Origin of the sequence: Curtobacterium sp. L3-7 (assembly GCF_048756585.1) — a bacterium.
In the GTDB taxonomy this organism is placed as follows: domain Bacteria; phylum Actinomycetota; class Actinomycetes; order Actinomycetales; family Microbacteriaceae; genus Curtobacterium.
This window is the reverse complement of the sequence record NZ_CP151474.1, coordinates 399,331-454,225: the sequence shown is the minus strand read 5'-3', so window position 1 is coordinate 454,225 and position 54,895 is coordinate 399,331. Positions and strand designations below refer to the sequence as shown.

Sequence of the window (54,895 nt, the reverse complement as noted above, 5' to 3'; positions counted from 1 at the left end):
GGCGACGACGAGCCCGCGGCCGTCGCCGAAGCCGCGATCCCCGTCGACGACACCGTGCCGCACCCGTTCTCCAGCGGCGCGGAACTGCTCGCCGCCTGTGCCGAGACCGGTCTCCCGGTCAGCGGGATCGCCCTCGCCAACGAGGTCGCGACCCGCTCCGAGGACAGCGTCCGCGAGGAGCTGCTCCGCATCCACGGCGTGATGGAGTCGTGCGTCGACCGCAGCGTCCGGCGAACCGGAACCCTGCCGGGCGGGCTCGAGGTCCGGCGGCGTGCAGCCGACTGGTTCGGACAGCTCACCCGCGACGACCCCGACCACGACCCGCTGTTCGCGATGGAGTGGGTGAACCTCTGGGCGATGGCGGTCAACGAGGAGAACGCATCGGGCGGACGCGTCGTGACGGCGCCGACGAACGGTGCGGCGGGCATCATCCCCGCGGTCCTGGCCTACGCACTGCACTACGTCGACGGGCTCGACCGCGACGAGGCCGTCGTCCGCTTCCTCCTCACCGCGGGCGCGATCGGGTCGATCTACAAGGAGCGCGCCTCGATCTCCGGTGCCGAGGTCGGCTGCCAGGGCGAGGTGGGTTCCGCCGCGTCGATGGCGGCCGCCGGGCTCGCCGAGGTCCTCGGCGGGACCCCGGAACAGGTCGAGAACGCCGCAGAGATCGCGATGGAACACAACCTCGGGCTGACCTGCGACCCGATCGGGGGGCTCGTGCAGATCCCCTGCATCGAGCGCAACGCGATCGCCGCGAACAAGGCGGTCAACGCGGCGAGGATGGCGCTCCGCGGGGACGGTGTGCACCACGTGTCGCTGGACCAGGTCGTCGAGACCATGCGGCAGACCGGTGCCGACATGTCGACCAAGTACAAGGAGACCGCGATGGGCGGTCTGGCGGTGAACGTCCCGCTCTGCTGACGTGACCGGCGTACCGGAGCCGAGCCGGGCCTCCAGTTCGACGCGTGGGGGACCGGGCGGGGTACGACGCTCCACAACTGGGGGCGCGCATTCCGGCGTCACCGCTGTCGGAGTGGCGCCTCCGCGGGTTAGCGTGCTCGCGTCCGCTCGATCACCGAGCGGACCGGTGCCCACGGATCGGGCGCCGCGCAGAGTCATGGAGTGACGCCGATGCACCACCGCACCCTCGCCTTCCTGACGGCGGCCGCCCTCGGGGCGACGCTCGCCGTCGGTGTCGCCGCACCCGCCTCGGCCGGGACGGCCCCCACGCCGACCGTCCCGTCGACCGTCGCGTCCTCGGGGTCCGTGCCGACGTCCTCGGACCCGACGGACGGCAAGACCCCCGCCGACACCCCGGTCGACCTCACCGTCGTGCTGCGCCCGACGGACCAGACCGCGCTGCGGGACCTGCCGGCCACCACGGCCGGAGCCGGTCCCGACGAACGGAGCGACGCGGTCGACGCCCTGGCGCCCGAGGAGCCGCACGGCGCAACGGTCCGGTCGGCGCTCGCCGCAGCGGGGTTCACGGTCACCGACCTGGACACCTGGGAGCTCGAGGCCACCGGAACGGCTGCGCAGGCCGAGGCGCTCTTCGCGACCACCCTGGTGGGCAGCGGCGACGGCATGCACCCCACCGGCGACGTCGTCATCCCGGCGTCCTTCGGCGACTCCGTGACCACGGTGTTCGGGCTCGACGCCCGGCCCGCCGCATCGCACGCCGCGCTCCCGGGCGGCTACGCGCCTGCTGACCTCGCCAGGGCCTACGGCTCCTCGAGTGCGGCGAGCGCCGGAGCCGGCACCACCGTCGCGACCGTGCAGCTCTCCGGCTGGGACCGCAACGACCTCGTCGCCTACGCGGCGGCCGTCGGGCGACCGGTCCCCGCGCTCGACCAGATCGCCATCGACGGCGCCGACGTCCACCAGGCGGACGGCTCCGGCGGCGAGACCGAGGTCGCGCTCGACCAGGAGGCACTCCTCGCCACGGCGCCCTCGGCGCGGCAGCGCGTCTACGTGGCACCGAACTCGTTCCAGGGGCTCTACGACGCCTACAGCCGCATCGCTGACGACGTCCAGCGTGCCGGCATCACGGCCGTCAGCGTCTCGTGGGGCTCCTGCGAGTCGCTGACGTCCGCGGCAGCCCGCGGGGCGCTCGACGACGCGCTCGACCGCATCGTGGCCGCCGGGGCGACCGTGTTCGCCGCCTCCGGTGACGACGGCGCGATGTGCCCGACCGGGCCCCGCTCGTCGGTCCGCTCGGTGACGTACCCGGCATCGTCGCCCGCCGTGGTCGCGGTCGGAGGGACCTCGCTGCGGACCACGTCGTCTGGCACCTCGGAGTCCGCATGGTCGAACACGTACGGAGCAGGCGGGGGTGGCGTCTCCGCGGCGTACGACCGCCCGGCGTGGCAGTCCGGCGCCGGTGTCACGGGCACGAAGCGCCTCGTCCCCGACATCGCCTCGGTCGCGGACCCCGCGACCGGGCCCGGGATCTACCTCGGCACCGCGCACGGCTTCGCGCTCGGCGGCGGCACGAGTCTCGCGTCCCCGGTCGTCGCCGGCCAGCTCGCCGCGGCACTCGGGACCCGCGGGTGCACCGTCGGCATCGGGGACCTGCACCAGACGCTGTACTCGAACCCGACGGCGTTCCGCGACGTGACGTCGGGGACGAACGGCACTGCGGCGGCGACCACCGGGTACGACCAGGCGACAGGACTCGGGACGCCGAACTGGGGCGTGCTCGGGGCCCTGCTGCCGACCGGCGGGTGCGCGGGCGCTGGTGCCGGTGCTCCTGCCGCCGTCGGGCCGGCCGCGGCAGGAGCCACGGCCACGGGGATCACGGGTTCGTCGACGCCGGTGCCCTCCGGCACGTCGATCCGGTCGCCGCACGGGCTGTACTGGCTCGATCTGCAGTCCGACGGCCGCCTCGTGGAGTGGGGCGGCGGACGGGCGCTGTGGTCGTCGAACGTCGCGTCCGCGCGGGCGACCCTCACGGTCGGCGCCGACGGCACGCTCGCGATCCGGTCGACCACCGGTGCGACCGTCTGGGCCGCCGGCAAGCCCTCCGCGGGAGATGCTCCTGTGCTGCAGGTCACCGACCTCGGCGTGGTCCAACTCGTCCGTGGGACGACGGTCCTGTGGCAGCAGGTCCCTGGTACGCGCGACCGCCTGGTGCCCGGCGCCAGCCTCGTCCCCGGACAGGAGATCCGGGACACCACCGGACACCGTCGTTTCATCGTCCGGGACGACGGCCAGCTCCGGATCATCCTCGGATCGAAGACGGTGTTCGCCGTCTCCGGTGGCCGGGGCAGCTCGCTGCGGGTGCAGACGGACGGCAACGTGGTGCTCTACGACGCCGTGGGCAAGGCGAAGTGGTCGACCGCGACGTGGCGGTACGGGGGGAAGAACATGCAGTTGCGGATGCAGACCAACGGTGACCTGGTGCTCGCGCAGGGGACGACGACGAGGTGGCACTCCAGGACGAAGGGCTGAGCGCCGCGGCCTCGTCGCGTCAGCGTGCCAGGAGTGTCAGGAGTCTCGCGGTCTCGGTCGTGATCGCGTCGCGGCCGGCGGCGACGTACTTCCGCGGGTCGACCAGTTCCGGCCGCTCGTCGAGCACGTCGCGGAGCGCCCGGGTGAAGAGCCCGTTGAGGTGCGTCGAGATGTTGATCTTCGTCATTCCCGCCGCCACCGCACCACGGAGCTCGTCGTCCGACAGTCCCGACGACCCGTGGAGCACGAGGGGCACCGGCACGCTGTCGTGCAGCCGCCCGATCAGGTCGCGGTCGACGGCGGCCTCGCGGGTCTGCATCGCGTGCGAGGTCCCGACGGCGACCGCGAGGGCGTCCACCCCCGTCGCGGCCACGAACGCCGCTGCGTCGGCCGGGTCGGTGCGGACACCCGGTGCGTGCACGCCGTCCTTGCCGCCGACCTCGCCGAGCTCGGCCTCGATCGCGATCCCGGCCGCGTGGCAGCGGTCCGCCAGGACACGGGTGGCAGCGACGTTCGCGGCGTAGTCGAGGTGCGAACCGTCGTACATGATCGAGTCCACCCCGAGCGCGATGCCCTCGGCGACCAGGTCGGTGTCCTCGACGTGGTCGAGGTGCACGAGGACCTCGACGTCGGCCGAGCGCGCGATCGCCTGGGTCGCGGTCGTGATGGGTGCGAGCCCGCCGTGGTAGCGGACGCAGTTCTCGCTGATCTGCAGGATCACCGGCAGGCCGGCGGCGGCGGCACCCGCGACGATCGCCTCGGCGTGCTCGAGCAGGACGACGTTGAACGCCCCGATGCCGTGCCGGGTCGATCGGGCGGTGTCGAGGAGCCCGGTGAGGGCCAGGTCGGTGATCATGCGGGACTCCTGGTGGGGTCGAGGGCGGAGAGGAACCGGTGTGCGGCGTCGTGGTCGATCTCGCCGGCGACGGGACGGAGGACCGCTGCTGCGCCGAAGGCCGCAGCCGTGCGCAGTGCGAGGGCGGTGTCGGCACCGCGGGACAGTGCGAGGACCAGGCCGGCGGTCGCGGCGTCCCCCGCGCCGGTGGGGTTCCCGGTGACGCCAGGCACGGCAGGCACCTCGACCACGTCGTCGAGCGCGTGTGCCGCGATGCCGTCGGCTCCGCGTGAGACCACGACCAGTCCGGCACCGCGCCGGAGCAGGTCGAGCGCGCCGTCCCGTTCGTCCGGCAGGCCCGTGGCCTCGGCGAGTTCCTCGCGGTTCGGTTTGCACACGGTGGCACCGGCGTCGGCCGCCGCGAGGAGGGACGGGCCGGAGAGGTCGGCGACCACGAGGACCCCCGCAGCGACGGCGTCGGTCACCCAGGGGACGACCACGGTCGGCTCGGCACCGGTGGGGAGCGAGCCCGAGAGCACGAGCGCGACGGGGCCGCCCGGAGCAGCCGTCCCGAGCGCGGCCCGGACGGCGTCGTCGACCCGGGACCACGACCCAGGTGGCACCGACGGCCCGGGCTCGCCGAACATCGTGGGGTGAGCGAGGTCGTCGACCACCGTCACGGTGGTGCGGGTCTCGCCGGGGACCGGGACCGTGGTCGCATCGAGCCCGAGGGCGGCCACCGCATCGGCCACCCAGGCCCCTGCTGCGCCGCCGAGTGGCAGGACCGAGTGGGTCCGGACACCCTCGGCGTGCAGCACACGTGCGACGTTGAGCCCCTTGCCGCCGGGTCGCCGGTCCACGTTCCGGACGCGTTGGGTCGTGCCGACACGCTGTTCGTCGACGCGGTAGGTGACGTCCACCGCGGGGTTCGGCGTGACGACGACGATCATGCGAGAACCCCTTCGGTGAGCGGACGGGCGCGGAGCCGATCGGCGTCGAGCACGAGCAGGTCGGCGCGTGACCCGGGGCTGAGCGGCTCCGGGAGACCGAGCAACGCCGCGGCGTTCCCCGAGGAGAGGGCGACGGCTTCGGCGATCGCGTCCGGACCGCTCGCGAGCACGCGGGCGACGGCGTCCGCGATGGTGCTCGTGCTGCCGGCGAGTGACGACCCGTCCGCGAGCATCGCGACACCGTCGGACACCACGACGTCCGATCCGGCGATCCGGTAGCGTCCGTCCGGGCACCCGGTCGCGGCCATCGCATCGGACACGAGCACCATCCGGCCGGCGGCGCTGCGGCGGACCAGGTCCACCGCGACGGCGTCGAGGTGGTGACCGTCCACGATCGCTTCGACGGACAGACGGTCGTCGGTCAGGGCGACGCCGACCGGGCCGGGATCGCGGTGGTGCAGCGGGGGCATGCCGTTGAAGACGTGGGTGACGAGTCGCGCACCGGCATCGACGGCGCGCAGGACCGTGTCGGCGTCCGCGTCGGTGTGCCCGATCGCCACGACGATCCCGGCGTCCGTGAGTCGGCGGACCGCGTCGAGTGCGCCGGGGAGCTCCGGTGCCAGGGTGACGATCCGGAGCGCGTCGGCCGCGGCGTCGAGGTACTCGTCCACCTCGGCCGTCGTCGGTGCGTGCAGCAGGTCCGGTGCGTGTGCTCCCCGTCGGGCGGGCGAGAGCCACGGCCCCTCGAGGTGCAGTCCGACGAGCGTGCCGTCCGCGACCAGTGGCCGGAGCCGACGGAGCGCCGACAGGGTGTCCGCAGGGGTACCGGTCGCGATCGACGCGACGAGCGACGTCGTCCCGCGGTCGGCGTGGAAGGCGGCCACGGCGCGAGCGTCGTCCGTGGTGCAGGTCGCGAAGTCGTGGCCGAGGGCACCGTGCGCGTGCAGGTCGACGAAACCGGGCAGGACCGTGCCGTCGGTCTCGACGACGCGGTCGTGGGGAGGGGCGTTCCCGGAACCCACGGCGGCCACCCGCCCGTCCTCGACGAGCAGCCAACCCCGGTCGATCGTCCGGGTCGGGGTGACGAGCCGCGCGGAGCGGACCAGCGTGCTCACCGCGAGCCCTCGGCGACGAACGGCGTGCTCTCCGCGACGAACGGCATGCCCTCCGCGACGCGCGGCGCTCCCTCTGCGATGCGGGTGCCACGCTCGAGGAGATCGCGTGCGAGCAGGCCGGCCCCGATCGCGCCCGCCGCGTCTCCGTGACGGGCCGGCACGACCGCGGGGACACGGAGCCCGGCCAGCCGGTCCGCGACCGCCGCACGGAGGGGGTCGAGCAGGAGCGGGCCGGACCGGGCCAGGCCCCCGCCGACGACGACGGTGTGGCATCCGGCCACCGCGGTGGTCCACCCGATCACGTCGGCGAGGACCTCGACGCACTCGTGCCAGACCCGGACGGCCGTCGCATCGCCCTGCTGCACGAGGAGCATGGCGGCGTGCGCGCTCTCGACACCGGTCCGACGTGCGACGGCGCCGGCCGAGGCGATCTCCTCGACCCGGGCTCCGGCGTGCGGTCCGTGTGCGAGCCGGACCTGGCCGACCTCGCCGGCCCATCCGCCGCCGTCCACCACGGTGCCGTCGACGACGAGCGCACTCGCGAGCCCGGTGCCGATCGGCAGGAACACGGCGGAGCCTTCGTCGAGGCCACCTGATCGCACCTCGGCGAGGGCACCGGCGCGGACGTCGTGACCGAAGGCGAGCGGAACGTCGACGCCGCAGGCGAGCAAGGTCGCGAGCACCCGTGCACGCACCGGGACGTCCCGCCAGCCGAGGTTGACCGAGAGCACCGAGGTGCCGGTCCGCTCGTCGACGACACCGGGGACGACGACCCCGACGGCATCGAGCGAGACGGTTCTGTCGGCATCGCGCGGGACAGCGCCGACGGCGAGGTCCGCGACGGTCTCCGCGAGCCGCTGCGCGTCGGGGTCGTCCTTCGGCGTCGGCACCCGGTACTCGGCGAGGACCTGCCCGTCGGCGTCGGTCAGTCGGGCCTTGATGCCCGTGCCGCCGACGTCGACCCCGAGCACGGCCCCGCTGCCGGCCATCAGGTGAGGATGACCGAGCGGGTCAGGGAACGCGGGTGGTCTGGGTCGAGCCCACGACGCTCGGCCAGCGCGACCGCGAAACGGTGCACGACGACGAGCCCCGCGATCGGGTCGAGGTCGTGGTGGACGAACCGGGCGCCGGTCGCGGCGACCTCGTCCGGCAGCCCGTCGGGCGTGCTGCCGAGGGACCAGACGAGTCGACCGGGCTGCGCGATCGCGATCGGGCCGTGCCGGTAGTCCATCGCCGGGTACGACTCGGCCCAGAACTGCGCGGCTTCGCGGGTCTTGAGTGCTGCCTCGAACGTCAGGCCGACGGCGGCGCCGCGACCCACGAACGTCACCTGCTCGGCGTCGAGGAGGTCCTCGATGGGCAGCGCGAGCGCCGCTTCCGCCTGGACGGCCAGTGCATCGACGTCATCGCCGATGGACGCGCGCAGCAGGGCGAGCGCCGTCGTCGCGAAGCGGGTCTGGACGACCGAACGCTCGTCGGCGAACGGCAGTGCGATCGTGTCGTCCGCGACCGCCGCCGCCGGGCTGTCCGGCACGGCGGTGATCAGCACGGTGCGCTGCGTGGGGAGGTCGGAGAGCAGCGAGACGATCTCGGTCGTCGTGCCGGACCGGCTGATCGTCACGACGCGGTCGTACTCGCGTCCGGTCGGGTACTCGGAGCCCGCGAACGCGTCGGTGACGCCGAGGCCGGCCTGCTCGCGGGCCACGGCGTAGCTCATCGCGATGAACCAGCTGGTCCCGCACCCGACGACGGCGACGCGTTCGCCTGGCTGGGGGAGGGTGTCGACGAAGGAGGGGAGCAGGGCGGCCGCAGCGCGCCAGGTCTCCGGCTGCGACGCGAGCTCTTCGCTCACGAAGGTGTCGGTCATGGGTGCCTTCCGGTCCGGTCTCGATCCGGGTGATCGATGGTCGGAAGCATAGCGAGCGATCGTGCGCGATGCGAGAGGAAAACGTCATTTCCGATCAGTGAACGAGCGCGGCACGCCCGTAGGATGGCCCCCATGACTCCGCAACAGCGGCTCAACGCCCTGCTCGAACTCGTGAGCGAACGGGGCAACGTGTCGATCTCCGAGATCGGCGAGATGCTCGGGATCTCCCCGGCCACCGCTCGCCGTGACCTCGCGACCCTTGCCGACCAGCGGTTGGTCACCCGCACGCACGGCGGGGCCGCCGCGCTCGGCGCCGGGTACGAGCTGCCGCTGCAGTACAAGATCGCCAGACAGGCAGAGGCCAAGACGGCGATCGCCCGTGCGACGGCGGCGCTCATCGCCCCGGGTGACACCGTCGGGCTGAACGGCGGGACCACCACCACCGAGGTCGCCAGGGAGCTCGGCAAGAGCGAACGCTTCATCCGGGCGGACGGCGAGTACGGCGTCACGATCGTCACCAACGCGCTGAACATCGGGTACGAGCTGTCGGTGCGCGCCAACGTCAAGATCGTCGTGACAGGCGGCGTCGCACGTCGTCAGTCCTACGAACTCGTCGGCCCGCTCGTCCGCGACACCCTCGACGAGTTCGCGCTCGACGTCGTCGTGCTCGGCGTCGACGGCCTGACGGGCCAGTACGGCGCCACCACCATGCACGAGGGAGAGGCCGAGGTCAGTCGGCACTTCGCCTCCGTCGGGCGTCGCGTGATCGTCGTGGCGGACTCCACCAAGATCGAGCGCTCGACGTTCGCGCGGATCTGCCCGCTGGACCGGATCGACGTCCTGGTCACCGACCAGCCGGTCCCGCCGACGTTCGCGGCCGACCTCGCCGCCGCCGGCGTGGAGCTCGTCGTCGCCGACTGACAAGGGCTGACGGGCCCGTCGGCACCACGACGTCGCGCCCGGACGTTACCGGCGTGTAAAACCCTCGCATCTCGCTTCCGTGAGCGATCCGTGAGCGCCTATTGTGCATTCATGATCGATTCGGCATCATGGGCGTCACAATCACGCAAGGGAGCGAGATGAGCGTCGACACGTACGAAGGACTCCGCATCGCGGTGATCGGCATGGGCCAGCGGTCCGCCATCGCCCGCCACGTCGCAGAGGCGGTCGCCTCGGGCCCCGATCTGGAGGCCCGGGTCACTGCCGTCGCGGACGTCACCGCCGACGGGCGGGAGCGCGGACGCAGCGAGTACCCCGACGCGCTGGTGGTGGAGTCCCACCGTGACCTCGTCGGCGCGGTGGACGCGGCGATCGTCACGACCCCGGACTGGACGCACGCCGAGATCGCGATCGACCTGCTCCGCGCGGGCATCGCGGTCTACCTCGAGAAGCCCCTCGCCATCACGGTGGAGGACGCGGACGCCGTGCTCAACACCGCCGCCGAGACGGGCACCCCCCTGTACGTCGGCCACAACTTCCGGCACGCCGCCGTCGTCCGGCTCATGCGCGAGATCGTCGAACGCGGCGAGATCGGCGAGGTCAAGGCCGTCTGGTGCCGCCACTTCGTCGGGAACGGCGGCGACTACTACTTCAAGGACTGGCACGCCGACCGCACCAAGGTCAACTCCCTGCTGCTGCAGAAGGCCAGCCACGACCTCGACGTCATCCACGCCCTCGGCGGCGGCTACACCAGCCGTGTCGTCGGGATGGGCTCGCTGTCCGTCTACGGCGACGTCACCGATCGTCGCGACCGCAGCGGTGAGCTCATGGGGGACTGGTTCTCGCTCGACAACTGGCCGCCGCTCGACCAGACCGGTCTGAACCCCGTCGTCGACGTCGAGGACGTCTCGATGGTGATGATGACGCTCGACAACGGCGTGCAGGCGAGCTACGAGCAGTGCCACTTCACGCCGGACTACTGGCGGAACTACACCGTGATCGGGACCGAAGGCCGTCTCGAGAACATCGGCGACACCGGCGGCGGCGTGGTCAAGGTCTGGAACCACCGCCGCGGGTGGGACGTCCAGGGCGACCGCGAGTACCCGATCGACGGCGTCGACTCCGGCCACGCGGACGCCGACCTGCTCACCATGACCGAGTTCCTGCGCAGCGTCGCACTCGGCGAACCGACCTCACTGTCCCCGGTCGCGGCGCGAGCCGCGGTCGCCGCCGGCGCCCTGGCGACCCGCTCGCTGCGGGGCGGCTCCGTGCCCATCGACGTCCCGAGCCTCCCGGCCGAGACGATCTCCCACTTCACCCTCCCCACCCAGACCGTCACGCGCTGACGGCCGTGCGAAAGGACCACCCGATGACCGCACACTTCCCCGCCCGAGGAGCCCGACGCATCCTCCTCGGCGCCGTCGCCGCCCTCGGCGCGGCCGCCCTGCTCGCCGGGTGCTCGACATCCTCGGGCGCCGCGGGTCCCGGCGGCGACTACGAGAAGGTGTCGAAGGACACCAAGGCGACCCTCGACTACGCCGTCTGGGACGAGAACCAGGTCAAGGCGATCAAGGCCAACATCAAGGGCTTCAACGAGGAGTACCCGGACATCACGGTCAACGTCGACGTCACCCCGTTCGCCAACTACTGGACGAAGCTCCAGACGCAGGGCTCGAGCAACACGCTCCCCGACCTGTTCTGGATGAACGGCCCGAACTTCCAGCTGTACGCGGCCAACGGCAAGATCGCGCCGATCACCGGCGAGGTGAAGGCCGGCGCGATCGACCCGAAGAACTACTCGTCGGCGCTCAACGACTTGTACACGTACGACGGCACCCAGTACGGCGTCCCGAAGGACTTCGACACGATCGGCGTCTGGATGAACAAATCGCTGTTCGAGCAGGCCGGCGTCGCGATGCCGTCGAAGGACTGGACCTGGGACGACTTCCAGAAGACCGGCGCCGAGCTCTCCGAGAAGCTCAAGGCACAGGGCGCGTACGGTGCCGCCGGCGGCATGGACGGGCAGACGACCTACTACGACACCATCTTCCAGGCAGGCGGATCCGTCCTGAACGACGACGCCACGAAGTCCGAGTACGCGTCGAAGGCGTCCGAGGAGGGCCTGCAGTTCTGGACCGACCTCATCAAGTCGGGTGCGTCGCCCTCGATCAAGCAGCTGACCGACACGACCGCGGACCAGTGGTTCACGTCCGGGAAGCTCGCGATGTACCAGGGCGGCAGCTGGTTCCGCTCAGCGCTGACCGGCACCGACATGGAGAAGGACGTCGTCGTCTACCCGCTGCCGAAGGGCAAGGAGCAGGCGACGGTCATCCACGGCGTCTCGAACGTGGTCGCCGAGGGCAGCAAGAACAAGGCAGCGGCCCAGGCGCTGCAGGTCTACCTCGCCGGCAAGACCGCGCAGCAGCAGCAGGGCGACATGGGCGCCGTGATCCCGGCCTACACCGGCACGCAGGACGCCTTCACGAAGACGATGCCCGACGCCGACCTGCAGGTCTTCCTCGACGCGGTCGACTACGCCAAGCCGCTGCCCGTCTCGAAGAACACCGCCGCGTGGAACACCCTCGAGACGAACCTGCTCCCGAGTGCGTTCGACGGGTCGAAGCCCGTCGACGAGGTCGCGAAGGACCTCGCCCAGAAGATGGACGCCGCCCTCGGCAAGGAGAAGTGACGCCCCGGCGTCAGGGAGTGACCCGATGACGATCCACACCGAGCAGCAACCCGACACGGCGGCGACACCCGCCGTCGGCCCCGCCCGGACGCAGCACGCGTCCGGGCGGGGCGCCCCCGGCGGTGCCCCCCGCCGCCTGATCCGGACCGACGGTGCATGGCCGTGGCTGTTCGTCCTGCCGCTGCTCATCGGCGTCGGCACGTTCTACATCTGGCCGATCCTCCAGACGTTCTGGTACTCGTTCACCACGTGGGGCGTCTTCGGCGGCGCGACGTTCTCGGGTCTCGCCAACTACGGTCGCCTGCTGTCCGACCCGCAGCTGTACCAGTCGCTGCTCAACACCGTGATCTACACGGCCATCGTGCTCGTCGGCATCCCGATCGCGGTGTGGCTCGCGAGCCTGCTGAACACCCCTGGTCTGCGGTTCGCGCAGTTCTACCGTGTGCTGTTCTTCCTGCCCTACGTCGCGATGCCCGCGGCGATCGCCCTGGTCTGGCGGATCATGTTCAACGGCGACTACGGGATCGTGAACTGGTTCCTCGGGCTGTTCGGCATCGACGGCCCGTACTGGATCTCGACCCCGGGCTTCGCGCTCGTCGCGGTGAGCCTCGTCGGCCTGTGGTCGTCGCTCGGTTTCTCGATGATCATCCTCGGCGCCGGCCTCAAGGACATCCCACCAGAGCTGTACGAGGCGGCCGAGCTCGACGGCGCCAGTCGCTGGCGCCAGTTCCGTTCCGTGACCGTGCCGCTCCTGACGCCGAGCATCTTCTTCGTGGTCATCGTCACGACGATCTCCAGCTTCCAGCTGTTCGACCTGCTCTACGCCATCCTCGGCAGCACCAACCCGGTGATCCCGAAGACGATGTCACTCGTCTTCTACTTCTACAGCGCCGGGTTCATCGACAACGACAAGGGCTTCGCGGCCGCGATCGCGATGATCATCTTCGTGCTCATCGGCATCGTGACGCTCGTGCAGTTCCGGTTCCAGAAGAAGTGGGTGCAGTCATGACCACCACCACGATCAGGACCGGGAAGCGCCCGGGCCGCCGCGGCGGCTCCCACTGGTGGATCCACGTCGTCCTCGGCATCGGCGGGTTCGCGATGGCGTTCCCGTTCCTGTGGCAGATCATCATGGCGCTGTCCACGAACGCGCAGGTCCAGTCCGTCACCCCGACGTTCTGGCCCGGCGAGCTCCAGTGGCACAACTTCGCCGAGGTCTTCGAGCGCCTGCCGTTCCTCAGCCAGCTCGGCACGTCGGTGTACGTCACGATCATCCGGACGATCGCGCAGATCATCCTGTGCACCTTGGCCGGCTACGCCTTCGCCCGGATGCGGTTCCGCGGTCGCGCGGTCCTGCTCGGGATCGTCCTGTCGATCCTCCTGGTGCCGTCGCAGGTGTACCTGATCTCGCAGTACCAGATCGTGCAGGGGCTCGGCTGGCTCGACACCCTCGCCGGGATCGTCGCGCCCGGTCTGTTCAGTGCGTTCGGCACGTTCCTGATGCGGACCGCGTTCCTCACCATGCCACCTGAGCTCGAAGAGGCGGCGCGCATGGACGGCGCGAACCCGTTCCAGGTGTTCTGGCGGATCATGCTGCCGCTCGCCCGGCCCTCGATCAGCGTGCTCGCGATCACGACGGTGCTGTGGTCCTGGAACGAGCTGCTCTGGCCGCTGGTCGTGTCGACCCGCGCCGAGGACATGCCCCTCGCCGCCGGTCTCGCGACGCTGTCGAGCGACCGGACGATCGACTACCCGGTGCTCATGGCCGCGAGCCTGATGGCGATGGCACCGGTGCTCATCATGTTCATCGTCCTGCAGCGTCGCGTGATCGACGGGCTGGCCTCGTCCGGCCTGAAGTGAGCCGGGAGGCCCGCCCCGGCTCCGTCGCGCTGCTCGCGTCCGCGATCGGTCGCCTCCAGGACCCGGGGGCGCTCGCCGCGGACCTCGCGGCGAGCGTCGCCGACGCCCCGCCGGTCGAGCGGGACGCGCTCGCGATGGCGGCCGTGGACGCGGTCCTCCCGCAGACCGCCACGTGGCTCGCCGCCCACGGAGCGACCGCCGAGCAGGCGTCCGCGAGCGTCGCCGACGTCGTACGCAAACGCGACCGGTACGGGATCCGGGGGACCGGGCTGGACTGGTTCTGCGCGGTCGCGACCGGACGCGTGGTGGCCGTGGGGCGCCTCCAGTTCGAACTCGGCGCCCACCTGCCGGACGGGACGCCGACATGGAGTGTCCATGTCCCGGAGACCGGGCCGCTCGACCCGGTCGCCTGCGACCGGGCGTTCGCCGACGCTCCTGACCTGCTCCGACGGCTCGCACCCGGCCACGGCGCGACGTCGTGGTCCTGCCGGTCGTGGCTCCTCGATCCCGGGCTCGCGACCGCGCTCGGACCGGACGCCAACGTCGTCCGGTTCGCCCGACGGTTCCGGTTGCTCCCGCCCGGCCCGCACGACGCGGTCGAGGGCGACGACAGCGCGGCGAAGTTCGTCTTCGGGACCGGGCTCGCCGCGGCGCGTGCCGCACGTCCTGCCGGGCGTGTGCAACAGGCGGTCCACGACCGGTGGGCGGGCGGCGGGCACTGGACCGAGCGCACCGGGACCGCGCCGATCGCGTGAGCCGGACCAGGCCGCCGGGCGTACCGTCGTCGGCATGACCGAGCCAGATCGCGACCACCTCGACGACGGTGTCGACATGTCCTTCGAGGAACGTCGACACGACACGCTGCGCCGGATGTCCGGTTCGGACGCCCACGACGAAGCGCCGCGCGTCGAGGTCTCCGAGGAACCCGACGGCACCGTGCGCATCGACGTCGCGGACTCCGCTGCCGTGCGACCCGGTGGAACGGAGCGCACGCAGGAGCGTTAGGACGTCGGACTCGACCGACGGCCGCCACCACCTGTCCGGCGGGGACGGTGGTGCACGGCATGATCGTTCCGTGCACCTCGTCCTCAGCCGTGTCGACGGCGGCGTCCTCGCGTCGCCCCTGACCGACTCCGGCGACCCGGATGGTGAGCCGGTCGCGGTTCCCGACCCGGAACTCCCGGCGTTCGTCGCCGCGCGGGAAACACCAGGCGTCCGATGGGTCTGGGACGACACCGCGCGCTGGTACCCGCTCGTGCTCCGCGCTGGTGGTCGGGTCGCACGCTGCGTCGACCTGCGGCTGTGCCATCGCATCCTCCGCACGGCGCTGGCCGCGCGCGGTTCTGCCCTCGCTGCTGCGCCGGTCAGCGGTTGGGACGCGCCCGCGCAGCAGGAACGCGTCGTCCGCGCGTCGCAGGCGCAGCTCTTCGACGACGCACTCCTCGACGGGACCCGCCCCGCCGACGCCGCCGACCCGGTCGCGGAACTCCGTGCGCAACTCGCGGCGGTCGCCGGTGCGTCCGATCCTGGAGCACTGCGACTGCTCCTCGCCGCGGAGTCCGCCGGGGCGCTCGTCGCCGCAGAGATGCGGTTCGCCGGGCTGCCGTGGCGTGCCGACGTGCACGAACGCCTGCTCGAGGACGCCCTCGGCCCGCGGGTGCCGTACGGCGTCCGACCACGACGGCTGGAGGAGATCGCCGTGGTCCTCCGGCAGCGGCTCGACGACCCCGCCCTGAATCCCGACTCACCGGCGGACGTGCTGCGGTCCCTCCGCCGCGCGGGGCTGGTGGTGGACAGCACCCGGAAGTGGGAGCTCCAGCGCCTGGAACACCCGGCGATCGAACCGCTCCTCGAGTACAAGCGCCTGTACAGGCTGCTCACCGCGAACGGCTGGTCGTGGCTCGACGAATGGGTGCAGGACGGCCGGTTCCACCCGGAGTACGCGGTCGGCGGTGTCGTCACCGGGCGCTGGGCGGCGAACGGTGGCGGGGCGATGCAGCTCCCCAAACTCGTCCGGCCGGCCGTGGTCGCCGACGACGGGTGGAAGCTCGTCGTCGCCGATGCCGCACAGCTCGAACCGCGGGTGCTCGCGGCGATGGCGGGCGACCAGGCGATGGCCGCGGCGGGGAACGGTCGCGATCTCTACGACGGCGTCGTCGCGTCCGGAGCGGTCGAGACCCGGCAGCAGGCGAAGGGCGCGATGCTCGGCGCGATGTACGGCGCCACCCAGGGTGAGGGCGGTCGGCTCGTCCCACGGCTCGCTCGGGCGTTCCCGCGCGCGCTGGACCTGGTGTCGCGTGCGGCGGCGGCGGGGGAGCGCGGCGAACCGGTGACGACACGGCTCGGGCGGACGTCGCCGATCCCGGAGTCGTCGTGGTTCGCAGCACGGAACCGCGCGTGGTCGATCGACGGCACTCCGGCGATGCAGCGCGCCGTGGAGTCGCGTGCCAGGAGCTGGGGACGGTTCACCCGGAACTTCGTGGTGCAGGGGACGGCGGCCGAGTGGGCCCTGTCGTGGATGGCGTCGCTGCGGACCCGGCTCGCCGCGCGGTACCCCGGGCCGGTCCGGGACGGTGCGCACCTCGTGTTCTTCGTGCACGACGAGATCGTGCTGCACGTGCCGGAAGCCGACGCGGCGTGGGTCGCCGAGCAGGTCGAGGCGGCCGCCGCGGACGCCGGGCGGATCCTGTTCGGGTCGTTCCCGATCACGTTCCCGCTGTCCGTCGCGGTGGTCGACGACTACGGCAGCGCGAAGGACTGACGACGGGCCGACGCGCCGCGCACATCGTCCTCGGGCAGGGTGGACCGATGGACGACGAAGCAGCACGTACCGAGGAACGGTCGGTCGGCGACGTCGACCTGACCACCTGGCGGACACGCGCCGGGCGGGCGTCCGCCACCGTGTGGACGCGACTGGGCGACCGGTTCGGTGCACTGCCCCTGCTGATCGTCACCCTCGTCATCGGGATCGGCATCGCCGCGGTGTGCACGTGGATCGCCTCCGAGGTCTACGACGCCGTCCGGGAAGCGGACGACGTCGCCGTGCTCGACCGCCCGGTGCTCGACTGGATGATGACGCTCCGTTCGCCTGGCCTCGACACCGCCGTGACCTGGTGGACCAACGTCGCGGGCACGATCGGGATGCCGATCGTCGCGCTCGGGTTCCTCCTCGGCTTCACGATCCAGCGCCGGGCCTGGACCCCTGTGGTGCTCCTCGTCGCTGCGAGTGCCGGATCGCTGCTCATGACGGTCGCGGGCAAGGACCTCATCGGGCGTGCGCGTCCCCCGCTCGCCGATGCCGTCCCGCCGTACGAGCACTCGCCGTCGTTCCCGTCCGGGCACACCCTGAACGCCACGGTCGTCGTCGGCACGATCGTGTACCTACTGCTGCTCCGTGAGTCCCGGCGGGTGACCCGGGTCTGGACGGTGGTCCTCGGTGCGGTGTTCGTCGTGTCGATCGGGCTGTCGCGCGTGTACCTGGGGCACCACTGGCTGACCGACGTGCTCGCGGCGTGGGCCCTCGGGTTGGCGTGGCTCGCGCTCGTGGTCACCGCCCACCGGCTGTACCTCACCGCCGTCCACCGCGGGGGGCCGGGCGACGTCCACAGGGCTTCGTGAGCGCTCGCGGATCGCGCGAGGATCAAGGGTCGGGGGGGGCTCCTGGTAGCCGGAGTCACCCCGTCCGTCAGGAACAGCCGATAGGTTGCCCGGCATGGAAGAACGGGTCTTCGGCGGCAGGTACCGGGTCACGGGCACGCTCGGTCACGGTGGGATGGCGTCCGTGTACCGCGCGGTCGACGAGCAGCTCGGCCGCGAGGTCGCGGTCAAGGTGTTCCGGATGGGCCCCGTCGACCACGGGGAGCGGGCGCGTGCCGAGGCGGAGATCCAGGTCCTTGCGGGCCTCAGGAGCCCGGCGCTCGTCACGCTGTACGACGCGGCACTCGACGACGCCGACGGCGACTCGTACCTCGTGATGGAGCTCGTCCCCGGCAGCGACCTCGCCACCCGGCTCCGCGAAGGGCCCCTCGACCGTCCCACCACCGCCCGCGTCGGCGCCCAGGTCGCTGACGGCCTCGCCGCCGTGCACGCGCAGGGCATCGTGCACCGCGACGTGAAGCCCGCGAACGTGCTCCTCGAAGCCGACGGCTCGCACGTCAAGCTCGCCGACTTCGGCATCGCGCTGCTCCGCGACGCCGCCCGGGTCACGGGGACCGGCACCGTCATGGGGACGGCCGCCTACCTGGCTCCGGAGCAGGTCACCGCCCAGGGGATCAGCGGGAAGTCCGACGTCTACTCGCTCGGCCTCGTGCTCCTGGAGTGCCTGTCGGGCCGCATGCCCTTCCCTGGCAGCGCCGTCGAGTCCGCCACCGCGCGGCTCACGCGCTCGCCGGAGATCGACTCCGCCCTGCCCACGGCCTGGCGCGTGCTCCTGCACGTCATGACGGCGACCGACCCGGCCGAGCGGCCGTCCGCCACCGAGGCGGCCGAACGCCTGCGCGCACTCTCGTACGACGACGGAGCGCCCGCCACCCAGCTCCTGCCTGGAGGCCCTGGCACCCTGACAGCGGCGGCTGCGGCCGCCGGAGTGGCCGGCGCTGCCGCTGGGGCCGAGACCGCGCGAGCGGCGCAGGCCGACGTCGCGACGCAGGCGATGCCCGCGAGCCGGCCCGCGGACGACGCGACGCGCGTGCTGCCGGCGAGTACGGCCTCCAGCCCGTCTGGTCCGGACGACGTGGCGACCACCGTGCTCGGCGCACAACGCGGATCGGGCGGTCCGACCGGCGGAGGCGGGGCACCCGTGTCGGCCCCACCCGTGCCGTCGGAGCCCCCGGCGAAGAAGCGCCGCCGCGGCCTGGTGATCACGCTCGTGATCGTCGGGGTGCTCGTCCTCGCCGGTATCGTGGCCGCGGTGCTCGCGCTCGGCGGGGGCGACGAGACGCCCGCGCCGACGGAGTCGAGCTCGACGGCGCCGACCGAGCAGCAGCCGAGCGACGAGCCGTCGCAGCCCGAGGAGCAGCCGTCGCAGGAGCCCGTGCAGCCTCAGCCGTCCGAGCCCGTCGAGCCCGAGCCCTCGCAGCCGGTCGAACCGTCGCAGCCCACCGAGCCTTCGAACGGGCCGGAGCCGTCGGTGCAGCCGACGCTCCCGGTGCAGACCCCGCTCAGCAACAGCGGCCCCGGCAACTCCGAGAACGCCCCCGGCCACAACAAGGGCTGACGGTCCGGCGTCAGGCCAGGGTGCGCTCGATGATCGTCCTGATCGACACCGGCTCGCGGCCGAGCAGCTCGGCGAGCAGTGGATCGACCTCGTCGAACTCGCCGGCACGGGCGCCGCGGAACATGCCGAGCATCATCTGCGCAGCGGCGTCGGGCATACCGGCGGCGGTCTGCCGGGCGAGCCACTCGTCGTCGGCGATCACGGTGCGGCGGACGGTCGTGCCGGTGACCTCGGACAGGGTCCGGGCGACGTCCTCGAAGGTCACGGCCTCGGCCGCCGTGAGTGCTGGTGTCGGCCCGTCGAACGTCGGGCCGTCGGTGAGCAGGACCGCGTCCGCGAGGGCCAGGTCCTCGCGAGCGGTCCACGAGATCGGGCCGTCCTCGGGCAGGAGCAGCTCGCCCGTCTCCGTGGCGCCGGCGATGAGCCAGCCGACGGTGTGCGCGTAGAAGCCGTTGCGGAGCGAGGTCCACGGCGTGCCGATCTCGGCGAGTGCGGCCTCGGTGTGGGCGTGGTCGACCGAGAACGCGACGGGGGAGTCCGCCTTCGTGTTCTGGTGGGCCGTGTAGAAGACGCGTTCGGCGCCGGCGTCCGCCGCAGCCCGAGCGGCTGCCGCGTGCATGGCGACGCCGTCGGGCCCGAGCGTCGAGCCGGAGACGACGAGCACGCGGTCGGCGCCCTCGAAGGCGCGGGCGAGCGATGCGGGGTCGGCGAAGTCACCCGGACGGACGCGCACGCCCCTCGCGGCGAGGTCGGCGGCCTTCGCGGTGTCGCGGACGCTGACGCCGATCTGGTCCGCCGGCATGCGGTCGAGCAGTGCGCGGACGGTGGCGGAGCCGAGTGCTCCGGTGGCGCCGGTGACGATGATCATGGGGACAACCCTTCGTTATCGTTGGAAACGCCGTGAGCGTAACACTGTGAACACGGCGCTAACAAGCACCCGTTATCGTTGATCCATGACCGACTCCGTCCGTGATCGCATCGTCGACGCCGCCGCCGATCTGCTCGCCGACGTCGGGCCGGCCGGGGTCACCACCCGAGCCGTCGCCGCCGCGGCCGGGGTGCAGGCGCCGACGATCTACCGACAGTTCGGCGACAAGGACGGTCTGCTCGAGGCCGTCGCCGACCGGGTCTTCGCCGCATACGTCGCCGGCAAGACGGTTCCGGACGACGTCGACCCCGTCGAGCACCTCCGCGACTCGTTCGACGCACACATCGCGTTCGGGCTCGCCAACCCCGGGCTGACGGCGCTGTTCTCGGACCCGCTGCGCTCGCACTCGACGACCGAGGACCAGGGGATCGCGGTCCTCCGTGAGCGCATCCACCGCGTGGCGCTCGCCGGACGGCTCCGGGTCCCCGAGCCCCGCGCGGTGTCGCTCGTGCACGCCATCGGGGTCGGCGTCGTCCTCGACCTGATCGGCACGCCGGACGAGGAGCGTGACCCGGCGCTCGTCGCCGCGGCGTGGGATGCGCTGGCGTTCGCGATCCTGACGGCGGCGCCGGAGGTCGACCCCGGGTCGCACGCCGCGGCCGTGCAGCTCGCCGCTGACGAGGACGCGCTCGCCGCCCTGTCGCCGTCGGAGCGGGCGCTCATGCGCGACTGGCTCGCCCGGATCGCCGACGCCTGAGCGCGAGACGCGCGCGCCGTCGGCAACGGGTTTCGTCCATCCGCTGGAGCAAATAGGGTGGGGGCGTGCGAGAACTGCAACGGAGCGGTGGCCCGACGACGGCCGTCGCCGCGAAGAACGGTGTCGGCTTCACGTCCCTCGAGGCGTTCCTGGTGGACGAGCCGGAGGCGATCGTGCCCGGGTTCGCCGGGCGGACGATCGAGTCCGGCGACGAGCTCTCGTGGGTGTGGTTCCCCGAGCGGACCCTCCCCACCGGTAAGTCCGAGCCCGAGGAGCAGGACCTCGACCACTTCTGGGACGCCACGGCGTTCACGCTCGACATCGTCTTCCGCGACGGCACCCGGCTCAGCGAGCAGGCAGCGGATCAGTACGGCGACGCGCTGACCCCGGAGGCGCAGGACACCGCCCGCAAGGCCTGGGTCGACCAGTGGAACCGTCGCGCGGTGGACCTCACGCCGTTCGCGGGCCGGGTCGTCGACCGCCTGGAGGCCCGGCTCGGCTCCGGCGCGCCGGTCACCGGGCTCCGTGGCTGGCTCGACGACGTCCGGATCGAGCAGCCTCGGCGTCCCTCGGCGTCCCGCCCCCTCGACCACGTCCGCACGACGCGCGGCACGCAGGCGTCCTCCCGGTTCTCGCGCGGCAACAACGCCCCGCTCGTCGGGCTCCCGCACGGCGGCGTGTTCGGGCTGCCGATGACGGACGCGGCGAGCAACCGGTGGCCGTACGCGTACCAGGAGCACAACCGGGCGAGCGACAACCGCCCCGCGATCCAGGCCTTCGCCACGAGCCACATCCCGTCGCCGTGGATGGGGGACCGCGGGGTCTTCCAGGTGATGCCGTCCCCGCTCGGGTCGCCGGACGTCGACCGTGTCGCACGGGCCCTGGCGTTCGCCCACGACGACGAGCTCGACGGCCCGCACCGCTACCGTGTGGCGCTCGAGCACGGCGTCACCGCGGAGATGACCCCAGGCGAGTTCGCCCTGGGCTTCCGCTTCACCGGCACGAGGAGCATCGTGCTCGACCACCACGGCCGGGTGCTCGAGTCCACCGTGCGCATCGAGGACGGCACCGCGATCGTCGAGGCGCACCTCGACGACCGACCCGGCACGCCCCCGCACTTCGTGCACGTCCGGGTGCCCGGCGCGACGGCGGACCACACGACCACCACGGACCAGCAGCTCCGCGGCTGGATCGCCGTCGAGGGGGACACCGACGTGCTCCTCGGCATCTCGACGGTCTCGTACGAGGACGCCCGCGCGAACCTCGACGCCGCCGGTCCCTTCGACGCGATGCGCGAGCGGGCCGAGCGCGAGTGGGACGAGAAGCTCGCGACGCTCGACGTCGAGGGTGCCACGGAGGACCAGCTGACCTCGATCTACTCGGGCCTTTACCGGTTGTTCCTCTACCCGAACCGCGCCGGTGAGACGGCCCTGACGGGTGCGCCGCACTACCGCTCCCCGTACGGCGACGTCCTCGCCGAACCGATCCGCGACGAGCCGGGGCCGGAGATCGTCGACGGTGCGATGACCACCACGAACGGCTTCTGGGACACCTACCGCACCGCGTGGCCGCTGCTCGGGCTCCTCACCCCGGACACCGCCGGCGAGCTCGCGCAGGGCTTCGTCCAGCACTTCCACGACGGCGGCTGGACCCCGCGGTGGAGCGCCCCCGGCGCTGAGGACTGCATGACCGGCACGACGAGCGACACCGTCTTCGGGGACCTGCTGTCGAAGGGTATCGACGGGTTCGACCTGGAGCAGGCGTACCGGAGCGCCGTGAAGAACGCGACCGTCCCGCCGCGTGACGAGCGTGTCGGGCGGAAGGGGAGCCTCCCGGGTGCATTCCGCGGCCACGTCGACACCGACACGTCCGAGGGGATGTCCTGGACCCTCGACGCCGCGATCAACGACTGGAGCGTCTCGGTGATGGCGACCGCCCTGGCGGACCGGACCACCGACGCCGTGGAACGCGAGCGGTACACGGCAGAGGCGGAGTGGTTCGCCCGACGGTCCCTGCAGTACCGGAACGTGTTCGACCGTCGCCGCGGGTTCTTCATCGGACGGACCCCCGACGGGCGGTGGCGCGAGGGCGAGGGCTACGACCCGGACCAGTGGGGCGGCGACTACACCGAGACGAACGCCTGGGGCACGATGTTCACCGCGCCGCACGACGGCTCCGGGATCGTCGACCTGCACGGGGGGCCGGAGGGCTTCGACGCCGCGATCGACCGGTTCTTCGCGACGCAGGAGACCGGCGCGACCGACCGTGCCGGGCACTACGGCGTCCCGATCCACGAGATGACCGAGGCCCGGGACATCAGGATGGGCATGCTCGGGCTGTCGAACCAGCCGGCGCACCACATCCCGTTCTTCCCGATGTTCACCGGGCGCCACGACGACGCCTACCGCATCGTCCGGTCGGCGCTGGACCGGCTCTTCGTCGGGTCCGACCTCGGCCAGGGCTACCCGGGCGACGAGGACAACGGCGAGATGAGCGCCTGGTACGTCTTCGCCACCATCGGCCTGTACCCGTTGGCACCGGCCAGTGGTTCCTACGTGATCGTGCCGCCGTCGGTCCGGCGCGCGGTGCTCCGACCCCCGGGAGGCTCGCCCACCGTCATCGAGACCACTCGCGCTGGTCGGTTCGTCGCCTCGGTCACCGTCGACGGCTCGCCCTGGACGTCCGTCAGCATCCCGCACGCGGTCGTGGTCGGCGCATCGTCGATCGTCGTCGAGCTGTCCGAGACGCCGACCGGCTGGGCGTCGGACACGCGACCCGTCTCGGCGTCCGACGTGCACAGGTACCGCGACACCCCGGAGGACGTCCTCCCCGTGCGGTCGTCTGCGCTGACGGACGACACCGGACGGACGGTGACGGCGCTCGCCGCGGGGACGACCGTGTCGTTCGACGTGTCGATCGAGTCGGCGTCGCTCTACACGGTGACCGCCGCGGCGCCGGGGACGTACTCGTGGCAGGTGTCGCTCGGGCAGTCCTCCTTCGACGTCGCTGACGCCGTCTTCGAGTGGGCGGGGCAGACCCGGGTGTTCCCGATCAGCGGCGGCGGGGCGTCGTTCGCGTTCACCGCCGGAACGGACGTGGAGCTGACCCAGCTGGAACTCATTGCTGCCGACGGGCGGCTCTGAGGCGCTGCTCATGCGGGACGGGCATGCTCGTCCCATGTCGATGAGCAGCGCGTTCGATCCCTCACAGGGCCGCGCCATCCCCGAAGACCAGGTGACCGAGAACGGCCTCGAGCTCGACGAGGACCCAGCACACGGGTTGGACATCGAGGTGGAGGTGGTCAGTGGCGCCGCCGCGGACCCCGCCGCTCCGTCCCTGTTCCTCGCCCCGATCTCCACCCCGTCCCCGTCCGACCCGGAGTAGCCCGCTTCGATCGACCGGTAGTATTTCAGGATGACACCGACGGCCTACGTCGACGAATCCGAGCCAGGCGACCGGCGTGACCCTGGCGCGTACATCCTGGCGGCCGCCATTCCTGCGGTTGATGCGCACGAGCTCGTCCGGGATGAGCTGCGAGCGTTGAAGCCCCGTTCTGCGCGCAAGCTGCACTGGACCGAAAGTGACGCCGCGTACCGCCAGCGGATCGCGGCCGCACTCGCGGGGTTGCCGTTGACGTTCGTTGCCGCGGTCGCGATCCTGCCTCCGACGTCTCGCAGCGAGCGTCGGCGTCGAGTCGCACTCGAACGCCTGTTGTACGAGTTGGTCGCCGTCGGCATCGACAGCGTGGTCTTGGAATCTCGCGGGCCCGCAGATCGGCACGACCGAGCGCACGTCGATGCGCTCCGAGCACGCCGGATGATCGGCAGCGTGCGGGTCGACCATGTCGCAGGGACCGCGGACCCGCTGCTCTGGGCGGCCGACGCGGCATGTGGCCTCATCTCGCAGGACAGACGAGAGGAGTCGGCTCGTCGAAGCCTGTTCGACGATCGGATGGTCGTGCACGAAGTCCGACGCTGAAAGCGCGAATCCCCGGGCCCCGCTATACCGCAGGATCTCCCAGGGATCACTTTCGCACCCACCGCGATGGGGCGACTCCCATCAGTCTGACATATCAGGGACGCAGTGGCAATCGATCCGCCCGGGGTCAGCCGACGCGGTACTTGAAACCGACGTGGGAGCCCGTGAAGCCGAGGCGCTCGTAGAACCGGTGGGCGTCCGTGCGTGCGGCGTCGGACGTCAGCTGCACGAGGGACACGCCGAGCGCGGGTGCGGCGACGTCGGTCACCCATCGCACCATGGCGCTCCCGATGCCGCTCGACCGGAGCGCGGACGAGACGCGCACGGCCTCGACGAGCAGCCGGGTCGACCCCCGCCGGGCCATGCCGGGGATCCGGGTGAGCTGCATCGTCCCGACGACCGAGCCCGTCACGTCGACCACGACGAGCAGCGCGTTCGCGGGGTCCTCGACGATCGCGAGGAGCGCGCCCGCGTAGGCCTCCCGGTCACCCGCAGCGGCGACGTCCCCGCGCGCGGCGCTGATCGGGTCGTCGGACAGCAGCGCCATCAGCGCGTCGAGGTCGTCGGGCACCGCGGAGCGCAGCGTGAACGAACCGGCGCGGGCGGACAGCGGAACGGGCAGGGTGAGATCGTCGAGCACGATCCCACCCTGCCCGCTCGCAGGTGGCTCAGGGAACGGTGGCTCAGGGAACGGTGTGCCCGGCTGCGGTCAGGACGCGGTACCACTCCTCGCGCGAGAGCTCGACGTCCGAGCCGGCGGCCGAGTCCCGCACGCGCTGCGGGTTCGTCGTGCCGAGGACGACCTGGAAGTGCGCGGGGTGCCGGGTGATCCACGCGACGGCGATGCCCGTCGGGGTGACCCCGTGCGCCGATGCGAGCTCCTCGAGCACGTCGTTGAGCTCCGCGTACTGCTCGCGGTCGCCGAGGAAGACGCCGTCGAAGAAGCCCTTCTGGAACGGCGACCAGGCCTGCGGCGTGATGTCGTGCAGCCGCGAGTAGTTGAGGATGTCGTTGTCGCGGTCGATCGACTGGTCCAGGCCGCCCATGTTCGCCGCGAGGCCCTGCGTGATGACGTTCGCGTGCGTGATGCTCAGCTGCACCTGGTTGAAGGCGAGCGGCCGCGTGACGAACTTCTTCAGGAGCTCGACCTGCCCGGGGGTGTGGTTCGAGACGCCGAAGTGGTGGACCTTGCCGGCGGCGTGCAACTCGTCGAAGGCCTTCGCGACCTCTTCCGGCTCCACGAGGGCGTCGGGGCGGTGCAGCAGCAGGACGTCGATGTAGTCCGTGCGGAGCGCAGCGAGCGACTCCTCCACGGACTCCATGATGTGGTCGTACGAGAAGTCGAAGTACGCGCCGTGGTCCGTCGGGCGGATGCCGACCTTCGTCTGTAGCTGGATGGCGGCACGCTCGGACGATGACAGCGTGACCGCGGCACCGAAGCGCTCCTCGCAGCCGTGCCACCCGCCGTAGACCGCTGCATGGTCGAACATCGTCACGCCCGCGTCGCGCGAGGCCGTGTAGAGCGAGCGGATGTCCTCGTCGCCCATGTCGTTGATCCGCATCAGGCCGACGATGACGTCGGATGCGGTGAGGTCCGTCTGTGGCAACTCCAGTGTCTTCACGTCCCCGATCCTGCCAGGACCCGGCGCGGACAACGAGGTCCTGGCCGTACCTCTCAGGCGCGCAAGGTCGCCACGACGGTGGGTTCCGAGCCGGCCCAGGTCGCCGTGAGCGTCTCACCGTCGGGCAGGGGCGTCCCGACGACCCGCACGATGACGAGGTCCCCGATCGAGGTCAGCGCGCCGTCGGTCGTCGGCGAGACCACGTGCACCGTCGGTGACGACGACGCGGAGCCACTGCCGACCGCCGACCCGAGCGACGGCGGCGGGGCGTCGGACGCGACGGCTGCCTCCAGTCGGGCCTCGTGCCCGCCGGTGGCGATCGCACGACGGAGGACGTCGGCGTAGACGGGGTCGCCCGCGGCGTCGTACACCCAGCGTCGACCGAGCACGGAGTGGTCCATCTCGGTGATCAGGAAGTCGGCAGCGTCGGCCAGCGGAGCGCCGCGGTACGTCAGCGGCACGTGCAGGACCGGACCGTCCCCGACGTGCACGAGGTACGTCTCCACGCCGACCTCGCCGTCCGGGTCGTCGAACCGGAAGCGCCCGTCGACGACGACCTCGGCGCCGGGTTCGACCCCGCTCCACGGTTGCGTGGGCAGCCACCCGCCGATCGCCTCGGTCTTCGACGGACGGAGTTCGGCGTTGTGGATGACGGCCATGAGCCGAAACTAGTGGACGGAGAAGCCGCCGTCGACAGCGCCGTGGTCGCGTCGAGTCGCCGCCTGATCGTCGTCATCCGCTGATGCGCACCGTGTCAGCGTTCGCGAGGACATCGAGCTCAGTCGTGATGCGCGCGCGCAGTCCGGCGTGTTCGGTGCCGAGCGCGGTGCGAGGGTCGAGCCACCGATCGGGCTCGTAGAGCCAGACCGGACGGGTCACCAACGACGGAGGCTCCCATTCGTACCGTGGCCAGATGTGGGCGTGGACGAACGCGTCCGCGTTGCCGAGCACGTCGAGGTTCACCCGTCGGAACGCCGGGTCGATCGCCCGGCATGCGCGCTCGACAGCGGTGGCGAGCAGATCGGCATCCGCCAGGAACTGCACTCGGTCACCTCGGGGCATGTCGGCGAGGGCCGTGACCGATGGATCCTTCCCGAGCAGCACGCAGTAGCCGGGTAGGAACTGCGCGTCCCCGATGACCGCGAAGCCGCCGGCGAGCTCGGCCAGTACGGTCGGATTCTCGCCACGATGTGCCGCTCCGATGCGGTCTCCACGCCAATCCACGGCACAAACCTACTCATCGCCCGCGCACTCGCGACCCACCACGAGACACGTTCTAGTGCACGGAGAACCCGCCGTCGACGGCGATCGACTGCCCCGTGACGTAGGCCGCCCCGGGGCCGGCGAGGAACACCGCCGCGGCCGCGAAGTCCGACGCCAAGCCGTTCCGTCCGACGAGCGTGCGCGCCGCCAGCCGCTCGACGGTCGCCGGGTCCGAGCTCAGCCGGCGGTTCAGAGCCGTCTGCACGAAACCCGGCACGAGGACGTTCGAGGTGACCCCCTGCCCGGACCAGGCTTCTGCCTGGGACCTGGCCAGTGCCTCCAGTCCGGCCTTGGAGACCCCGTACGCGCCGCTGGCGGCGAAGGGACGGTGGGCCTGCTGCGAGCTGATGCCGATGATCCGGCCGTAGCCGCGCGCCGCCATGCCGGGCGCGAGGCGCTGCCCGAGGACGAACGGGGCATCGAGGTTCACGGCCATCGTGGTGTCCCACGTGTCCTCGTCGAGGTCGGGCATCGGTGGCCGCAGGTTGATCCCCGCGGAGTTGACGAGGACGTCGACGTCCCCGACGACATCGGCGAGCGCGTGTGCTCCGCCGCGGGTCGACAGGTCCGCGACGACGCCGTCCGCGGCGCCTCCTGCCGCGCGGACCTCCGCGACGGCTTCGTCGATGGTCGCCGCCGTCCGGGCAGCGACGAGCACGTGGGCTCCGGCGTCGGCCAGCGCCCTGGCGATCGCCCGCCCGATGCCCGAGCTGCCGCCGGTGACGAGTGCGGTGCGTCCGTCGAGACCGAAGAGCTGCTGCAGCGACATCCGGCCAGGCTACCGACGCCCGTACGCTGGACGGCGTGCGTGACGACCTGCTCCCCGTGCTCGCCTGCCCTGTGTGCACCGAGCCGCTGTCGCGGACGGGGGCAGGCCAGGCCGGCTGCACGAACGGGCACCGCTTCGACGAGGCGAAGCAGGGCCACCTGACGCTCCTGCCGACGAAGCGCCGCGCGCTCACCGCGGACACGCCGGAGATGGTCGACGCCCGCATCCGGTTCCTGGGTCGCGGGCACTACGCACCCGTCGAGCGGGCGCTCGCCGCGGTGGTCGCGTCCGCCTCCGCACCCGGCATCGTCCTCGACGTCGGTTCCGGCCCGGGGACCTACCTGGCCCATGCGCTGCGCGCGGCGGACTGGAGGCTCGGGGTGGCGTTGGACTTGTCGCCCGTCGCGATCCGACGGGCGGCTCGCATGCACGTGGCGGCCGGAGCGGTGGTCGGTGACGTCACGGAGCGGCTGCCGATCGTCGACGGCGCTGCCGCGGTCGTCCTCGACGTGTTCGCCCCGCGGAACCAGCGCGAGTACGCCCGGGTCCTGCACGAGGACGGCGTGCTCGTCGTCGTCACGCCACGCACCGGGCACCTGGCCGAACTCGCCGAGGCGACGATCAGCGTCGACCCCGAGAAGGAACGGCGGTTGCGCGATTCGCTCACGCCGTCGTTCGTGCTGCGCTCGTCCGAGGACCTGACCTGGACGATGGACCTGTCCGCCGAGGACGTCCACGACGTCGTGCACATGGGCCCGAGCCACCACCACGTCGCTCCCGACGCGGTCTTCGCCCCGAAGACGGTCACCGCCGCCGTGACGGTGTCGACCTGGGCGCCGGAGACAGGTTCCCGTTCCGCGAGGTGACGGATCCGGTTGCCGGAGCCGGGCGTTGCCGGGGGTAGCGGCCGACCCGGGCCTCCCAGAGTCGTCGGAGCACGAAGCCGATGGCAACGCCGCCCATCCCCGCGGTGAGTGCGAACGGCATGCCGTGCACACCGGCCGCACCCCATGCGTTGAACAAGACGCCCCAGGTCGCTGCCTGCAACGGTGCTCCACCGACAGCGTGGTGACTCTGCGCCCTCGCGCTCCACCATCCAGTCGGGATCGCCCACGCGAGCGCCAACCCGGCGAGCAGCAGCCACCCGGTGAGGAACCGGGGAGTGGGGACGACGAACAGCAGCACCGGGAGGGCGAGGAACCCGACGCCCGCGATCGCCGACGACACCAGGCTGCTCCGCTCCGACTTGCCGATCGGGGCCTTCCGGCGCGGACGGGTGCGGTCGACGAGCGGCTGTGCCGGCGGCGGTCGACGGCGTCCGACGGTGCGGTACCGGATCGCGATGCCGATGAACCAGCCGGCGACCGTGCTCGTGATCCACGCGGAGAGTGCGCTCGGGTACGCAGGGCCGAACAGCGGTCCGAACACGAAGATCCCCGCCACGATGACCGGGACGGCGATGATCGGCGGCGCGACGGCCATGACCACCGCGCCCCAGAGCACTCCAGCAGCGGCACCGGCCACGACGACGCCGATCCCTGATGGATCAGCGTCGCCGCGGTCGTGCAGGACGCCGTAGGCGATCCCGCAGGCGACGGCCAGCGCGGCGATGTACCAGCCGAGCGGCGGAACGGGTCGACCGCGCCAGTCCAGTTGCTGCCGCAGGTTCTTCCGGAGCTGTCGTCGTCCGCGGAGCTTCCGTTTCCTGGCCTGCTGGGCAGCGGTGGTCGTGTCCCCCATCCGCCCAGTATGCCGACGCAGGCGTCGCTCAGTGCTCGGCGGACTCCTGGACCACGTCGAGGGCCCAGATCACGCCGAACTTGTCGCGGAGCTGCCCGGCGAGGGGCGACCACGCGGCGGGACCGAACGGCTGCCGGATCTCGGCGCCGTCGGAGAGCCCCTCCCACGCGGCGGTGATCTCGTCCGCGTCCGTGCCGCTCAGGTACACGTAGAAGGCGTTCGTGCCCTGGTCGTAGCGCTGCCCGGGCCACACGTCGAACGCCATCACGCGGATGCCGCTCGCCGTCTGGACCTGGCCCCAGACGATCCGGTCGGCCCACGCCGGGTCGTCGGTGGCGCCCATCGCGCCGTAGGTCATGGTCGCCGGCTCGGTGCCGAGGGCCTTCGCGTAGAAGTCGAGGGCCTCGCGGGCGTTGCCGTCGAAGTTGAGGTGCGGAGTGGTCGTGATCGTCATGGGAGTGAGTCTGCTCGGCAATGCGGTCAGGTCATGTCCGCTTCTCGACGGATACTGGACGCGTGTCCGGACCGTCCTCGCGCATGCTCGCGCTTCTCTCCCTGCTGCAGGTGCACCGGGACTGGCCGGGTGACGTCCTGGCCGAACGGCTCGAGGTCAGCCCGCGAACCGTCCGTCGTGACGTCGATCGGCTCCGGGAGCTCGGCTACCGGGTCGAGGCGCTCCGCGGGCCGGCCGGCGGCTACCGGCTGTCCGCCGGATCGGAACTCCCGCCGCTGCTGTTCGACGACGAGCAGGCCGTGGCGATCGCCCTCGCACTCGCCGTCGCACCGGCGTCCGGCGCAGACATCGCCGAGGCCGCAGCGCGGGCACTGGGGGCCGTCCGGCAGGTGATGCCCTCGCGCCTGCGGCACCGGATCGACGCCGTGGACGTGGTGATGACCCCCGGCACGACGACGGTCGACCCCGAGGTGCTCGTCGCGGTCTCCGACGCCGTGCGCACGCGGCAGGTGCTCCGCTTCGACTACGACTCCGCGTGGGGCGGCGACCTGCACGACCGCCCGCCGCGACGGGTCGAGCCGCACGCCGTGGTCGCCAGGAACGGCCGGTGGTACCTGCTGGCGTGGGTGCCGGAGCGGGACGACTGGCGCACCTACCGCATCGACCGGATGCACCCGCGGACCCCGACGGGCGTCCGGTTCACGCCGCGACCCGTCCCGGGCGGAGATGCGGCGGGCTTCCTCGCGGCGAGGGCGAAGGGCTCCACCGGGGCGGACGAGTGGCCGTGCACCGGCACAGCTGTCCTCGCGGTGCCGGCGGGGTCGATCGCGCCCTACCTCGACGCGGACGCGGTGCTCGAGGAGCTCGATGGCGACCGGTGCCGGCTGACGATCGGCTCGTGGTCGTGGACGGCCTTGGCCGCTCGGTTCGCCGGCTTCGACGCGGGCTTCTCCATCGAGGGCCCGCGAGCGCTCCGGGCGGCGAGCAGCGCGCTGGCGGGTCGATTGCGGGACGCTGTCCGCTAGCTGTCGTGGCGCCGATGTCGCGAGTGGTTCACGACGCTGATGCGCCGAGGCCGATGAGGAGATCACGGTGCTCGGTGAGGAGCTGGTCGAGTTCGAGGGTTCGGACCGGATCGCTGCGCACACTCTCGGCCATGTGGCTGATGATCACGAGCGACCGGTACGGCGATCTCGGGAGCGTTCTGCTCAAGGGTTCGATGAGCGACGGAGGTGAGCGGTACTTCGGTGTCGGTACCCCGAGCTGGGTGCCCCAGATCCGAGAGTGGTGTGCGCAGCAGTTGCGGACATGCGTGACGGGTTGCAGCGTTCCGCGCAGGGTCGGCGCCGGGAGACGGAACGTCTGCGCGAGCTCCCGTGCGACGTGCGCGTCGAGAAGCCCGGCAATGCGTGAGATCGCGCCGAGACTCAGTTGCTCGGCGATCATTCCGAACGCGACCTGATCGAGATCGCGCCCCGCCGAGATCCGACGAGTGGCCGGGTCGGTACTCCGGTCGAGGGCGCTGCTGAACTGTGCGCGGAGTGCATCGAGGTCGGCACCGGGTCGGAATGCTCGCGGGTCGACGTGCCAGGACGGCCCGAACTTCTCTGCGCACGTGATCGCCATACCGCCCCGGAGCGCGAGCTCAATCCGCTCGATCCGTACGAGCAGGGCGACGCGGAGCGCGCTGTCGAACTCGTGCAGACGGTCGACGTCGCGGTTGGTGAACGGGAGACCGAAGGTTCGAAGTGCTCGACGGAACTGCGCCGTCCGCCATGGGGAGAGGTGCGCGGTGAACGATGTCATGCGGGTGCCTTCGAGATCGTCGATTCGTTCGATCTCGGGCGAGCCGGCAGCAACTACAGCGCAGGAAACAGCATGAGCGGGTGACGATCCGTCCGGTGCTGGTGAGCCAGCACCGGACGGAGCAGTCCCGCCGATTTGAGGAAACGCGAGCGTTCGAGCCTTGGCGGGAACCGTCACCACCAACATATCAGTTGGTCGCGACGGGTGGCAAGCGTTAGCGGGGCGCATGCGTCGCGCCGCGGGCCGTTAGGAGCGCGTTAGGAACGGCCTGGAGGCCCGGTTCCGGATCCAGCATCGGATCCGGCACCACACACGGTGCGGTCCACGGCACCGGTCGCGGACCTCCAGATCTCCAGGAGTCCTCGTGCTCGGCATCACCATCGCCGCCGCCGTCCTCGGCATCGCCGCGGTCGTCTACCTCGTCTGGGCGCTCGTGCGTCCAGAACAGTTCTGATGGGCAGCGCGGCAACGACCTGGGCGGGCATCGCCCAGGTCGCCGTGCTCGTCCTGCTGCTCGCCGTCTGCCACCGCCCGCTCGGTGACTGGATGGCGCGGGTCTTCACGTCCACCCACCACGGCCGGGTCGAACGACTCGTGTACCGGGTGATCGGGGTCGACCCGGACGCCGAGCAGTCGTCCCGCGCGTACCTGCGCGGCGTGCTGCTGTTCAGCGCCGTCGGGATCGTCGTCATCATCGTCCTGCAGCGCATCCAGTCGGTGCTGCCGGGTTCGCTCGGGCTGCCGAACGTCGGATGGGCGCTGTCCTTCAACACCGCGGTGTCGTTCGTCACGAACACGAACTGGCAGTCGTACTCGCCGGAGGCAACGCTCGGCTACTCGGTCCAGATGGCCGGCCTCGCGGTGCAGAACTTCCTGTCGGCAGCAGTCGGTCTCGCCGTCGCGGTGGCCCTCGTCCGCGGCTTCGCCCGCCGACGCTCGGGAACGATCGGCAACGTCTGGGTGGACGTCGTCCGGGGGACCGGCCGGCTGCTCCTGCCGCTGTCCTTCGTGTTCGCGATCGTGCTCGTGGCGGGTGGCGTCATCCAGTCGTGGGGGAGCGGCACCGACGTCACGACGCTCGTCGGCGGGACGCAGCACATCCCGGACGGGTTCGTCGCGTCGCAGGAGGCGATCAAGCTCCTCGGCACGAACGGCGGCGGCTACTTCAACGCGAACTCGGCCCACCCGTTCGAGAACCCGAACGCGTGGACGAACCTCGTCGAGGTCTTCCTGATGCTCGTCATCCCGTTCAGCCTGCCCCGGACCTTCGGCACGATGGTCGGCGACCGTCGCCAGGGCCGCGCGATCCTCGTCGTGATGGGCGTCCTGTTCCTCGTCTCGCTCGCGGTGATGTCCATCGCCGAGCTCGCCGGCGGCGGATCGGCCACGCAGGCGGCAGGCGCTGCGATGGAGGGCAAGGAGGTCCGGTTCGGGATCCTCGGCACGACGCTCTTCGGCACGACGTCGACGGCCACCTCGACCGGGGCGGTGAACGGCATGTTCGACAGCTTCACCCCGGTCGGCGGGCTGATGGCGCTCGTCAACATGATGCTCGGCGAGGTCACCCCGGGCGGCGTCGGGTCCGGTCTCTACGGCATGCTCGTGCTCGCCGTGATCACGGTGTTCATCGGCGGGCTGCTCGTCGGGCGGACGCCGGAGTACCTCGGCAAGAAGATCCGCGCCCGCGAGATGACCTACGCCGCGCTGTACATCCTCGTCACGCCGACGGTCGTGCTCCTCGGGACCGGGCTCTCGCTCGTCATCCCCGGCGTCCGCGAACAGACGATCGGCACCTCGCTGTTCAACCCCGGCAACCACGGGCTGTCCGAGCTGCTCTACGCGTTCACGAGCGCCGGCAACAACAACGGCTCGGCGTTCGGCGCGTTCACCGCGAACACCACCTGGATGAACACCGCTCTCGGCGTCGCGATGCTGCTCGGCCGCTTCGTGCCGATCGCCTTCGTCCTGGCGCTCGCCGGCTCGCTCGCGTCCCAGGAGAAGGTCCCGGCGACCGCCGGCACGCTCCCCACCCACCGGCCGCTCTTCATCGGCCTGCTCGGCGGCGTCGCCGTCATCGTCACCGCACTCACCTACTTCCCGGTGCTCGCACTGGGTCCCCTCGCAGAAGGACTGTCATGACATCCGTGACCTCCGTACCGGAGTCGCACACCACCTCGGGACCGGCCACGCGCCGGTCCGCATTCGGACCCAGGCAACTGGTGTCGGGCCTCCCGGGCGCACTCCGGAAGCTCGATCCGCGGCTCATGTGGCGGAACCCCGTCATGTTCATCGTGGAGGTGGGCGCAGCCCTCACCACGGCGGCGGCCGTCGTCGAGCCGTCCGCGTTCACGATCGCCATCGCGGTCTGGCTCTGGCTGACCGTCGTGTTCGCGAACCTGGCGGAGTCCGTCGCCGAGGGGCGCGGCAAGGCACAGGCGGAGGCGCTGCGGAAGACGCGCTCGACCACCACGGCCCGCCGCGTCCTCGGGTACGACACGTCCGCCCCGTCGGCGCTCGCCGCGGACACGGAGGAGATCGCATCCGTCGACCTCGCGAAGGGGGACGTGGTCGTCGTGGTCGCGGGCGAGGTGATCCCCGGCGACGGCGACGTGGTCGACGGGATCGCGTCGGTCGACGAGTCGGCCGTCACGGGTGAGTCCGCACCGGTGATCCGGGAGTCCGGTGGTGACCGCAGCGCCGTCACCGGCGGCACCACGGTGCTGTCCGACCGGATCGTCGTGCGCATCACCTCGACGCCGGGTGAGACCTTCATCGACCGGATGATCCGGTTGGTCGAGGGAGCCGCGCGCCAGAAGACGCCGAACGAGATCGCGCTGAACATCCTGCTCGCGTCGCTGTCGATCGTCTTCGTCATCGTCTGCCTGACGATGCAGCCCATCGCGGGCCTCGTCGGCGCCGACGTCAGCGTCCCGGTGCTCATCGCCCTGCTCGTGTGCCTCATCCCGACGACGATCGGCGCGCTGCTCTCGGCGATCGGCATCGCGGGCATGGACCGGCTCGTGCAGCACAACGTCCTCGCGATGTCCGGCCGTGCGGTCGAGGCGGCCGGGGACATCACGACGCTGCTCCTCGACAAGACCGGCACGATCACGTACGGGAACCGTCGGGCGTCGCGGGTCGTCCCGGTGCCCGGCGTCACCGAGGCGGAGCTGATGGAGGCCGCCGCGCGCTCGAGTGCCGCGGACGGCACGCCAGAGGGCCGCTCGATCGTGGAGCTCGCCGCGCAGGCCGGGGTCGTCGTGGACGCGTCGGACGGGGCCGTCGAGGTGCCGTTCACCGCACAGACCCGGATGTCCGGCATGGACCTGCCGGACGGGTCGTCCGTCCGGAAGGGCGCTGCTGCGGCAGTCCTCGGCTGGGCCGGAACCCCCGACGCCGGGGTCGTTGCGGCGATCGACGCGACCGGCGCGGAGATCTCCGACCAGGGCGGGACACCGCTCGTCGTCGGGCGTCGCTCGGCCGACGGCGTCGTGTCGCTGCTCGGCGTCGTGCACCTCAAGGACGTCGTCAAGGACGGGCTCAGCGAGCGGTTCGGCGAGCTGCGGAGCATGGGCATCCGCACCGTGATGATCACGGGGGACAACCCGCGGACGGCGAAGGCCATCGCGGCCGAGGCCGGTGTGGACGACTTCCTGGCCGAGGCCACGCCGGAGGACAAGCTCGCGCTCATCAAGCGGGAGCAGGACGGCGGGAACCTCGTCGCGATGACGGGCGACGGCACGAACGACGCCCCGGCGCTGGCGCAGGCGGACGTCGGCGTCGCGATGAACACCGGGACGACCGCGGCGAAGGAGGCCGGCAACATGGTCGACCTCGACTCGGACCCGACCAAGCTCATCGACGTCGTCCGGATCGGCAAGCAGCTGCTCATCACCCGTGGGGCGCTCACCACGTTCTCGATCGCCAACGACGTCGCGAAGTACTTCGCGATCATCCCGGCGATGTTCCAGCTGGCGTTCCCCGGGCTGGCGGCGCTCAACGTCATGGGGCTGCACAGCCCGTCGTCCGCGATCCTGTCGGCCGTGATCTTCAACGCGCTCGTCATCGTGGCGCTCATCCCGCTGTCCCTGCGCGGCGTCAAGTACCGCGCGGCGTCGGCGTCGTCGATCCTCGGCCGCAACCTGCTCCTCTACGGGGTCGGCGGCGTGATCGTCCCCTTCATCGGCATCAAACTGATCGACCTCGTCGTTGGTCTCCTCCCGGGGTTCTAGTCATGGCAACCACATCTCGCTCATCCCTCCGCTCGCTCGGCGTCGCCGTCCGGCTCACCCTCCTCGCCACCGTGGTGCTCGGCGTCGCCTACCCGCTCGCCGTCTGGGGCGTCGGCCAGGCCGCCTTCCACGACCAGGCGAACGGCTCGATCGTGTCCCAGGACGGCAAGCCCGTCGGGTCGTCGCTCATCGGCCAGTCCTTCACCGGGAAGCAGGCCGACCGCTGGTTCCAGTCGCGACCGTCCGCCGCCGGGGACAAGGGGTACGACGCGAACGCCTCGTCCGGGTCGAACCTCGGGCCGTCGAACCCCGACTTGAAGAAGGCCATCGAGTCGCGTCGCGCGGCCGTGGCGGAGGCGGACGGGGTGCCCGCTTCAGACGTCCCCGCGGACGCGGTGACGGCGTCGGGCTCCGGCCTCGACCCGGACATCAGCCCGGAGTACGCGCTCCAGCAGGTGCAGCGCGTGGCATCGGCTCGTGGACTGTCGATCGCCGACGTGCGCGCGTTGGTGCACCAGCACACGGAGGCCCGCGAGCTCGGCGTCCTCGGTGCACCGGCGGTGGACGTCCTGCAGCTGAACCTCGCCCTCGCGACGCTCGGCTGATGCGAGGATGGGCGCGTGAAGCGAGGCAAGCTGCGGGTGCTGCTCGGGGCCGCACCCGGCGTCGGGAAGACCTTCACGATGCTCGAGGAGGGACGCCGGCTCCGCGACGAGGGCCGTGACGTGGTCGTCGCCGTCGTGGAGACCCACGGCCGCGCCGCCACGGCCGCCCTCGTCGAGGGGCTCGAGGTCGTCCCCCGCCGGGTCGAACGGCACCGCGACGTGGAGCTGGACGAGATGGACCTCGACGCCGTGATCGCCCGGCACCCCGACGTCGCGCTGGTCGACGAGCTCGCGCACACGAACGCACCGGGCGGCCGGCACGACAAGCGGTGGCAGGACGTCGAAGCCCTGCTGGCGGCGGGCATCGACGTGGTCTCGACGGTGAACGTGCAGCACATGCAGTCCCTCGGCGACGTCGTGCACGAGATCACCGGGACCGTCCAGCGCGAGACCGTCCCCGACGCGGTCGTCCGGGCAGCGGACCAGATCGAGGTCGTCGACCTGTCGCCGCAGGCGCTGCGCGAGCGGCTCTCCGAGGGCCTCGTGTACCCGGCCGCCAGGATCGACGCCGCACTGTCGAACTACTTCCGCCTCGGCAACCTCACCGCGCTCCGCGAGATCGCCCTGCTGTGGCTCGCGGACGAGGTCGACGACGCCCTGAAGCGCTACCGGGCCGAGCACGGCATCGAGCACCGGTGGGAGGCGCGAGAGCGCGTCCTCGTCGCCCTCACCGGCGGTCCGGAGGGCGAGACGCTCCTCCGTCGCGGGGCCCGGATCGCCGCCAGGTCCTCCGGCGGTGAACTCGCGGCCGTGCACGTCACCACGAACGACGGGCTGCGCGAACGGCACCCTGGCGCGCTCGGTGCGCAGCGCGCACTGCTCGAGCAGCTCGGTGGGACGTACCACCAGGTGGTGGGCGACGACGTGCCAACGACGCTCGTCCGTTTCGCGCGGTCGATCGACGCCACACAGATCGTCATCGGGGTCAGCCGGCGCACGCGGGCGGCCGCCGCGCTCACCGGCCCCGGCATCGGCAACACCGTCATCCGCGAGTCCGGCGACATCGACGTGCACGTGGTCACCCACGAACGTGCCGGCGGTGGCTTCGCGCTCCCGCGGCTCGGGGGCAGCCTGTCCCGTGGCCGTGTGCTCAGCGCGTTCGGCCTCGCCCTCGTCGTCGGACCGCTGCTGACCTGGCTGCTGTCGTTCGGCAAGACCCCCGACGCGATCACCGTGGACGTCCTCGCGTACCAGCTGCTCGTGCTCGTCGTGGCGCTCGTCGGCGGGATGTGGCCCGCCGTGTTCGCCGCGGTGCTGTCCGGGTTGAGCCTCGACTACTTCTTCGTCCAGCCGCTGTACCGCGTCACCGTGCAGCAGCCCTGGCACCTCGTCGCCCTCGTGATGTACGTGATCAGCGCCGTGCTCGTCAGCTTCGTCGTCGACCGTTCGGCCCGACGCTCGCGGACGGCCCGCCGTGCCGCGGCCGAGTCCGGGCTGCTCATCGGCATCGCCGGCAGCGTGCTCCGCGGTGACGACGCGCTCCAGGCCCTCGTCGAGCGGACCCGCGAGGCGTTCGGCTACACCGGTCTGCGTGTCCGCCAGGGGGACATGGTGCCGGCCACGTCGGGGACGTTCGGCGACGTGCCTGATGCCACCACCAGCCTCCCCTCCGGTGCGGTCCTGGAGTTCGCCGGCGCACCGGACGACCCGACCCAGCGCCGGTTGCTGCGGGTGGTGGAGCAGCAGATCGACGCGGCGCTGGAGCACCGCGAGCTGACCAGGACCGCGGTCGACGCGGAACGCATCGCCGCGGCTGACCGGGTCAGGAGCGCGATCCTCGCGGCCGTCGGCCACGACGTCCGGCGGCCGATCGCGGCCGCCAGCGCGAGTGTGCAGACGCTCCGTGCCAGCGACATCCGGCTCTCCGACGCCGACCGGGAGGCACTGCTCGCCACCGCCGACGAGAGCCTCGGCCAGCTCGCGGTGCTGTTGGGCGACCTGCTCGACGTCTCGCGGGTGCAGGCGGGGGTGCTCGCGGTCACCCCCGTCGCCCTCCCGTTGGAGACCGTGGTCGCGCCGGCACTCGACGAGCTGGAGCTCGGGCCGGACGACGTCGACCTCGACCTGCCCGGCGACCTGCCACCGGTGCTCGCCGACCCGGTGCTGCTGCAGCGCGTCGTCGTGAACCTGCTCGCGAACGCGGTGCGGCACAGCCCGGCGGGGACGACGGTGCGGGTGGCGGCGAGTGCGTTCAGCGGGTCGGTGGAGCTCCGCGTCGCCGACCACGGACCCGGGATCCCCGAGGCGCAGCGCGACGACGTGTTCCAGCCGTTCCAGCGGCTCGGGGACACCGACAACGACACGGGGCTCGGACTCGGGCTCGCCCTGGCGCGGGGGTTCACCGAGGGGATGGGTGGGACGATCGAGGCCGACGACACCCCCGGCGGCGGCCTGACGATGGTGGTGCGGCTCCCGATCGCCGGGCACGTCGGGGTGGAGGCACGATGAAGGTCCTCGTCGCGGACGACGACCCGCAGCTCGTCCGTGCCCTCGGCGTGACGCTGACGGCGCGCGGGTACGACGTCGTCACCGCCCGGGACGGCCGCGCCGCGATCGACGCGGTGATCACCGAGCGGCCGGACCTCGTGATGCTCGACCTCGGCATGCCGCGGCTCGACGGGATCGGCGTGCTCGAGGGCATCCGCTCCTGGTCGCAGGTGCCGGTGCTGGTGTTGTCCGGGCGGACGGACTCCGCTGACAAGGTCGACGCGCTCGACGCCGGCGCGGACGACTACGTGACGAAGCCGTTCCAGATGGACGAACTGCTCGCCAGGCTCCGGGCGCTCGGGCGGCGGCAGGCGGCCGCCGCCGCGGCGACCGACACGAGTCCGACGGTGCGGATCGGGAGCCTCGTGGTGGACCTCGTCGCGAAGCAGGTCCTGCCGGCGGGGGGCCCTGCGATCCGCCTGACCCCGACCGAGTGGCGGTTGCTCGAGGTCCTGATCGCCAACCCGGACCGGCTGATGACGCGGGAGATGCTGCTCACCGAGGTGTGGGGACCGTCGCACGGCAACGACTCCGGGTACCTCCGGCTCTACGTCGCGCAGCTGCGGCGGAAGCTCGAGCCGGACCCGTCGTCCCCGCGCTACATCGTCACCGAGTCGGGCATGGGGTACCGCTTCACCCCCTAGGACCTGGCCGCTGCCAGCTCCGCCCGGGTCCTCGCGCCGTGCTTCCTGAGCAGGTTCGCGACGTGGTACTTCACCGTGTTCACGCTGATGCCGAGGCCCTCGGCGATCTCCTGGTTGCCGACCCCCGTCGCGACGAGCCGCAGCACGTCCCGCTCGCGCGGGGTCAGGTCGGTGTCGTCGGCGACCTCGACCGTGCCGGGCGCCGGGTCGAGCGGCAGCGAGATGTCCAGGACGGACCCCCACGCCGGCGTCGACTCGACCGCGAGTCGCCCGTCGAGCGCCACGACCCGTTCGGCGATCGGCCGCATGGTGTCGTCGTGCGCGTCCAGGGTGCCCGCGCCGTCGTCACGGAGCTGCATGAGGAGGTTCCGGCCGTCGCAGTCCCACTGGATCCGGACGCGGTGGGCCTCACCGGCGTCGACGAGTGCGAGCACGGCGGTGCGGACGATGGCGCGGGCCGCGTGGGCGACGTCGCCGGGCAGGGCGCGGCCGGTCGCCGGCGGTTCGACGAACTGCACGTCGAGGTCGCCGAACCGGACGAGGGGACGCAGGTCGGCGCGCAGCCGTGAGAACGCGCCCGTGACGGGTTCGAGCAGCGTGCTCCGCTGCCGGTCGGTCAGCGTCCGGAGCTCGACGAGCGCAGCCGAGGCGATCTCGACGGCCTCTGACCGGGCAGCGGCGTCGCCCACCCGCGGGGACCGGAGCACGGCGAGCACGGACTCCAGCGTGAGCGCGTGCCGGTCGGCCTGTTCGGCGACGGTCCTGGCGTGCTCCGCAGCCGCCAGCCGACTGGCGGGGCCGAGCCGAGCCTCCGTGCCGTCCTGATCCGTCTCGTCCACGCGGCCGAACGTACCGGTCCCACCCGAGAGGACGGGGCCACCCGATCGGGTGGGACTCCCGCCGTGTCGGGGAGCGGTGGGATCGGCCGCCGCACGACAGGCTCGTCGGCATGCAGGAACCCTCCGTCCCCGAGTCCTTCGGGCTCGTCCTCCGTGAGCTCGACGACCTCGCGCCGCGGATCGACCCCGAGGCGACCGCGCAGTTCGTCACGCTCGTCGAGGACGCCAGGCGGGTGTTCGTGCACGGCGCCGGTCGGTCCGGGCTCGCACTCCGGATGACCGCGATGCGCCTGATGCACCTCGGGCTCGACGTCCACGTCGTCGGCGAGGTGACCACCCCGGCGATCGGCCCCGGCGACCTGCTGGTCGTCGCGAGCGGTTCCGGCACGACGACCGGGATCGTGCAGGCGGCACGCACCGCAGCATCCGTCGGCGCATCGGTGGTGGCGGTCTCCACGACGTCGGACTCCCCGCTGTCGTCCGTCGCGGCGACGACCGTCGTGCTCCCCGCTGCGACGAAGACCGACCGCTCCGGCACCGCGTCCGCGCAGTACGCCGGTGGGCTGTTCGAACAGGCCGTCGCCCTCCTCGGCGACGCGCTCTTCCACACGCTCTGGGCCCGCGGCGGGCAGTCCGCCGACGACCTCTGGCCCCGACACGCCAACCTCGAATGAAAGGCAACACCATGCAGCTCCAGTTCGCCATGGACACCCTGACCACCGAAGCCGCCCTCGAGCTCGCCGGAGCGGCAGCACCGCACGTCGACATCCTCGAGCTCGGCACCCCGCTCATCAAGAGCGCCGGGCTCTCCGCGATCACCGCGATCAAGCAGGCGCACCCGGACAAGACCGTGTTCGCCGACCTCAAGACGATGGACGCGGGCGAGCTCGAGGCCGGGATCGCGTTCGAAGCCGGTGCCGACCTGGTGACCGTGCTCGGCGTCGCCGGTGACAGCACGATCGCCGGCGCCGTCACGGCGGCGAAGCAGCACGGCAAGGGCGTCGTCGTCGATCTCATCGGTGTCGCCGACAAGGCAGCACGTGCCCGCGAGGTCATCGCGCTCGGCGCGGAGTTCGTCGAGATGCACGCCGGCCTCGACGAGCAGGCCGAGGAGGGCTTCACGTTCTCCACGCTCCTCGACGACGGCAAGGCCTCCGGCGTCCCGTTCTCGGTCGCCGGTGGCGTCACGGCCGCGTCCGTCGGGGACGTCCAGGCATCCGGTGCGACGGTCGCCGTCGCCGGCAGCGCGATCTACAGCGCGTCCGACGTCGGTGCCGCCGCCGCCGAGATCCGCGCCGCCATCACCGCGTAGAGCTCGCCTAGGCTCGGAGCCGTGCACGAACCGCTTCCCGTCAGTCCCGCTGACGTCGCGGACGTGCGCGGCTTCCTCGCCGAGTGCGACCTGACGGTCGCCGGCCTCGACGACCCGGCGGTCCGCCTGTGGTTCGTCCGCGACGAGTCCGGCGCGGTCGTCGGCTCCACCGGGTTCGAGTGCAGCACGGACGGGAGGCACGCCCTCCTCCGCAGCGTCGCCGTCGGCCCGGCGTTCCGCGGCTCCGGTACCGGTACCCGGCTCGCGCGGTTCGCGCTCGACGCGGCCGCCGCTGCCGGCGCAGATCGGGCGTGGCTGTTCAGTCGCCGGTCGGGCCCCTTCTGGCAGGGCCTCGGGTTCGCGCCGGCCGACCGCTCGGAGCTCGCCGTCCTGCTGGCGGGGACGATCCAGGTGTCGTTGTTCCGCGCGACCGGCCAGCTCGCGCGAGAGGTCGCCTGGTCGCGCGCGCTCTGACCGCTCCGCGGGACAGCCGTTCATCGCGGCCCGGACCGGTGCAGTTCGTCGCGGTGACCGGGTTTTCGTTCTCGACGATGACGAATCCGGTTCCCGAACCTCGGGGATCGGGAACCGGATTCGTCACGGGCGGATCCGGGAACCCCCCCGGCTGTCACGGAGCGTGGTCCCGGGCCGGGACGAACGTGAGCGCCGCCGCGCGGAGCGGTAGCGTCGGGGCGTGACGATCGAGCTCCGCGCGGTGACCGCCGACGACTGGCGGGACTGGCGACCCGTCCGACTGGCGGCGCTCACCGATGCGCCGGACGCGTTCGGGTCGCGCCTCGCCGACTGGGTGGACGCGCCAGAGGACCGGTGGCGGACACGCCTGTCGATCCCCGGAGCGCTCGACCTGCTCGCCGTCGAGGGCGACCGCGCCGTCGGCATGGCCAGCGGCGCTCCGACCGACGACGACCGCGCCGAGCTCATCTCGATGTGGGTCGACCCCGCGGTCCGCGGCCGGGGTGTCGCCGGACTGCTCATCGAGGCGATCGCGCGGTGGGCCGCTGCGGCGGGCACGACCGAGCTGGAGCTCTCGGTGATGCCCGACAACGACACCGCCCGCCGCACCTACGAGCGCAACGGCTTCGTGGTCGCCGATGTCCTCGGCGACCGGCTCCCCGATGGCCGGCACGAGGTCGTCATGCGCCGGGACCTCACCGCCGACCGCACGCTCGACACGTACGAGCGGGCGGCCGGACTGTACGCCGAGCGGACCGACGGGCACCGCGCCGGCCTCGTCGACGACCTGCTGACGCTCGTGACGCCTGGTGCACGCGTCCTCGAACTCGGCTCCGGCCCCGGGCGGGACGCACTCGCCCTCGAAGCCGCCGGGCTCCGCGTCGACCGGACCGACGGCGCCCGCTCGTTCGTCGAGCGGCTCCGCGCCGACGGGCACGCCGCCCGGGTGCTCGACGTCCGCACCGGGGTGTTCGGCAGCGGGTACGACGCCGTGTTCGCGAACGCGGTGCTGCTCCACGTCCGGCGCGCGGAACTCCCCGGCGTGCTCCGTCGTGCGCTCGTGGCCGTCGTCCCCGGCGGAGTCCTCGCCGCCACCGTGAAGCGCGGCGACGGTGACGACTGGAGCACGCGGAAGCTCGACCGCCCCAGGCACTTCACCTACTGGACCGAGGACGAACTCGCGTCGGCGGTGACCGAGACCGGGTGGACCGACGTCGTCGTCCGCGAGACGACCGCGCCGGGGGCCGAGGAACGCTGGCTGACCGTCACCGCACGACGACCGGAGGACACCTGATGAACCGAGCACTGCGCTGGACCGCCTGGATCGTGGCGGTGCTGCTCGTCGTCGTGGTCGTCTTCCTGGTGTGGGCGAACATCGTCATGCAGGGCACCCGGTCCGCTGCGCTGCAGGTCTGGCGGGACGACCGCGTCACCGTGCGGGACGCGGGCGACGCCGTCGTGATGACGCCGACCGGGTCCGCGAACGGCGTCGGGGTCGTGTTCATCCCGGGCGCGAAGGTCGACCCGTACGCGTACATGGCGACGTTCCGGCAGGTGGTCGCGAGCGGCACGACGGTCGTGATCACGAAGCCGACGCTGCACCTGGCGTTGTTCGACACCCGACCGCTCGCCACGTTCGAGTCGCACGCACCCGAGGTCAGGACCTGGGCGGTCGGCGGCCACTCGCTCGGCGGGGTCCGGGCGTGCCAGCTCGCCGACGACCCCGGGGTCAGTGGCCTCCTGCTGCTCGGGAGCTACTGCGCGAACGACTTGTCGGACACCGGCCTCGACGTGCTGAGCGTCTCCGGGTCGCGCGACGGCCTGTCGACGCCGGCGAAGATCGACGCCGCGCGGCACCTGCTGCCCGCGGACGCGACGATGACCGAGATCCAGGGCTCGAACCACGCCGACTTCGGGGCGTACGGTGCGCAGCCGGGGGACCGCACCGCGACCATCTCCCGCGCCGATGCCCGCGACCAGATCAGCACGGCGATCGAGCGCTGGACCGAGGAGCTCCGCTCGGCCGGACTCAGCTGATGCCGCGGCCCGTCCTCGTCCACCTGAACGGCATCCCGGCGAGCGGGAAGTCCACCACCGCTCGTGCATGGGCCGAGCGGCACGCTCCGTCGATGCCCGTCGCGTTCGACATCGACGTGCTGCGCGCGATGATCGGCGGGTGGGACGTGCAGCTCCGCCCGGCCGGGAACGCCGCCCGCGCGATGGCCATGGCCGCGATGCGCGCGCACCTCGGCTCCGGCCGTGACGTGATCGTGCCGCAGTACGCCAGGGCCGACGCGTTCATCGACGAGCTCGCGGCGCTCGCCGCCGACGAGGGTGCGGGGTTCGTCGAGTGCGCACTCCGCCTCGACGCCGCCGAAGCGGACCGCCGCTTCACGGCGCGTGCCGCATCGGGTCCGGTGATCCACGGTGATCTGGGCGGCGACATGATGGCGGACGTCCTGGTCGAACTGGAGGCATTCCTCGCCACCCGTAGACACCTCACGTGGGTCGGTGGTCCTGACCAGGGCCTCGATGCGGTGCTCGACCAGCTCGACGTCGCGGTCAGCGCGGCTCGCTGAGCGCGAGCTCCACGGCCCGGCGGGCGCGGTCCGGGCGGAGACCGATGCGGTCGAGGTCGTCGACCGGCACCCACGCGGGGTCGTACCGGTTCTCGTCGGTCGCGCGCCGTGCCTCCGGTGCGGTGTCGGGCATCCGCCGCGTCCCGTCCTCGACGCTGACCCGGAAGTACAGCGCAGGGGCATCGCGATCGAGCCCGACGGGCAACAACGCCTCGGCGATGCCCACGAGTCCGGTCTCCTCGCGGAGCTCCCGCACGCACGCCTGTTGCGGGGTCTCGCCCGCCTCGAGGCCGCCCCCGGGAAGCACGGCGTACGACCGGTCGTCGCGGTGTCGGAGGACGACGAGCACCTCGCGGTCCCGCACGGCGACGGCGACGGCGCGGACTCGGATCCCCGCTGGTGTTCCCGGCATGCCACGACCGTACCTGGTGGGTCGGTCGAACGAGGGGACTGGAGCGGTCCTAGACTCGGGCGCAGCACTCGTACGACACCACCCCCTGGAAGGTTGTCCATGACGTCGTCGGACCGGCGGACCCCTGCGCGCCTCGCTGACACCCGAGCCCTCCTCTTCGATCTCGACGGGGTGCTGACGCCGACGGCCGACGTGCACATGCGCGCCTGGAGCCGGCTCTTCACGCCCTACCTCGCCGCGCACGGCGTCGACCCGTACACGGAGCAGGACTACTTCGCGTACATCGATGGCAAGCCCCGGTACGACGGAGTCCGATCACTGCTCGACTCCCGCGGCATCGAGCTGCCGCAGGGCACCCCCGACGACGCCCCCGACCAGGACACCGTGTGCGGGCTCGGCAACCGGAAGAACGCCGAGTTCACCGCGGAGCTGCACGAGCACGGCGTCGAGCCCTACCCGGGCTCGCTGCGGTTCCTCGTCGCGGCCATCGACGCCGGGCTGTCGGTCGCGGTGGTGTCGAGCTCGGCGAACGCGGTGGAGGTCCTCCGGACGGCCGGCATCCTCGAACGGTTCCCGGTCATCGTCGACGGGCTCGTCGCCCGCGAGGACGGCCTCCCCGGCAAACCCGCTCCGGACACCTACCTCGACGCGGCGAGCCGGTTCGGACTGAGGGCGGCCGAGTGCGTCGTGGTGGAGGACGCCACGAGTGGTGTGGCGGCCGGACGGAACGGCGCCTTCGGGCTCGTCATCGGCGTCGACCGTGGAGCGGGCGCCGACGAGCTGCTCGCGAACGGTGCAGACGTCGTCGTGACGGACCTCGCCGACCTCATCGCCGAACTGCCCCAGCCGGCCACGCAGACGACGTAGGCGGCCTGCACGGCGCGATCCGTGCCTCCAGGACGTCCCCGACCACCTCCCTTCCCACGGAGCACCCATGAACCCCATCACCTCGGATCCCCTCGATCGAGTGCGCTACCCCGTCGACGAGTGGGCGCTCGTCGAGACGGAGTACGCCCCCGACGAGCAGGGTGTCGCGGAGACGAACTTCGCGGTCGGCAACGGCTACCTCGGCCTCCGCGGCAACCTCGACGAGGGCCGCGGCGGCGTGCAGTACGGCACGTACATCAACGGGTTCCACGAGACGTGGCCGATCCGGCACGCCGAGGACGCGTTCGGCTTCGCCAAGACCGGGCAGACGATCATCAACGCGCCCGACGCCAAGGTGATCCGGCTCTACGTCGACGACGAGCCGCTGGTACTGGCCGAAGCGGACATCCTGCGGCACACCCGCAGGCTGGACTTCCGCGGCGGGTACCTGCTGCGCGAGACGGAGTGGTCGACGCCGTCGGGCAAGCGCGTGCTCATCCGCTCGCGTCGGCTCGTCTCGTTCACGGACCGACACCTCGCCGTCATCGACTACGAGGTCACGATGCTCGACGCGGACGCCTCGGTGCTGCTGTCGAGCCAGATCCTGAACCGGCAGGACGTCGTCGACGAGTACCACGCGGGGATGCGTGCGGCGGCGACCGCGTTCGACCCGCGCAAGGCCGAGGCGTTCACCGAGCGGGTCCTCGAGCCGAAGATCAAGCGCAACTCCGGCACCCGGTCGTTGCTCGGGTACCAGGCCGCCAGCTCGGGCATGACGATCTGCGTCGGCGTCGAGCACCGGCTCGAGACGGACAACACCTGGGACGAGTCGTCGTCGATCGAGGACGACCTCGCCAAGCACATCTACCGGGTCCAGGCGAAGGCCGGGCAGCCGATCCGCCTGACCAAGAACGTGGTCTACCACACGTCCCGCGGGGTGCCGGCGCGCGAACTCGCCGATCGGTGCGACCGCACGCTGGACCGTGCACACGCCGAGACGGTCGAGGAGACGTTCGCCAAGCAGCGCACGTGGATGGACGACTACTGGGAGCGCAGCGACGTCGAGATCGCGGGGCAGCCGGAGATCCAGCAGGCCGTCCGCTGGAACCTCTTCATGCTCGCGCAGGCCACCGCACGCACCGACGGGCACGGCATCGCGGCGAAGGGCGTCACCGGGTCCGGCTACGGCGGCCACTACTTCTGGGACATGGAGATCTACGTCCTGCCGTTCCTGTCGTACACGGCGCCGATCGTCGCCAGGAACGCCCTGCGCTTCCGCTACAACATGCTCGACTCCGCGCGCTCCCGTGCGCGCGAGCTCAACCAGCACGGCGCGCTCTTCCCGTGGCGGACGATCAACGGCGAGGAGTCGAGCGCGTACTACGCCGCCGGCACCGCGCAGTACCACATCGATGCCGACATCGCGCATGCCCTCATGCAGTACGTGCGGGCATCCGGTGACCGGGAGTTCCTGAAGCGCGGCGCGATCGACATCCTCGTCGAGACCGCTCGTCTGTGGGAGGACCTGGGGTTCTGGCGTTCGAACGGCGACCAGAAGTTCCACATCGACGGGGTCACCGGCCCGGACGAGTACACGACCGTCGTCGACGACAACATGTACACGAACGTGATGGCCAGGGCGAACCTGTGGTTCGCGGTCAACGCGTGCCGTGAGCTCGCGGTCGACGATCCCGAGGAGTACGCCCGGATGGTCAGGCGGACCGGGCTCGACGAGTCCGAGATCGTGGACTGGGAGCGCGCCGCCGAGTCGATGGAGATCCCGTTCGACCCGCACCGGGGGATCCACCCGCAGGACGCCCAGTTCCTCGACAAGGAGCTCTGGGACCTCGAGAACACGCCGGAGTCCAAGCGTCCGCTCCTGCTGCACTACCACCCGCTGGTCATCTACCGCTTCCAGGTGCTCAAGCAGGCCGACGTCGTCCTCGCGCTGTTCCTGCAGGGCCACGAGTTCACCCCGGCCGAGAAGCGCCGCGACTTCGACTACTACGACGCGCTGACGACGGGCGACTCCACCCTGTCGGCCGTCGTGCAGTCGATCATGGCGGCCGAGGTCGGCTACCACGAACTCGCGGAGCAGTACTTCAACACGGCGCTCTACGTCGACCTGGCCGACCTGCACGGCAACACCACGGACGGCGTGCACATCGCGTCGACGGGTGGCATCTGGGGCGGGCTCGTGAACGGGTTCGGCGGGATGCGGGACCACGGCGGGAAGATGACGTTCAACCCGCGGCTGCCGAAGTCGTGGGAGCGCCTGACCTACCGGATCACCGTCCGGGGCTCCCGGATCCGCGTCGACCTCGAACAGGAGCGCATGACGTTCACGGTCGAGACCGGCGACGGCTTCACCGCCTGGGTGCACAACCAGCCGTTCGACGTCACGGCGGAGGCACCGACGGTCGTGCCGCTGCCGCACCAGGGTCCGCGGATGGACGGGCACGCGCCGACCACCAGTGACATCCAGGGCACCCTGCGCGCTGACGGCTCCGTCATCACGGCATCGATCCCGACGATCTCGCTCGAGCGGGAGTACGAGGTGGACGAGACGAGCGCCTGACCCGGACGGCTGCCGGCCCCGCGATCAGAGCAGCTTCCGGAGCGTGTTCACGTTCCGGGTCGTCGTCGTCCGCTTGAACCGGGCTGCCGCTGCTCGCTTCGCGAAGGGCGTGTCCGTGCTCGACCCCTTCGGGCAGGACCAGTAGACGACGCCGTCCCCGCGGGCGGCCCGTTCGAGCGCGGGGTCCAGCTCGAGGTCGGCGAGCAGGTCGTCGAGTGCGGCGTCGTCCGACCCGAACACGACGTAGTCGTGCCGGTCCGCGGCGCTCTCGAACGGGAACCCGTCGACCACGGCGGCCAGCCCGTCGTGCGGGACGAGCACGATCCAGGCGTCGTAGCCGAACCGGTCACGGAGTGCCTGTTCGACGTCCCGCTTGAGCTCGGCGGCACCGGCGTCCGCGTCGAACACGACGTTGCCCGAGGCGAGGACGGTGCGGACGTCCCGGTACCCGCGCGACTCGAACAGGGACCGCAGCTCGGCGGACCGGATCGTGATCCCGTTGACGTTCACGCCGCGCAGCAGCGCGATCCACCTGCTCATGTCGCGACCGTACCCGGAGCCCGGGGTCAGTTCCAGGTCCGCGCGACGGTCCAGGCGGAGCCGTCGGGCACGATGTCGACGACGAGCGTCTCGCCGTCCTCGGCCGTGACCTGGAAGCGCCACCCGACCGTGCGTTCGGGGGCGTGCGTGATCGCGGTCGGCAGCGCGGCCGGTGTGACGGTGAGCCGCGTCGGGTGGTCGGTCACCCGCCAGCGCCGCCCCTGCCAGACGAGACGGACCGGCGCACCGTCCGCCCACCAGACCGTCGTGGCCGCATCGATGACGATCATCGAGTCCTCCCTCGTTCGAACGTGTGTTCGAATGCTAGGTCGCGTCTCGACGGCGTGCAACAGCACGGCGTTGCGCGGATGACGTCACGCCAAGTCCACAAGAACTCTTGCACAACAGTCCTTGCGGATCTACGCTGGGCCGCATGGACGACGGACGCATCGACGACCCGGCACACATGCGGGCTCTGGCGCACCCCACCCGGCTGCGCATCCTCGGGCTCCTGCGGGCGAACGGTCCGCAGACGGCCGCGATGCTGGGCGACCTCATCGACGAGGCTCCCGGCACGATCAGCTACCACTGCACACGCCTGGCCGGTGCCGGGTTCATCGAGCCCGCTGAGGGCCAGGGGACCGATCGCCGCGAGCGCTGGTGGCGAGCGTCCCACACCTCGTCGTCCTGGTACCTCGCCGACGCGATGGACGACCCGGACCAGTTGATGGCGGCCAGCGCGCTGGACCGTGCCGTCGCCCGGGTCTACGCCGCGAACTACGAGGCTTTCGTCGACCGGGCACCGGGCATGGAGCGCGAGTGGGTGGCTGCGGCGATGAGTGCCGACCGTGTCCTCCGGCTCACCGCGCCGGAGCTCGAGCGGTTCGGCGCCGAGCTCCGCGACGTCGTCGAGCGCTGGCTGCCCGTCAGCGCAGACCACACCGCGGACGACGGCTCTGAACAGGTCTTCGTGCTGCAGCAGGCGTACCGATGGCCGCGCATCTGAGCCCGCGCGGACGGCTCCGGGCACTCCTCGCCGTCCAGGTCGTCTCGCGCGTGGGCAACGTCGTCACCACGGTGGCCGTGCCGTTCGCCGTGCTGGCGCGAGGTGGGTCGGCGACGGACGTCGGGATCACCGCGTTCATGGCGACCGTCCCGATCGTGCTCGGGGGGCCGTTCGGCGGCGCGCTGGTCGAGCGCGTGGGGTTCGTCCGGTCGAGTGCCTGGTCGGACGTCATCAGCGGTGCGACACTCCTCGCCATGCCGGTGCTCGCCTGGACCGTCGGACTGCCGTTCTGGGCCCTGCTGGCGCTGGTGTTCGTCAGCGGGCTCTTCGACATGCCGGGGGAGTCGGCCCGGCGGGTGCTCCTCCCGGGGCTCGCGACGGCGGCGGGTGTGTCGCTCGAACGGGCCGTCGGGCACTTCGAGGCCTCTGCGCGTCTGTCCGTGCTGGTCGGCGCACCCGTCGGTGGGGTCTTGGTCGCGGCACTCGGCCCGATGCCGGCGCTCGCCTGCACGGCACTCGTGTTCGGCGCCGCCGCACTGCTGACGGCGCTCGTGGTGCGGGAGGCCCCGACACCGGTCGCCGACGTCGCGGCCGTGGCACCGGAGTCGGCCGGCTACTGGCGTGACATCGCCGAGGGCTTCCGGTTCTGCGTGCGGGACCCCTTCTTCCGGCTGATCATCGCGCTGGTGCTCGTCACGAACCTGCTCGACGCGGCGCGGTCCACGACCCTGCTGCCGCTCTACGCGGACGAACGACTCGGCGGTGCGCAGTCGCTCGGCTTCGTCACGGGGACGTTCGGTGGGGCGGCGTTCCTCGGCTCGCTGGTGTTCGGGTACGTCGCGCACCGGGTCCCGCGGCGCATCACGTTCGTGGTGTGCTTCGTGCTCGCGGGCGGCCCGTCGTTGCTCGCCCCAGCGCTCGGTCTGGGGCTGCCGTGGGTCCTCGGAGCTGCCGCCCTGTCCGGCCTCGCGGCCGGGGCGCTCAACCCGATCCTCGGCGCCGTCGAGCTCGAGCGGATCCCGGTGCACATGCGCGCCAGGGTCTTCGGGTTGCTCGGCGCGGGGTCCTGGGCGGGGATCCCGCTCGGTGGTCTGCTCGCCGGGGTCGCCGCGGACGGCATCGGCGTCTCCACGACGTTCGGCGTCGTCGCGTGCATCTACACCGTGGTCACGCTCGCGCCCCTGCTCGGTGGCTCATGGCGCCTCATGGAGCGCCCAGCGCCGAGTCTCGGCGACCGTGCGGGCGAGCCCGTGTACACGGGAAGGCATGAATGAGGACGAACAGGGCCCGGACGACCAGCACCAGGTACCCGACGGGGTGTCGGAAGCGACGGTCGAGGCACTCGGGACCCTCTCGGCAGCGCTCGAGACGATCGAGCACGCACGCGGGCTGCTCTACGGGTTCCACCGGCTGACGGGCAGCGCGGACCTCGACCTCGGCGAGGCCGTCGAACAGCTCAGGAACGCCGGGCACACCGACCTGGCGGACCGTATCGACACGGAGCTCGTCGGTCGGAACGTCATCGCAGGACGGTGGACGTTCCAGGTCGTCGAGGACTACGACGACGGGTACTACGCCCTCGCCAAGGAGCTCGAACGCACCGCGCGGGACGAACTCGTCGGCGGCCGCCGCCACCTGTTCGAGGCGGGCATGAAGGAGGACCGGCGCACCTCCGGCCGCCGCCACCACGAGGCGACCCCGGCCGACCTGCCGGGCTGACTCACGGCCTCCCGGTCGGCCCGCTCACCCGCCGCGACCGCGAAAGCGACAGTTCCCCGCCGGATCCTGGCAGGGAACTGTCGCTTTCGCATGACGGACCGGCGGGTCAGCCGACGCCGAGCACGCTCTCCAGGGGACCGCGCGCGAAGTACAGCAGGAACCCGGCGGCGACGACGTAGAGCAGCCACGAGACCTCGCGGCCTCGGCCGGACAGCGCCTTGATGAGCACCCAGCTGATGAAGCCCGCGCCGATGCCGTTCGCGATCGAGTACGTCAGCGGCATCACGACGATCGTCAGGAACGCCGGCAGCGCCGAGCCGAAGTCGGTCCAGTCGATGTCCTTCACCTGGGCGACCATGAGCGCACCCACGACCACGAGCCCGGCGGCGGCGACCTCGAGCGGGACGACCTGGGTCAGCGGCGTGAGGAACATCGAGGCCAGGAACAGCAGCCCCGTGACGACCGAGGCGAATCCGGTGCGGGCTCCTTCGCCGATGCCGGCGGCGGAGTCGATGAACACCGTGTTCGACGACACTGACGCGCCACCGCCCGCGATGGCTCCTGCGCCCTCGACGACGAGCGCCGAACGCAGGCGGGGGAAGGTGCCGTCGGGCTTCGCGACACCGGCGGCCTTCGCCAGACCGGTCATCGTGCCCATGGCGTCGAAGAAGTTCGTGAAGACCAGGGTGAAGACGAGCATCGACGCGGCCAACGGCCCGATGCGGCTGAACGCGCCGAAGTCGAAGTGGCCGACGAGCGACAGGTCGGGGAAGGCGAAGAGCGCGCTCGGCAGGCCGGGGGCGTTGAGGTTCCAGCCGGTCTTCGAGTCGACCGAGGTGGGCACGTTGAAGATCGCCTGCAGGACGATCGCGATGATCGTCGTCGCGATGATGCCGATGAGCAGCGCGCCCTTGACCTTCCTGGCCATGAGCGTGCCGATGATGACCAGGCCGATGAGGAACACGATCGTCGGCAGCGCACCGACGGAGCCGTCCTCGCCGAGCTGCAGCGGGGGCGACGCCAGGCCGGACGAGCGGACGAAGCCGGAGTCCACGAGGCCGATGAACGCGATGAACAGGCCGATGCCGACGGTGATCGCTGCCTTGAGCTGCGCCGGTACCGCGGTGAAGATCATCGTCCGGATCCCGGTCAACGCCAGGATCACGATGATGATGCCGTTGATCACCACGAGACCCATCGCCTCGGCCCACGTCACCTGGTGCACGACGCTCACCGCGAGGAACGAGTTGATCCCGAGCCCCGCCGCGATGCCGAACGGCAGGTTCGCGATCACGCCCATCGCGATCGTCATCAGCCCCGCGACGAGCCCGGTGGCCGCGGCGACCTGGGCGTTCTCGAGCCACCCGCCCGTGACGTCCTTCGCGGCCTGGTCGGCGCTGAACCCACCGAGGATGAGCGGGTTGAGGATGACGATGTACGCCATCGTCACGAAGGACACGAGGCCACCGCGGACCTCGCGGGGGATGGTCGAACCGCGCTGGGTGATGGAGAAGAAGCGGTCGAGGCCGGAAGCGACTCGGTTCCGGGACGGCGTTTCGGTTGTCTGCGGGGCGCTCACCAACGAAGTTTAAAGGACGCTGGCAACGTCGGTGGCCTGGTGTTGGATGGAAGGGTGACGTCGCGCATGGACCGTGCCCGCGCAGAGGCCGCGGTGCGTGAGCTGCTGGCGGCCTTCGGCGAGGACCCCGACCGCCCCGAACTCGCCCGCACCCCTGAGCGGGTCACGGACGCGTTCGCCGAGTTCTTCCACGGCGCCGGCGTCGACGCGGTGGCGATCGCGCGGGACGGCACGGTGCACGCCGGAGACGCCGAACGCGGGCAGCTGGTCGTCGTCCGCGACATCCGCTTCCGCTCGGTGTGCGAGCACCACCTGCTGCCGTTCACCGGTGTCGCGCACCTGGCGTACGCCCCCGGCGAGCGGCTCATCGGGCTCGGGACGCTGTCGCGGGTCGTCGATGCGCTCGCCTCGCGTCCGCAACTGCAGGAGCGACTCGGCGAGCAGGTCGTCGCCGCGGTGCAAGAAGGGCTGGCCGCGCGCGGGGTCCTCGTGGTCCTCGACGCGCAACACCAGTGCGTGACGACCAGGGGTGAGCGCCAGACGGCGTCCACGACGGTCACGGTCGCCGCGACCGGGGCGCTCGCCGACCCGGCGGGACGTGCCGAGGCGATCGCCCTGATCGGGACGCACACCGCGGCGACGGCACCGGTCGGGACGCACGCCGCACCGATCGGGACGCACGCGGAGGCGGACGGTTGACCGCCGACGGGCGCACCACGAGCCTCCAGGCCGCCGCCGGACCCGGCTGGGTGGTCCCCGCCCTGCGCCACCCGGTCCGCACCATC

At 71.8% G+C, this 54,895-nt stretch carries 56 protein-coding genes (2 of these 56 running past the window's edge); 37 read left to right on the top strand and 19 right to left on the bottom strand.

Annotation, left to right across the window (positions count from 1 at the left end):
• Together AAEP80_RS02195 and AAEP80_RS02190 are read left to right on the top strand one after the other, a co-directional pair.
• Positions 1 to 921 carry the 3' portion of an L-serine ammonia-lyase gene (locus AAEP80_RS02195; RefSeq protein WP_420365780.1) on the top strand. The gene continues 453 nt to the left of window position 1, outside the view, so 921 of the gene's 1,374 nt are visible here — the last part of the coding sequence; its start codon lies off the left edge, out of view; its stop codon occupies positions 919 to 921.
• A gap of 210 nt (positions 922 to 1,131) precedes the next feature.
• Positions 1,132 to 3,450, top strand: a complete 2,319-nt coding sequence (locus AAEP80_RS02190) for a hypothetical protein (RefSeq protein ID WP_420365779.1) — start codon at positions 1,132 to 1,134, stop codon at positions 3,448 to 3,450.
• Positions 3,451 to 3,469: 19 nt separating this feature from the next.
• On the opposite strand, the gene AAEP80_RS02185 is transcribed toward AAEP80_RS02190, so the two are convergent.
• The 5 genes from AAEP80_RS02185 to AAEP80_RS02165 are packed head-to-tail and all read right to left on the bottom strand — an operon-like array spanning position 3,470 to position 8,217.
• Positions 3,470 to 4,306 carry a class II fructose-bisphosphate aldolase gene (locus AAEP80_RS02185; protein ID WP_413600600.1) on the bottom strand — a complete coding sequence of 279 codons (837 nt, stop codon included), beginning with the start codon at positions 4,304 to 4,306 and terminating at the stop codon, positions 3,470 to 3,472.
• Entirely contained in the window at positions 4,303 to 5,235 is a 933-nt protein-coding gene (locus AAEP80_RS02180; RefSeq protein ID WP_420365778.1) for a 1-phosphofructokinase family hexose kinase, read from the bottom strand. Before AAEP80_RS02180 ends, AAEP80_RS02185 begins: the two co-directional genes overlap by 4 nt.
• Positions 5,232 to 6,350 carry an N-acetylglucosamine-6-phosphate deacetylase gene (nagA, locus tag AAEP80_RS02175; protein WP_420365777.1) on the bottom strand — a complete coding sequence of 373 codons (1,119 nt, stop codon included), beginning with the start codon at positions 6,348 to 6,350 and terminating at the stop codon, positions 5,232 to 5,234. Before nagA ends, AAEP80_RS02180 begins: the two co-directional genes overlap by 4 nt.
• Positions 6,347 to 7,339 carry an ROK family protein gene (locus AAEP80_RS02170; protein WP_420365776.1) on the bottom strand — a complete coding sequence of 331 codons (993 nt, stop codon included), beginning with the start codon at positions 7,337 to 7,339 and terminating at the stop codon, positions 6,347 to 6,349. The genes nagA and AAEP80_RS02170 overlap by 4 nt, the downstream gene beginning before the upstream one ends.
• The gene (locus AAEP80_RS02165) at positions 7,339 to 8,217 is read right to left on the bottom strand and encodes an SIS domain-containing protein (protein ID WP_281266141.1); all 879 of its coding nucleotides are present in this window, start codon (positions 8,215 to 8,217) and stop codon (positions 7,339 to 7,341) included. Before AAEP80_RS02165 ends, AAEP80_RS02170 begins: the two co-directional genes overlap by 1 nt.
• 132 nt (positions 8,218 to 8,349) lie before the next feature.
• Between AAEP80_RS02165 and AAEP80_RS02160 the strand changes: the two genes are divergently transcribed.
• From AAEP80_RS02160 to AAEP80_RS02115, 10 genes are all read left to right on the top strand, one after another.
• Positions 8,350 to 9,138: a DeoR/GlpR family DNA-binding transcription regulator gene (locus tag AAEP80_RS02160; protein ID WP_281266140.1), complete on the top strand. Its 789-nt coding sequence runs from the start codon at positions 8,350 to 8,352 to the stop codon at positions 9,136 to 9,138.
• A 158-nt stretch (positions 9,139 to 9,296) separates the two neighbouring features.
• A complete protein-coding gene (locus tag AAEP80_RS02155) occupies positions 9,297 to 10,502 on the top strand; it encodes a Gfo/Idh/MocA family protein (RefSeq protein WP_413600605.1) in 1,206 nt (401 codons plus the stop codon).
• 23 nt (positions 10,503 to 10,525) lie between these two features.
• Positions 10,526 to 11,845: an ABC transporter substrate-binding protein gene (locus AAEP80_RS02150; RefSeq protein ID WP_420365775.1), complete on the top strand. Its 1,320-nt coding sequence runs from the start codon at positions 10,526 to 10,528 to the stop codon at positions 11,843 to 11,845.
• 25 nt (positions 11,846 to 11,870) lie between these two features.
• The gene (locus tag AAEP80_RS02145) at positions 11,871 to 12,854 is read left to right on the top strand and encodes a carbohydrate ABC transporter permease (RefSeq protein WP_420365774.1); all 984 of its coding nucleotides are present in this window, start codon (positions 11,871 to 11,873) and stop codon (positions 12,852 to 12,854) included.
• On the top strand, positions 12,851 to 13,705 hold the full coding sequence (locus AAEP80_RS02140; protein WP_413600607.1) for a carbohydrate ABC transporter permease: 855 nt from the start codon (positions 12,851 to 12,853) through the stop codon (positions 13,703 to 13,705). Before AAEP80_RS02145 ends, AAEP80_RS02140 begins: the two co-directional genes overlap by 4 nt.
• The gene (locus AAEP80_RS02135; RefSeq protein ID WP_420365773.1) at positions 13,702 to 14,460 is read left to right on the top strand and encodes a hypothetical protein; all 759 of its coding nucleotides are present in this window, start codon (positions 13,702 to 13,704) and stop codon (positions 14,458 to 14,460) included. Before AAEP80_RS02140 ends, AAEP80_RS02135 begins: the two co-directional genes overlap by 4 nt.
• 34 nt (positions 14,461 to 14,494) lie before the next feature.
• Entirely contained in the window at positions 14,495 to 14,710 is a 216-nt protein-coding gene (locus tag AAEP80_RS02130) for a multidrug transporter (RefSeq protein ID WP_420365772.1), read from the top strand.
• Positions 14,711 to 14,780: 70 nt separating this feature from the next.
• Positions 14,781 to 16,466 carry a bifunctional 3'-5' exonuclease/DNA polymerase gene (locus AAEP80_RS02125; RefSeq protein WP_420365771.1) on the top strand — a complete coding sequence of 562 codons (1,686 nt, stop codon included), beginning with the start codon at positions 14,781 to 14,783 and terminating at the stop codon, positions 16,464 to 16,466.
• Between the two features lie 47 nt (positions 16,467 to 16,513).
• Positions 16,514 to 17,323 carry a phosphatase PAP2 family protein gene (locus AAEP80_RS02120; RefSeq protein WP_420365770.1) on the top strand — a complete coding sequence of 270 codons (810 nt, stop codon included), beginning with the start codon at positions 16,514 to 16,516 and terminating at the stop codon, positions 17,321 to 17,323.
• Between the two features lie 94 nt (positions 17,324 to 17,417).
• Positions 17,418 to 18,920, top strand: coding sequence for a protein kinase domain-containing protein (locus AAEP80_RS02115; protein WP_420365769.1), 1,503 nt, complete (start codon positions 17,418 to 17,420; stop codon positions 18,918 to 18,920).
• Positions 18,921 to 18,930: 10 nt separating this feature from the next.
• Here the strand turns inward: AAEP80_RS02115 and AAEP80_RS02110 are convergent, their stop codons facing one another.
• Positions 18,931 to 19,788, bottom strand: a complete 858-nt coding sequence (locus AAEP80_RS02110) for an NmrA family NAD(P)-binding protein (RefSeq protein WP_420365768.1) — start codon at positions 19,786 to 19,788, stop codon at positions 18,931 to 18,933.
• Positions 19,789 to 19,873: 85 nt separating this feature from the next.
• Here AAEP80_RS02110 and AAEP80_RS02105 point away from each other — a divergent pair, with 85 nt between their 5' ends.
• The 4 genes from AAEP80_RS02105 to AAEP80_RS02090 all read left to right on the top strand — a co-directional run bounded on the left by AAEP80_RS02105 (position 19,874) and on the right by AAEP80_RS02090 (position 24,523).
• Positions 19,874 to 20,545: a TetR/AcrR family transcriptional regulator gene (locus AAEP80_RS02105; protein ID WP_420365767.1), complete on the top strand. Its 672-nt coding sequence runs from the start codon at positions 19,874 to 19,876 to the stop codon at positions 20,543 to 20,545.
• A 65-nt stretch (positions 20,546 to 20,610) separates the two neighbouring features.
• Complete coding sequence (locus AAEP80_RS02100) at positions 20,611 to 23,688, top strand: GH92 family glycosyl hydrolase (RefSeq protein WP_420365766.1); 3,078 nt, start codon at positions 20,611 to 20,613, stop codon at positions 23,686 to 23,688.
• 34 nt (positions 23,689 to 23,722) lie between these two features.
• Positions 23,723 to 23,929: a hypothetical protein gene (locus AAEP80_RS02095; protein ID WP_420365765.1), complete on the top strand. Its 207-nt coding sequence runs from the start codon at positions 23,723 to 23,725 to the stop codon at positions 23,927 to 23,929.
• 30 nt (positions 23,930 to 23,959) lie between these two features.
• Positions 23,960 to 24,523 (top strand): hypothetical protein, encoded by a 564-nt coding sequence (locus AAEP80_RS02090; protein ID WP_420365764.1) that lies wholly within the window; start codon positions 23,960 to 23,962, stop codon positions 24,521 to 24,523.
• Positions 24,524 to 24,650: 127 nt separating this feature from the next.
• On the opposite strand, the gene AAEP80_RS02085 is transcribed toward AAEP80_RS02090, so the two are convergent.
• The 5 genes from AAEP80_RS02085 to AAEP80_RS02065 form a co-directional block, all read right to left on the bottom strand.
• On the bottom strand, positions 24,651 to 25,163 hold the full coding sequence (locus AAEP80_RS02085) for a GNAT family N-acetyltransferase (protein WP_420365763.1): 513 nt from the start codon (positions 25,161 to 25,163) through the stop codon (positions 24,651 to 24,653).
• 43 nt (positions 25,164 to 25,206) lie between these two features.
• A complete protein-coding gene (locus AAEP80_RS02080; protein WP_420365762.1) occupies positions 25,207 to 26,145 on the bottom strand; it encodes an aldo/keto reductase in 939 nt (312 codons plus the stop codon).
• 53 nt (positions 26,146 to 26,198) lie between these two features.
• Entirely contained in the window at positions 26,199 to 26,804 is a 606-nt protein-coding gene (locus AAEP80_RS02075; protein WP_420365761.1) for a CG0192-related protein, read from the bottom strand.
• Between the two features lie 73 nt (positions 26,805 to 26,877).
• Complete coding sequence (locus AAEP80_RS02070) at positions 26,878 to 27,369, bottom strand: diadenosine tetraphosphate hydrolase (protein ID WP_413600622.1); 492 nt, start codon at positions 27,367 to 27,369, stop codon at positions 26,878 to 26,880.
• 52 nt (positions 27,370 to 27,421) lie between these two features.
• Positions 27,422 to 28,177, bottom strand: a complete 756-nt coding sequence (locus AAEP80_RS02065) for an SDR family NAD(P)-dependent oxidoreductase (protein WP_420365760.1) — start codon at positions 28,175 to 28,177, stop codon at positions 27,422 to 27,424.
• A gap of 35 nt (positions 28,178 to 28,212) precedes the next feature.
• Here AAEP80_RS02065 and AAEP80_RS02060 point away from each other — a divergent pair, with 35 nt between their 5' ends.
• Entirely contained in the window at positions 28,213 to 29,043 is an 831-nt protein-coding gene (locus AAEP80_RS02060; RefSeq protein WP_420365759.1) for a putative RNA methyltransferase, read from the top strand.
• Here the strand turns inward: AAEP80_RS02060 and AAEP80_RS02055 are convergent.
• Both AAEP80_RS02055 and AAEP80_RS02050 read right to left on the bottom strand, forming a co-directional pair.
• On the bottom strand, positions 28,982 to 29,917 hold the full coding sequence (locus AAEP80_RS02055) for a hypothetical protein (protein ID WP_420365758.1): 936 nt from the start codon (positions 29,915 to 29,917) through the stop codon (positions 28,982 to 28,984). The genes AAEP80_RS02060 and AAEP80_RS02055 overlap by 62 nt on opposite strands.
• A 28-nt stretch (positions 29,918 to 29,945) precedes the next feature.
• Positions 29,946 to 30,371 carry a VOC family protein gene (locus AAEP80_RS02050; RefSeq protein WP_420365757.1) on the bottom strand — a complete coding sequence of 142 codons (426 nt, stop codon included), beginning with the start codon at positions 30,369 to 30,371 and terminating at the stop codon, positions 29,946 to 29,948.
• A gap of 62 nt (positions 30,372 to 30,433) precedes the next feature.
• Between AAEP80_RS02050 and AAEP80_RS02045 the strand changes: the two genes are divergently transcribed.
• Complete coding sequence (locus AAEP80_RS02045) at positions 30,434 to 31,396, top strand: helix-turn-helix transcriptional regulator (RefSeq protein ID WP_420365756.1); 963 nt, start codon at positions 30,434 to 30,436, stop codon at positions 31,394 to 31,396.
• Between the two features lie 28 nt (positions 31,397 to 31,424).
• Here the strand turns inward: AAEP80_RS02045 and AAEP80_RS02040 are convergent, their stop codons facing one another.
• Positions 31,425 to 32,177 (bottom strand): Abi family protein, encoded by a 753-nt coding sequence (locus AAEP80_RS02040; RefSeq protein WP_420365755.1) that lies wholly within the window; start codon positions 32,175 to 32,177, stop codon positions 31,425 to 31,427.
• Positions 32,178 to 32,541: 364 nt separating this feature from the next.
• On the opposite strand from AAEP80_RS02040, the gene AAEP80_RS02035 reads away from it, so the two are divergent.
• The 6 genes from AAEP80_RS02035 to AAEP80_RS02010 are packed head-to-tail and all read left to right on the top strand — an operon-like array spanning position 32,542 to position 40,205.
• The gene (locus AAEP80_RS02035; protein WP_281266117.1) at positions 32,542 to 32,631 is read left to right on the top strand and encodes a potassium-transporting ATPase subunit F; all 90 of its coding nucleotides are present in this window, start codon (positions 32,542 to 32,544) and stop codon (positions 32,629 to 32,631) included.
• Complete coding sequence (gene kdpA, locus AAEP80_RS02030) at positions 32,631 to 34,316, top strand: potassium-transporting ATPase subunit KdpA (RefSeq protein WP_420365754.1); 1,686 nt, start codon at positions 32,631 to 32,633, stop codon at positions 34,314 to 34,316. Before AAEP80_RS02035 ends, kdpA begins: the two co-directional genes overlap by 1 nt.
• On the top strand, positions 34,313 to 36,409 hold the full coding sequence (kdpB, locus tag AAEP80_RS02025; RefSeq protein WP_420365753.1) for a potassium-transporting ATPase subunit KdpB: 2,097 nt from the start codon (positions 34,313 to 34,315) through the stop codon (positions 36,407 to 36,409). The genes kdpA and kdpB overlap by 4 nt, the downstream gene beginning before the upstream one ends.
• 2 nt (positions 36,410 to 36,411) lie before the next feature.
• Entirely contained in the window at positions 36,412 to 37,014 is a 603-nt protein-coding gene (gene kdpC, locus AAEP80_RS02020; protein ID WP_420365752.1) for a potassium-transporting ATPase subunit KdpC, read from the top strand.
• 15 nt (positions 37,015 to 37,029) lie between these two features.
• Positions 37,030 to 39,522, top strand: a complete 2,493-nt coding sequence (locus AAEP80_RS02015; RefSeq protein ID WP_402727340.1) for an ATP-binding protein — start codon at positions 37,030 to 37,032, stop codon at positions 39,520 to 39,522.
• Positions 39,519 to 40,205, top strand: a complete 687-nt coding sequence (locus AAEP80_RS02010) for a response regulator (RefSeq protein ID WP_420365751.1) — start codon at positions 39,519 to 39,521, stop codon at positions 40,203 to 40,205. Before AAEP80_RS02015 ends, AAEP80_RS02010 begins: the two co-directional genes overlap by 4 nt.
• Here the strand turns inward: AAEP80_RS02010 and AAEP80_RS02005 are convergent.
• Positions 40,202 to 41,044: a helix-turn-helix transcriptional regulator gene (locus tag AAEP80_RS02005; protein WP_420365750.1), complete on the bottom strand. Its 843-nt coding sequence runs from the start codon at positions 41,042 to 41,044 to the stop codon at positions 40,202 to 40,204. The two genes, AAEP80_RS02010 and AAEP80_RS02005, sit on opposite strands and share 4 nt — an antisense overlap.
• A 110-nt stretch (positions 41,045 to 41,154) precedes the next feature.
• On the opposite strand from AAEP80_RS02005, the gene hxlB reads away from it, so the two are divergent.
• The 6 genes from hxlB (at position 41,155) to AAEP80_RS01975 (ending at position 45,409) form a co-directional block, all read left to right on the top strand.
• Positions 41,155 to 41,718, top strand: a complete 564-nt coding sequence (hxlB, locus tag AAEP80_RS02000; RefSeq protein WP_420365749.1) for a 6-phospho-3-hexuloisomerase — start codon at positions 41,155 to 41,157, stop codon at positions 41,716 to 41,718.
• 11 nt (positions 41,719 to 41,729) lie between these two features.
• Positions 41,730 to 42,356, top strand: coding sequence for a 3-hexulose-6-phosphate synthase (gene hxlA / locus AAEP80_RS01995; protein WP_413600631.1), 627 nt, complete (start codon positions 41,730 to 41,732; stop codon positions 42,354 to 42,356).
• 21 nt (positions 42,357 to 42,377) lie between these two features.
• Positions 42,378 to 42,830 carry a GNAT family N-acetyltransferase gene (locus AAEP80_RS01990; RefSeq protein ID WP_420365748.1) on the top strand — a complete coding sequence of 151 codons (453 nt, stop codon included), beginning with the start codon at positions 42,378 to 42,380 and terminating at the stop codon, positions 42,828 to 42,830.
• Between the two features lie 220 nt (positions 42,831 to 43,050).
• Positions 43,051 to 44,124 (top strand): GNAT family N-acetyltransferase, encoded by a 1,074-nt coding sequence (locus tag AAEP80_RS01985; protein ID WP_420365747.1) that lies wholly within the window; start codon positions 43,051 to 43,053, stop codon positions 44,122 to 44,124.
• Positions 44,124 to 44,867, top strand: a complete 744-nt coding sequence (locus tag AAEP80_RS01980; protein ID WP_420365746.1) for an alpha/beta hydrolase — start codon at positions 44,124 to 44,126, stop codon at positions 44,865 to 44,867. The genes AAEP80_RS01985 and AAEP80_RS01980 overlap by 1 nt, the downstream gene beginning before the upstream one ends.
• Positions 44,867 to 45,409, top strand: a complete 543-nt coding sequence (locus AAEP80_RS01975; protein WP_420365745.1) for an AAA family ATPase — start codon at positions 44,867 to 44,869, stop codon at positions 45,407 to 45,409. The genes AAEP80_RS01980 and AAEP80_RS01975 overlap by 1 nt, the downstream gene beginning before the upstream one ends.
• Here AAEP80_RS01975 and AAEP80_RS01970 read toward each other — a convergent pair.
• Positions 45,393 to 45,821, bottom strand: coding sequence for an NUDIX domain-containing protein (locus AAEP80_RS01970; RefSeq protein WP_420365744.1), 429 nt, complete (start codon positions 45,819 to 45,821; stop codon positions 45,393 to 45,395). The genes AAEP80_RS01975 and AAEP80_RS01970 overlap by 17 nt on opposite strands.
• A gap of 99 nt (positions 45,822 to 45,920) precedes the next feature.
• On the opposite strand from AAEP80_RS01970, the gene AAEP80_RS01965 reads away from it, so the two are divergent.
• Both AAEP80_RS01965 and AAEP80_RS01960 read left to right on the top strand, forming a co-directional pair.
• Positions 45,921 to 46,688, top strand: a complete 768-nt coding sequence (locus AAEP80_RS01965; protein WP_402727331.1) for an HAD family hydrolase — start codon at positions 45,921 to 45,923, stop codon at positions 46,686 to 46,688.
• 67 nt (positions 46,689 to 46,755) lie between these two features.
• Entirely contained in the window at positions 46,756 to 49,266 is a 2,511-nt protein-coding gene (locus AAEP80_RS01960) for a glycoside hydrolase family 65 protein (RefSeq protein ID WP_420365743.1), read from the top strand.
• Positions 49,267 to 49,290: 24 nt separating this feature from the next.
• Here AAEP80_RS01960 and AAEP80_RS01955 read toward each other — a convergent pair whose 3' ends face one another.
• A complete protein-coding gene (locus tag AAEP80_RS01955) occupies positions 49,291 to 49,806 on the bottom strand; it encodes a DUF1697 domain-containing protein (protein WP_420365742.1) in 516 nt (171 codons plus the stop codon).
• Between the two features lie 26 nt (positions 49,807 to 49,832).
• Positions 49,833 to 50,096: a hypothetical protein gene (locus AAEP80_RS01950; RefSeq protein ID WP_281266100.1), complete on the bottom strand. Its 264-nt coding sequence runs from the start codon at positions 50,094 to 50,096 to the stop codon at positions 49,833 to 49,835.
• A 143-nt stretch (positions 50,097 to 50,239) separates the two neighbouring features.
• Here AAEP80_RS01950 and AAEP80_RS01945 point away from each other — a divergent pair, with 143 nt between their 5' ends.
• The 3 genes from AAEP80_RS01945 to AAEP80_RS01935 are packed head-to-tail and all read left to right on the top strand — an operon-like array spanning position 50,240 to position 52,531.
• On the top strand, positions 50,240 to 50,812 hold the full coding sequence (locus AAEP80_RS01945; RefSeq protein ID WP_420365741.1) for a helix-turn-helix domain-containing protein: 573 nt from the start codon (positions 50,240 to 50,242) through the stop codon (positions 50,810 to 50,812).
• The gene (locus AAEP80_RS01940) at positions 50,797 to 52,086 is read left to right on the top strand and encodes an MFS transporter (RefSeq protein WP_420365740.1); all 1,290 of its coding nucleotides are present in this window, start codon (positions 50,797 to 50,799) and stop codon (positions 52,084 to 52,086) included. The genes AAEP80_RS01945 and AAEP80_RS01940 overlap by 16 nt, the downstream gene beginning before the upstream one ends.
• The gene (locus AAEP80_RS01935) at positions 52,079 to 52,531 is read left to right on the top strand and encodes a hypothetical protein (protein ID WP_420365739.1); all 453 of its coding nucleotides are present in this window, start codon (positions 52,079 to 52,081) and stop codon (positions 52,529 to 52,531) included. The genes AAEP80_RS01940 and AAEP80_RS01935 overlap by 8 nt, the downstream gene beginning before the upstream one ends.
• A gap of 106 nt (positions 52,532 to 52,637) precedes the next feature.
• On the opposite strand, the gene AAEP80_RS01930 is transcribed toward AAEP80_RS01935, so the two are convergent.
• Complete coding sequence (locus AAEP80_RS01930; RefSeq protein ID WP_420365738.1) at positions 52,638 to 54,113, bottom strand: NCS2 family permease; 1,476 nt, start codon at positions 54,111 to 54,113, stop codon at positions 52,638 to 52,640.
• Positions 54,114 to 54,176: 63 nt separating this feature from the next.
• On the opposite strand from AAEP80_RS01930, the gene folE reads away from it, so the two are divergent.
• The gene (gene folE / locus AAEP80_RS01925) at positions 54,177 to 54,809 is read left to right on the top strand and encodes a GTP cyclohydrolase I (protein WP_420365737.1); all 633 of its coding nucleotides are present in this window, start codon (positions 54,177 to 54,179) and stop codon (positions 54,807 to 54,809) included.
• Positions 54,806 to 54,895 carry the start of a dihydropteroate synthase gene (gene folP, locus AAEP80_RS01920; RefSeq protein WP_420365736.1) on the top strand. It continues 846 nt past the right edge of the window, so 90 of the gene's 936 nt are visible here — the first part of the coding sequence; it begins with the start codon at positions 54,806 to 54,808; its stop codon lies beyond the right edge, outside the window. Before folE ends, folP begins: the two co-directional genes overlap by 4 nt.

What these genes read in the sequence shown, in the direction of transcription:
- AAEP80_RS02190 (WP_420365779.1), top strand. Translation starts at nt 1,132, where the DNA reads ATGCACCACCGCACCCTCGCCTTCCTGACGGCGGCCGCCCTCGGGGCG.
- AAEP80_RS02185 (WP_413600600.1), bottom strand. Translation starts at nt 4,306, where the DNA reads ATGATCACCGACCTGGCCCTCACCGGGCTCCTCGACACCGCCCGATCG.
- AAEP80_RS02180 (WP_420365778.1), bottom strand. Translation starts at nt 5,235, where the DNA reads ATGATCGTCGTCGTCACGCCGAACCCCGCGGTGGACGTCACCTACCGC.
- AAEP80_RS02170 (WP_420365776.1), bottom strand. Translation starts at nt 7,339, where the DNA reads ATGGCCGGCAGCGGGGCCGTGCTCGGGGTCGACGTCGGCGGCACGGGC.
- AAEP80_RS02165 (WP_281266141.1), bottom strand. Translation starts at nt 8,217, where the DNA reads ATGACCGACACCTTCGTGAGCGAAGAGCTCGCGTCGCAGCCGGAGACC.
- AAEP80_RS02160 (WP_281266140.1), top strand. Translation starts at nt 8,350, where the DNA reads ATGACTCCGCAACAGCGGCTCAACGCCCTGCTCGAACTCGTGAGCGAA.
- AAEP80_RS02155 (WP_413600605.1), top strand. Translation starts at nt 9,297, where the DNA reads ATGAGCGTCGACACGTACGAAGGACTCCGCATCGCGGTGATCGGCATG.
- AAEP80_RS02150 (WP_420365775.1), top strand. Translation starts at nt 10,526, where the DNA reads ATGACCGCACACTTCCCCGCCCGAGGAGCCCGACGCATCCTCCTCGGC.
- AAEP80_RS02145 (WP_420365774.1), top strand. Translation starts at nt 11,871, where the DNA reads ATGACGATCCACACCGAGCAGCAACCCGACACGGCGGCGACACCCGCC.
- AAEP80_RS02140 (WP_413600607.1), top strand. Translation starts at nt 12,851, where the DNA reads ATGACCACCACCACGATCAGGACCGGGAAGCGCCCGGGCCGCCGCGGC.
- AAEP80_RS02130 (WP_420365772.1), top strand. Translation starts at nt 14,495, where the DNA reads ATGACCGAGCCAGATCGCGACCACCTCGACGACGGTGTCGACATGTCC.
- AAEP80_RS02120 (WP_420365770.1), top strand. Translation starts at nt 16,514, where the DNA reads ATGGACGACGAAGCAGCACGTACCGAGGAACGGTCGGTCGGCGACGTC.
- AAEP80_RS02115 (WP_420365769.1), top strand. Translation starts at nt 17,418, where the DNA reads ATGGAAGAACGGGTCTTCGGCGGCAGGTACCGGGTCACGGGCACGCTC.
- AAEP80_RS02110 (WP_420365768.1), bottom strand. Translation starts at nt 19,788, where the DNA reads ATGATCATCGTCACCGGCGCCACCGGAGCACTCGGCTCCGCCACCGTC.
- AAEP80_RS02105 (WP_420365767.1), top strand. Translation starts at nt 19,874, where the DNA reads ATGACCGACTCCGTCCGTGATCGCATCGTCGACGCCGCCGCCGATCTG.
- AAEP80_RS02095 (WP_420365765.1), top strand. Translation starts at nt 23,723, where the DNA reads ATGTCGATGAGCAGCGCGTTCGATCCCTCACAGGGCCGCGCCATCCCC.
- AAEP80_RS02090 (WP_420365764.1), top strand. Translation starts at nt 23,960, where the DNA reads ATGACACCGACGGCCTACGTCGACGAATCCGAGCCAGGCGACCGGCGT.
- AAEP80_RS02075 (WP_420365761.1), bottom strand. Translation starts at nt 26,804, where the DNA reads ATGGCCGTCATCCACAACGCCGAACTCCGTCCGTCGAAGACCGAGGCG.
- AAEP80_RS02065 (WP_420365760.1), bottom strand. Translation starts at nt 28,177, where the DNA reads ATGTCGCTGCAGCAGCTCTTCGGTCTCGACGGACGCACCGCACTCGTC.
- AAEP80_RS02055 (WP_420365758.1), bottom strand. Translation starts at nt 29,917, where the DNA reads ATGGGGGACACGACCACCGCTGCCCAGCAGGCCAGGAAACGGAAGCTC.
- AAEP80_RS02050 (WP_420365757.1), bottom strand. Translation starts at nt 30,371, where the DNA reads ATGACGATCACGACCACTCCGCACCTCAACTTCGACGGCAACGCCCGC.
- AAEP80_RS02040 (WP_420365755.1), bottom strand. Translation starts at nt 32,177, where the DNA reads ATGACATCGTTCACCGCGCACCTCTCCCCATGGCGGACGGCGCAGTTC.
- kdpA (WP_420365754.1), top strand. Translation starts at nt 32,631, where the DNA reads ATGGGCAGCGCGGCAACGACCTGGGCGGGCATCGCCCAGGTCGCCGTG.
- kdpB (WP_420365753.1), top strand. Translation starts at nt 34,313, where the DNA reads ATGACATCCGTGACCTCCGTACCGGAGTCGCACACCACCTCGGGACCG.
- kdpC (WP_420365752.1), top strand. Translation starts at nt 36,412, where the DNA reads ATGGCAACCACATCTCGCTCATCCCTCCGCTCGCTCGGCGTCGCCGTC.
- AAEP80_RS02010 (WP_420365751.1), top strand. Translation starts at nt 39,519, where the DNA reads ATGAAGGTCCTCGTCGCGGACGACGACCCGCAGCTCGTCCGTGCCCTC.
- hxlB (WP_420365749.1), top strand. Translation starts at nt 41,155, where the DNA reads ATGCAGGAACCCTCCGTCCCCGAGTCCTTCGGGCTCGTCCTCCGTGAG.
- hxlA (WP_413600631.1), top strand. Translation starts at nt 41,730, where the DNA reads ATGCAGCTCCAGTTCGCCATGGACACCCTGACCACCGAAGCCGCCCTC.
- AAEP80_RS01980 (WP_420365746.1), top strand. Translation starts at nt 44,124, where the DNA reads ATGAACCGAGCACTGCGCTGGACCGCCTGGATCGTGGCGGTGCTGCTC.
- AAEP80_RS01975 (WP_420365745.1), top strand. Translation starts at nt 44,867, where the DNA reads ATGCCGCGGCCCGTCCTCGTCCACCTGAACGGCATCCCGGCGAGCGGG.
- AAEP80_RS01970 (WP_420365744.1), bottom strand. Translation starts at nt 45,821, where the DNA reads ATGCCGGGAACACCAGCGGGGATCCGAGTCCGCGCCGTCGCCGTCGCC.
- AAEP80_RS01965 (WP_402727331.1), top strand. Translation starts at nt 45,921, where the DNA reads ATGACGTCGTCGGACCGGCGGACCCCTGCGCGCCTCGCTGACACCCGA.
- AAEP80_RS01960 (WP_420365743.1), top strand. Translation starts at nt 46,756, where the DNA reads ATGAACCCCATCACCTCGGATCCCCTCGATCGAGTGCGCTACCCCGTC.
- AAEP80_RS01955 (WP_420365742.1), bottom strand. Translation starts at nt 49,806, where the DNA reads ATGAGCAGGTGGATCGCGCTGCTGCGCGGCGTGAACGTCAACGGGATC.
- AAEP80_RS01950 (WP_281266100.1), bottom strand. Translation starts at nt 50,096, where the DNA reads ATGATCGTCATCGATGCGGCCACGACGGTCTGGTGGGCGGACGGTGCG.
- AAEP80_RS01945 (WP_420365741.1), top strand. Translation starts at nt 50,240, where the DNA reads ATGGACGACGGACGCATCGACGACCCGGCACACATGCGGGCTCTGGCG.
- AAEP80_RS01940 (WP_420365740.1), top strand. Translation starts at nt 50,797, where the DNA reads ATGGCCGCGCATCTGAGCCCGCGCGGACGGCTCCGGGCACTCCTCGCC.
- AAEP80_RS01935 (WP_420365739.1), top strand. Translation starts at nt 52,079, where the DNA reads ATGAATGAGGACGAACAGGGCCCGGACGACCAGCACCAGGTACCCGAC.
- folE (WP_420365737.1), top strand. Translation starts at nt 54,177, where the DNA reads ATGGACCGTGCCCGCGCAGAGGCCGCGGTGCGTGAGCTGCTGGCGGCC.